The 57,494-nt window shown below is 46.6% G+C and carries 60 protein-coding genes; 23 read left to right on the forward strand and 37 right to left on the reverse strand.

The features are described from left to right. The first annotated feature begins 84 nt into the window (after positions 1–84). Positions 85–633: a gamma carbonic anhydrase family protein gene (locus tag R8O10_RS19035; protein ID WP_005379096.1), complete on the forward strand. Its 549-nt coding sequence runs from the start codon at positions 85–87 to the stop codon at positions 631–633. A 7-nt stretch (positions 634–640) separates the two neighbouring features. On the opposite strand, the gene R8O10_RS19040 is transcribed toward R8O10_RS19035, so the two are convergent. The 4 genes from R8O10_RS19040 to R8O10_RS19055 form a co-directional block, all read right to left on the reverse strand. Continuing rightward, positions 641–904: a DUF1488 domain-containing protein gene (locus R8O10_RS19040; RefSeq protein WP_005379090.1), complete on the reverse strand. Its 264-nt coding sequence runs from the start codon at positions 902–904 to the stop codon at positions 641–643. A 3-nt stretch (positions 905–907) separates the two neighbouring features. Then, the gene (aroE, locus tag R8O10_RS19045; RefSeq protein ID WP_262638204.1) at positions 908–1,741 is read right to left on the reverse strand and encodes a shikimate dehydrogenase; all 834 of its coding nucleotides are present in this window, start codon (positions 1,739–1,741) and stop codon (positions 908–910) included. A 101-nt stretch (positions 1,742–1,842) separates the two neighbouring features. After that, the gene (gene hemF, locus R8O10_RS19050; RefSeq protein WP_047104448.1) at positions 1,843–2,760 is read right to left on the reverse strand and encodes an oxygen-dependent coproporphyrinogen oxidase; all 918 of its coding nucleotides are present in this window, start codon (positions 2,758–2,760) and stop codon (positions 1,843–1,845) included. Between the two features lie 47 nt (positions 2,761–2,807). Continuing rightward, complete coding sequence (locus tag R8O10_RS19055) at positions 2,808–3,365, reverse strand: L-threonylcarbamoyladenylate synthase (protein ID WP_005379084.1); 558 nt, start codon at positions 3,363–3,365, stop codon at positions 2,808–2,810. Positions 3,366–3,564: 199 nt separating this feature from the next. Between R8O10_RS19055 and purE the strand changes: the two genes are divergently transcribed. Together purE and R8O10_RS19065 are read left to right on the forward strand one after the other, a co-directional pair. Then, positions 3,565–4,050, forward strand: coding sequence for a 5-(carboxyamino)imidazole ribonucleotide mutase (purE, locus tag R8O10_RS19060; protein WP_033906572.1), 486 nt, complete (start codon positions 3,565–3,567; stop codon positions 4,048–4,050). 4 nt (positions 4,051–4,054) lie between these two features. Beyond that, positions 4,055–5,188, forward strand: a complete 1,134-nt coding sequence (locus tag R8O10_RS19065; protein ID WP_318191654.1) for a 5-(carboxyamino)imidazole ribonucleotide synthase — start codon at positions 4,055–4,057, stop codon at positions 5,186–5,188. Positions 5,189–5,253: 65 nt separating this feature from the next. On the opposite strand, the gene R8O10_RS19070 is transcribed toward R8O10_RS19065, so the two are convergent. The 4 genes from R8O10_RS19070 to R8O10_RS19085 form a co-directional block, all read right to left on the reverse strand. Continuing rightward, positions 5,254–5,823, reverse strand: coding sequence for a type I DNA topoisomerase (locus tag R8O10_RS19070; protein WP_262592717.1), 570 nt, complete (start codon positions 5,821–5,823; stop codon positions 5,254–5,256). 76 nt (positions 5,824–5,899) lie between these two features. Continuing rightward, positions 5,900–6,379, reverse strand: coding sequence for a DUF494 family protein (locus R8O10_RS19075; RefSeq protein WP_005379074.1), 480 nt, complete (start codon positions 6,377–6,379; stop codon positions 5,900–5,902). 2 nt (positions 6,380–6,381) lie between these two features. Next, positions 6,382–7,491 carry a DNA-processing protein DprA gene (gene dprA / locus R8O10_RS19080; protein ID WP_318191655.1) on the reverse strand — a complete coding sequence of 370 codons (1,110 nt, stop codon included), beginning with the start codon at positions 7,489–7,491 and terminating at the stop codon, positions 6,382–6,384. Next, positions 7,475–8,569: a LysM peptidoglycan-binding domain-containing protein gene (locus tag R8O10_RS19085; protein WP_318191656.1), complete on the reverse strand. Its 1,095-nt coding sequence runs from the start codon at positions 8,567–8,569 to the stop codon at positions 7,475–7,477. Before R8O10_RS19085 ends, dprA begins: the two co-directional genes overlap by 17 nt. Before the next feature lie 138 nt (positions 8,570–8,707). Between R8O10_RS19085 and def the strand changes: the two genes are divergently transcribed. The 6 genes from def (at position 8,708) to R8O10_RS19115 (ending at position 15,077) form a co-directional block, all read left to right on the forward strand. Then, entirely contained in the window at positions 8,708–9,226 is a 519-nt protein-coding gene (gene def, locus R8O10_RS19090; protein WP_005379068.1) for a peptide deformylase, read from the forward strand. Between the two features lie 33 nt (positions 9,227–9,259). Further along, positions 9,260–10,207, forward strand: coding sequence for a methionyl-tRNA formyltransferase (gene fmt / locus R8O10_RS19095; protein WP_005461453.1), 948 nt, complete (start codon positions 9,260–9,262; stop codon positions 10,205–10,207). Between the two features lie 80 nt (positions 10,208–10,287). After that, positions 10,288–11,571 carry a 16S rRNA (cytosine(967)-C(5))-methyltransferase RsmB gene (gene rsmB / locus R8O10_RS19100; RefSeq protein ID WP_318191657.1) on the forward strand — a complete coding sequence of 428 codons (1,284 nt, stop codon included), beginning with the start codon at positions 10,288–10,290 and terminating at the stop codon, positions 11,569–11,571. 63 nt (positions 11,572–11,634) lie between these two features. Continuing rightward, positions 11,635–13,011 (forward strand): Trk system potassium transporter TrkA, encoded by a 1,377-nt coding sequence (gene trkA, locus R8O10_RS19105; protein WP_005379062.1) that lies wholly within the window; start codon positions 11,635–11,637, stop codon positions 13,009–13,011. 9 nt (positions 13,012–13,020) lie between these two features. After that, positions 13,021–14,466, forward strand: a complete 1,446-nt coding sequence (locus tag R8O10_RS19110) for a TrkH family potassium uptake protein (protein ID WP_017821575.1) — start codon at positions 13,021–13,023, stop codon at positions 14,464–14,466. Positions 14,467–14,492: 26 nt separating this feature from the next. Continuing rightward, positions 14,493–15,077 (forward strand): DUF3157 family protein, encoded by a 585-nt coding sequence (locus R8O10_RS19115; protein ID WP_005379050.1) that lies wholly within the window; start codon positions 14,493–14,495, stop codon positions 15,075–15,077. Between the two features lie 33 nt (positions 15,078–15,110). Here the strand turns inward: R8O10_RS19115 and trhA are convergent, their stop codons facing one another. Both trhA and R8O10_RS19125 read right to left on the reverse strand, forming a co-directional pair. Then, the gene (trhA, locus tag R8O10_RS19120; protein WP_005379047.1) at positions 15,111–15,764 is read right to left on the reverse strand and encodes a PAQR family membrane homeostasis protein TrhA; all 654 of its coding nucleotides are present in this window, start codon (positions 15,762–15,764) and stop codon (positions 15,111–15,113) included. A 70-nt stretch (positions 15,765–15,834) separates the two neighbouring features. After that, on the reverse strand, positions 15,835–16,641 hold the full coding sequence (locus tag R8O10_RS19125; RefSeq protein WP_017821573.1) for a sporulation protein: 807 nt from the start codon (positions 16,639–16,641) through the stop codon (positions 15,835–15,837). Between the two features lie 296 nt (positions 16,642–16,937). Here R8O10_RS19125 and R8O10_RS19130 point away from each other — a divergent pair, with 296 nt between their 5' ends. The 5 genes from R8O10_RS19130 (at position 16,938) to R8O10_RS19150 (ending at position 20,945) form a co-directional block, all read left to right on the forward strand. After that, positions 16,938–17,105: a hypothetical protein gene (locus tag R8O10_RS19130; protein WP_005379043.1), complete on the forward strand. Its 168-nt coding sequence runs from the start codon at positions 16,938–16,940 to the stop codon at positions 17,103–17,105. A gap of 166 nt (positions 17,106–17,271) precedes the next feature. Continuing rightward, the gene (locus R8O10_RS19135; RefSeq protein ID WP_017821571.1) at positions 17,272–17,538 is read left to right on the forward strand and encodes a YihD family protein; all 267 of its coding nucleotides are present in this window, start codon (positions 17,272–17,274) and stop codon (positions 17,536–17,538) included. 308 nt (positions 17,539–17,846) lie between these two features. Next, the gene (gene ccoG, locus R8O10_RS19140; protein ID WP_017821570.1) at positions 17,847–19,268 is read left to right on the forward strand and encodes a cytochrome c oxidase accessory protein CcoG; all 1,422 of its coding nucleotides are present in this window, start codon (positions 17,847–17,849) and stop codon (positions 19,266–19,268) included. A gap of 53 nt (positions 19,269–19,321) precedes the next feature. Beyond that, the gene (locus R8O10_RS19145; protein WP_031777274.1) at positions 19,322–20,308 is read left to right on the forward strand and encodes a serine/threonine protein kinase; all 987 of its coding nucleotides are present in this window, start codon (positions 19,322–19,324) and stop codon (positions 20,306–20,308) included. A 34-nt stretch (positions 20,309–20,342) separates the two neighbouring features. Further along, complete coding sequence (locus R8O10_RS19150) at positions 20,343–20,945, forward strand: thiol:disulfide interchange protein DsbA/DsbL (RefSeq protein ID WP_005379036.1); 603 nt, start codon at positions 20,343–20,345, stop codon at positions 20,943–20,945. Positions 20,946–20,991: 46 nt separating this feature from the next. Here R8O10_RS19150 and R8O10_RS19155 read toward each other — a convergent pair whose 3' ends face one another. Then, the gene (locus R8O10_RS19155) at positions 20,992–21,870 is read right to left on the reverse strand and encodes an acyltransferase (protein ID WP_017821568.1); all 879 of its coding nucleotides are present in this window, start codon (positions 21,868–21,870) and stop codon (positions 20,992–20,994) included. Positions 21,871–22,019: 149 nt separating this feature from the next. On the opposite strand from R8O10_RS19155, the gene R8O10_RS19160 reads away from it, so the two are divergent. After that, positions 22,020–22,976 carry a DUF2860 domain-containing protein gene (locus tag R8O10_RS19160; protein WP_005379034.1) on the forward strand — a complete coding sequence of 319 codons (957 nt, stop codon included), beginning with the start codon at positions 22,020–22,022 and terminating at the stop codon, positions 22,974–22,976. Between the two features lie 55 nt (positions 22,977–23,031). On the opposite strand, the gene R8O10_RS19165 is transcribed toward R8O10_RS19160, so the two are convergent. Then, entirely contained in the window at positions 23,032–24,555 is a 1,524-nt protein-coding gene (locus R8O10_RS19165) for a YifB family Mg chelatase-like AAA ATPase (protein ID WP_005383862.1), read from the reverse strand. A gap of 465 nt (positions 24,556–25,020) precedes the next feature. Here R8O10_RS19165 and ilvG point away from each other — a divergent pair, with 465 nt between their 5' ends. Genes ilvG through ilvA form a run of 5 tightly spaced genes read left to right on the forward strand, consistent with a single transcriptional unit; the run spans position 25,021 to position 31,319 of the window. Continuing rightward, positions 25,021–26,667 (forward strand): acetolactate synthase 2 catalytic subunit, encoded by a 1,647-nt coding sequence (gene ilvG, locus R8O10_RS19170; RefSeq protein WP_005378960.1) that lies wholly within the window; start codon positions 25,021–25,023, stop codon positions 26,665–26,667. An 11-nt stretch (positions 26,668–26,678) separates the two neighbouring features. Next, entirely contained in the window at positions 26,679–26,963 is a 285-nt protein-coding gene (gene ilvM, locus R8O10_RS19175) for an acetolactate synthase 2 small subunit (protein WP_005378958.1), read from the forward strand. A 12-nt stretch (positions 26,964–26,975) separates the two neighbouring features. Beyond that, entirely contained in the window at positions 26,976–27,914 is a 939-nt protein-coding gene (gene ilvE / locus R8O10_RS19180) for a branched-chain-amino-acid transaminase (protein ID WP_005378953.1), read from the forward strand. 13 nt (positions 27,915–27,927) lie between these two features. After that, entirely contained in the window at positions 27,928–29,769 is a 1,842-nt protein-coding gene (ilvD, locus tag R8O10_RS19185) for a dihydroxy-acid dehydratase (RefSeq protein WP_005383859.1), read from the forward strand. A 2-nt stretch (positions 29,770–29,771) separates the two neighbouring features. Beyond that, positions 29,772–31,319: a threonine ammonia-lyase, biosynthetic gene (ilvA, locus tag R8O10_RS19190; RefSeq protein WP_065274979.1), complete on the forward strand. Its 1,548-nt coding sequence runs from the start codon at positions 29,772–29,774 to the stop codon at positions 31,317–31,319. A gap of 54 nt (positions 31,320–31,373) precedes the next feature. Here ilvA and punR read toward each other — a convergent pair whose 3' ends face one another. Beyond that, entirely contained in the window at positions 31,374–32,276 is a 903-nt protein-coding gene (punR, locus tag R8O10_RS19195; RefSeq protein ID WP_017821565.1) for a DNA-binding transcriptional activator PunR, read from the reverse strand. A gap of 152 nt (positions 32,277–32,428) precedes the next feature. Here punR and punC point away from each other — a divergent pair, with 152 nt between their 5' ends. Continuing rightward, positions 32,429–33,634 carry a purine nucleoside transporter PunC gene (punC, locus tag R8O10_RS19200; RefSeq protein WP_005378946.1) on the forward strand — a complete coding sequence of 402 codons (1,206 nt, stop codon included), beginning with the start codon at positions 32,429–32,431 and terminating at the stop codon, positions 33,632–33,634. A 44-nt stretch (positions 33,635–33,678) separates the two neighbouring features. On the opposite strand, the gene R8O10_RS19205 is transcribed toward punC, so the two are convergent. After that, positions 33,679–34,455 carry a transporter substrate-binding domain-containing protein gene (locus R8O10_RS19205; protein ID WP_017821564.1) on the reverse strand — a complete coding sequence of 259 codons (777 nt, stop codon included), beginning with the start codon at positions 34,453–34,455 and terminating at the stop codon, positions 33,679–33,681. Between the two features lie 115 nt (positions 34,456–34,570). Here R8O10_RS19205 and R8O10_RS19210 point away from each other — a divergent pair, with 115 nt between their 5' ends. Then, positions 34,571–35,311, forward strand: coding sequence for an amino acid ABC transporter permease (locus R8O10_RS19210; RefSeq protein WP_005383852.1), 741 nt, complete (start codon positions 34,571–34,573; stop codon positions 35,309–35,311). A gap of 84 nt (positions 35,312–35,395) precedes the next feature. Here R8O10_RS19210 and glmU read toward each other — a convergent pair whose 3' ends face one another. From glmU to R8O10_RS19325, 23 genes are all read right to left on the reverse strand, one after another. Then, positions 35,396–36,757, reverse strand: a complete 1,362-nt coding sequence (gene glmU / locus R8O10_RS19215; RefSeq protein ID WP_025768924.1) for a bifunctional UDP-N-acetylglucosamine diphosphorylase/glucosamine-1-phosphate N-acetyltransferase GlmU — start codon at positions 36,755–36,757, stop codon at positions 35,396–35,398. 149 nt (positions 36,758–36,906) lie between these two features. After that, positions 36,907–37,329 carry a F0F1 ATP synthase subunit epsilon gene (locus R8O10_RS19220; protein WP_005378937.1) on the reverse strand — a complete coding sequence of 141 codons (423 nt, stop codon included), beginning with the start codon at positions 37,327–37,329 and terminating at the stop codon, positions 36,907–36,909. Positions 37,330–37,347: 18 nt separating this feature from the next. Beyond that, a complete protein-coding gene (atpD, locus tag R8O10_RS19225) occupies positions 37,348–38,751 on the reverse strand; it encodes a F0F1 ATP synthase subunit beta (protein ID WP_005383849.1) in 1,404 nt (467 codons plus the stop codon). A 35-nt stretch (positions 38,752–38,786) separates the two neighbouring features. Next, positions 38,787–39,653 carry a F0F1 ATP synthase subunit gamma gene (atpG, locus tag R8O10_RS19230; protein WP_005378932.1) on the reverse strand — a complete coding sequence of 289 codons (867 nt, stop codon included), beginning with the start codon at positions 39,651–39,653 and terminating at the stop codon, positions 38,787–38,789. A 44-nt stretch (positions 39,654–39,697) separates the two neighbouring features. Then, positions 39,698–41,239 carry a F0F1 ATP synthase subunit alpha gene (atpA, locus tag R8O10_RS19235; protein ID WP_005378931.1) on the reverse strand — a complete coding sequence of 514 codons (1,542 nt, stop codon included), beginning with the start codon at positions 41,237–41,239 and terminating at the stop codon, positions 39,698–39,700. A 13-nt stretch (positions 41,240–41,252) separates the two neighbouring features. Next, on the reverse strand, positions 41,253–41,786 hold the full coding sequence (gene atpH / locus R8O10_RS19240) for a F0F1 ATP synthase subunit delta (RefSeq protein ID WP_017635596.1): 534 nt from the start codon (positions 41,784–41,786) through the stop codon (positions 41,253–41,255). Between the two features lie 14 nt (positions 41,787–41,800). Next, the gene (atpF, locus tag R8O10_RS19245; protein WP_005378929.1) at positions 41,801–42,271 is read right to left on the reverse strand and encodes a F0F1 ATP synthase subunit B; all 471 of its coding nucleotides are present in this window, start codon (positions 42,269–42,271) and stop codon (positions 41,801–41,803) included. Between the two features lie 74 nt (positions 42,272–42,345). Beyond that, the gene (atpE, locus tag R8O10_RS19250) at positions 42,346–42,600 is read right to left on the reverse strand and encodes a F0F1 ATP synthase subunit C (RefSeq protein ID WP_002540812.1); all 255 of its coding nucleotides are present in this window, start codon (positions 42,598–42,600) and stop codon (positions 42,346–42,348) included. Between the two features lie 57 nt (positions 42,601–42,657). Next, positions 42,658–43,470, reverse strand: coding sequence for a F0F1 ATP synthase subunit A (gene atpB, locus R8O10_RS19255; protein WP_005378922.1), 813 nt, complete (start codon positions 43,468–43,470; stop codon positions 42,658–42,660). Positions 43,471–43,478: 8 nt separating this feature from the next. Beyond that, on the reverse strand, positions 43,479–43,868 hold the full coding sequence (locus R8O10_RS19260) for a F0F1 ATP synthase subunit I (RefSeq protein ID WP_318146242.1): 390 nt from the start codon (positions 43,866–43,868) through the stop codon (positions 43,479–43,481). A 189-nt stretch (positions 43,869–44,057) separates the two neighbouring features. Beyond that, complete coding sequence (locus R8O10_RS19265) at positions 44,058–44,939, reverse strand: ParB/RepB/Spo0J family partition protein (RefSeq protein ID WP_005383840.1); 882 nt, start codon at positions 44,937–44,939, stop codon at positions 44,058–44,060. Between the two features lie 24 nt (positions 44,940–44,963). Further along, complete coding sequence (locus tag R8O10_RS19270; protein ID WP_005383838.1) at positions 44,964–45,737, reverse strand: ParA family protein; 774 nt, start codon at positions 45,735–45,737, stop codon at positions 44,964–44,966. Positions 45,738–45,747: 10 nt separating this feature from the next. Then, positions 45,748–46,383 carry a 16S rRNA (guanine(527)-N(7))-methyltransferase RsmG gene (gene rsmG, locus R8O10_RS19275; RefSeq protein WP_206225441.1) on the reverse strand — a complete coding sequence of 212 codons (636 nt, stop codon included), beginning with the start codon at positions 46,381–46,383 and terminating at the stop codon, positions 45,748–45,750. Continuing rightward, the gene (gene mnmG, locus R8O10_RS19280; protein WP_318146243.1) at positions 46,383–48,278 is read right to left on the reverse strand and encodes a tRNA uridine-5-carboxymethylaminomethyl(34) synthesis enzyme MnmG; all 1,896 of its coding nucleotides are present in this window, start codon (positions 48,276–48,278) and stop codon (positions 46,383–46,385) included. Before mnmG ends, rsmG begins: the two co-directional genes overlap by 1 nt. A 477-nt stretch (positions 48,279–48,755) precedes the next feature. Next, positions 48,756–49,190, reverse strand: a complete 435-nt coding sequence (gene mioC, locus R8O10_RS19285; RefSeq protein WP_318146244.1) for an FMN-binding protein MioC — start codon at positions 49,188–49,190, stop codon at positions 48,756–48,758. A gap of 100 nt (positions 49,191–49,290) precedes the next feature. Beyond that, positions 49,291–50,652 (reverse strand): tRNA uridine-5-carboxymethylaminomethyl(34) synthesis GTPase MnmE, encoded by a 1,362-nt coding sequence (gene mnmE / locus R8O10_RS19290; protein ID WP_005383836.1) that lies wholly within the window; start codon positions 50,650–50,652, stop codon positions 49,291–49,293. A 130-nt stretch (positions 50,653–50,782) separates the two neighbouring features. After that, positions 50,783–52,405: a membrane protein insertase YidC gene (gene yidC / locus R8O10_RS19295; RefSeq protein WP_005383834.1), complete on the reverse strand. Its 1,623-nt coding sequence runs from the start codon at positions 52,403–52,405 to the stop codon at positions 50,783–50,785. Between the two features lie 2 nt (positions 52,406–52,407). Further along, a complete protein-coding gene (gene yidD / locus R8O10_RS19300) occupies positions 52,408–52,665 on the reverse strand; it encodes a membrane protein insertion efficiency factor YidD (RefSeq protein ID WP_005378822.1) in 258 nt (85 codons plus the stop codon). Then, the gene (gene rnpA / locus R8O10_RS19305; RefSeq protein WP_005394102.1) at positions 52,632–52,955 is read right to left on the reverse strand and encodes a ribonuclease P protein component; all 324 of its coding nucleotides are present in this window, start codon (positions 52,953–52,955) and stop codon (positions 52,632–52,634) included. The genes yidD and rnpA overlap by 34 nt, the downstream gene beginning before the upstream one ends. 46 nt (positions 52,956–53,001) lie before the next feature. Then, complete coding sequence (gene rpmH / locus R8O10_RS19310) at positions 53,002–53,136, reverse strand: 50S ribosomal protein L34 (RefSeq protein WP_005378825.1); 135 nt, start codon at positions 53,134–53,136, stop codon at positions 53,002–53,004. A 242-nt stretch (positions 53,137–53,378) separates the two neighbouring features. Next, complete coding sequence (locus R8O10_RS19315) at positions 53,379–54,116, reverse strand: amino acid ABC transporter ATP-binding protein (protein WP_005378827.1); 738 nt, start codon at positions 54,114–54,116, stop codon at positions 53,379–53,381. After that, the gene (locus tag R8O10_RS19320; RefSeq protein WP_005378829.1) at positions 54,113–54,784 is read right to left on the reverse strand and encodes an amino acid ABC transporter permease; all 672 of its coding nucleotides are present in this window, start codon (positions 54,782–54,784) and stop codon (positions 54,113–54,115) included. The genes R8O10_RS19315 and R8O10_RS19320 overlap by 4 nt, the downstream gene beginning before the upstream one ends. 114 nt (positions 54,785–54,898) lie before the next feature. Next, positions 54,899–55,645 (reverse strand): amino acid ABC transporter substrate-binding protein, encoded by a 747-nt coding sequence (locus R8O10_RS19325; RefSeq protein WP_005378831.1) that lies wholly within the window; start codon positions 55,643–55,645, stop codon positions 54,899–54,901. Positions 55,646–56,057: 412 nt separating this feature from the next. Here R8O10_RS19325 and dnaA point away from each other — a divergent pair, with 412 nt between their 5' ends. Beyond that, positions 56,058–57,464: a chromosomal replication initiator protein DnaA gene (dnaA, locus tag R8O10_RS19330; RefSeq protein WP_005378835.1), complete on the forward strand. Its 1,407-nt coding sequence runs from the start codon at positions 56,058–56,060 to the stop codon at positions 57,462–57,464. The last annotated feature ends 30 nt before the right edge of the window (positions 57,465–57,494 follow it).

Here is a 57,494-nt window from a genome sequence, read left to right on the forward strand (position 1 = left end):
TGGGTGTTTTTTATTCTAAAAGGCGAGTTTTCACTACTATTCTACCTCCATACACCCTGTAATCGCCCTGAATAAGGAAAAAAGATGAGCTCAATGAGAAGCTACAAAGGTATAAAGCCTGAACTTGGTGAGCGTGTTTACGTTGACCCAACCTCTGTTTTAGTCGGTGATATCCGAATTGGCGATGATTCTAGCATTTGGCCACTGGTAGCAGCGCGAGGTGATGTAAACCACATTCACATTGGTGATCGAACGAATATTCAAGATGGCAGTGTTTTGCATGTCACCCATAAGAACGCCGAAAACCCAAACGGCTACCCATTGATTATTGGTAATGACGTTACGATTGGCCACAAAGTGATGCTGCACGGTTGTGAGATCCACGATCGTGTTTTGGTTGGTATGGGAGCTATTGTTTTAGATGCTGTTGTAATTGAGTCAGAGGTGATGATCGGAGCAGGCAGTTTAGTGCCACCTGGGAAAGTATTAGAAAGTGGCTACTTATATGTTGGAAGCCCAGTAAAACAAGCTCGCCCTCTATCAGAAAAAGAACGAGCTTTCTTGCAAAAGTCTGCCAATAACTATGTGCAGAACAAAAACGACTACTTAAATGAAGTAAAAGACTTGAACTAAAACCCTGTTAACCGATGATGATATGGCCTTCTTCGTTGAAGGCTTCATCTTCTATTAGCTCTTCAGCCATTTCTTCTAGGTCGAATCTGTAATCAGTAAACACTTTAATTGCCGCTTGCTCAGTTTCAATCAGTGAACCACTGAGCTTTTCTAACTTTTGTTTCGTCACAAAGCACTCTATTAGTGCGCCTGATTGTTGCGCCGAAAAGTTTACCGATTGTGATACTTCATCCCATGATTGAATATCTGGGAATAAGATGGATTGATTCATCGCTTATTGACCTTCAAGATTCTTTCTTAGTTCTCTGAGAATTTGTTTGGCACCAGGACGTAAGCCACGCCAGAGCATAAAGCTTTCCGCAGCCTGCCCAACTAACATTCCAAGACCATCATACGCATGAGCGGCACCATTCTCTTTTGCCCATAAGTTAAAGCTCGTCACCCCTTTGCCATAAATCATGTCATAGCTTGTACTGTTAGCGGCAAAGATGGAGGATGAAATAGTCGGCAGTTCACCACTAAGAGAAGCGGATGTGGAGTTAATGATGACATCATACTCTTCATCAATACTTTCCATCTCTCTCGCTACGATAGGACCATGAGAGACAAACAGCTCTGCGAGCTCTTGTGCTTTACTAAAGGTACGGTTGGTAATGGTTAAAGAGGTCGGCTTTTGATCGAGTAGTGGCTTAATAACACCACGAGCTGCACCACCAGCGCCAATAATTAGGATTCGCGCACCTTCCAATACAACCTGATGCTGAAGCAGATCTTGCACTAAACCTGCACCATCAGTGTTGTCACCGATGATTTCACCATCGTCTAACTTCTTGAGGGTATTTACCGCGCCTGCTAACTGAGCCCGTTCTGTCAATCGACTAGCAAATTGATAAGCATCTTCTTTAAATGGCATAGTGATGTTGCACCCCTTGCCACCTTCAGCAAAAAACACCTTCGCCGCGTCAATAAAACCATCAACAGGTGCACTTTCTGCGGTGTACACCAAAGATTGATTAGTTTGACGAGCAAACAAGGTGTGAATGAATGGCGACTTACTGTGTCCGATAGGATTACCAAACACGGCATAGCGATCGATTTGCTGGGTCATTTCCTTACCTTTGTTCCTTACTTAGATATAGAGAAAACAGGGCCACCTGATTACAGATGACCCTATCACTATCTATCTATATAGAAAAGGAGATTCCGTGCTTACCACTCTCGGGGCGTTAGGTATCGCTCGTAAAGTTCAGCTTCTGGCGATCCCGCTTCTGGCTCGTAGCAGTACTCCCAGCGAGCGAGCGGCGGCATTGACATCAGAATCGACTCAGTACGCCCACCACTTTGTAAACCAAATAAGGTGCCACGGTCATACACTAAGTTGAACTCTACGTAACGGCCGCGACGATATAGTTGGAATTCACGCTCACGCTCACCATACTCGATCTCTTTACGACGAGAAACGATCGGCAAATAAGCCTGGCAATAGCCTTCACCGACTGCTTTGATGTAAGCAAAACACTTATCAAATTCCCACTGGTTTAGATCATCAAAGAACAAACCGCCAACACCGCGAGTTTCATTACGATGTGGTAGGAAGAAATATTTGTCACACCATGCCTTATGCTCTTGGTAAACATCGTCACCAAATGGTGCACAAAGCTGTTTTGCAGTGTCGTGCCATGATTGGCAATCTTCTTCAAATGGGTAGAACGGCGTTAGGTCAAAACCACCACCAAACCACCAAATTGGGTCTTCGCCATCTTTTTCTGCAATAAAGAAGCGGACATTGGCGTGTGAAGTCGGTACGTAAGGGTTTTTAGGGTGAATAACCAAAGAAACACCCATCGCTTCAAAACGACGACCCGCTAGCTCTGGGCGATGCGCTGTCGCAGATGCTGGCATTTCTTTCCCTTCCACATGCGAGAAATTCACGCCTCCCTGCTCGAAAACAAGGCCATCACGCAAAACACGTGAGCGACCACCGCCACCCAGACGCTCTCCTTTTTCACGTTGCCATGCATCTTCGACAAAGACGGCCTTTCCATCTTCTTGTTCTAACTGCTGACAAATGGAATCCTGAAGTGACATCAAGAACTGCTTTACGGCGTGCTTATCGATCGCTGACATACGTTATTACCTATTACGTGAAACCTAATGATGGCTGGCTAGCAGGGTTAACCCTGTCTTAATATTTGTGAAGTTTTGGCGTCACGAATCTCGCTGGGTTTATCACGACCGCTGGTCTCGCCACGAAGAATGGCGACCAGCTTATCACCCAACTGCTCTTCGACTTCTTCCGTGGTCATACACGGTGGTAAGCCGGAAAGATTCGCGCTGGTAGAGGTTAACGGCTTTCCGAATGCATTACACATTTTTTGCACCAAAGGATGATCAGTCACACGAACCGCAATTGAATCAAACTGCCCTGAAACCCAGTTGGATACTTTATCGCTCGCTGGCATGATCCAAGTGTATGGGCCTGGCCAAGTGGCATGAACAGTCTGTAATTGTTCTTCAGTCAACTGAGATTCATCAATATAAGGCAAGAGCTGATCATAACTTGCCGCGATGAGAATCAGCCCTTTTTCTACCGGACGCTGCTTGAGCTCTAATAGCTTTTGAATTGCTTCTGGGTTATCTGGATCACATCCGACACCAAAAACCCCTTCTGTTGGATAGGCAATCACTTCGCCTTGCTTGAGTGCGTTGAGCACTTGTTCAAAGTTATCCACCGATTACTTCCTATTTGTTTGACTGTGTTGTTTTCACTAAGTGTACAAATATTCATTCTCAGACACTAAAGCAATTTTTTTATAAAATGTATCAATAGCGCCAACAACAAGACGCAAACGTTTGCTTGAGATAAAAATCCCCGTATAATGCGCACAAATTTATAGCTCACCTAATTTTTGCAGCTTAAAGGAGTTTGAGATGAAAGTCGGTATCATCATGGGTTCTAAATCCGATTGGCCAACCATGAAACTAGCAGCAGACATGCTAGACCAATTTGGCGTGCCTTACGAAACAAAAGTAGTGTCAGCACACCGAACTCCTCAATTACTGGCTGACTACGCTAGTGGCGCAAAAGAGCGCGGCATCAAAGTTATCATCGCAGGCGCAGGTGGTGCAGCGCACCTACCAGGTATGGCGGCGGCGTTTACTAGTTTGCCAGTGCTTGGGGTTCCCGTTCAGTCTCGTGCACTGAAAGGTATGGATTCACTGCTCTCTATTGTACAGATGCCAAAGGGAGTTGCGGTTGGTACATTGGCGATTGGCGAAGCGGGCGCAGCAAACGCCGGTATCCTAGCAGCGCAAATCCTAGGCACTCATGATGAAAACATCATGGCGAAGGTAGAAGCATTCCGTAATGAGCAAACGGAAACAGTTCTCGCAAATCCAAACCCTGCAGAGGATTAATCAGATGCATGTACTGGTTCTTGGTGCGGGTCAGTTGGCTCGTATGATGTCTCTGGCTGGTGCGCCACTGAATATTCAAATTTCAGCTTACGATGTCAGCAGCGGTGATGTCGTTCACCCTTTAACTCAACAGGTACTTGGCCATGGCTTGGAAAATGCGATTACGCAAGTTGACGTGATTACTGCCGAGTTCGAGCATATTCCACATGACGTGCTCAAGGTTTGCGAAGCGGGCGGCAAGTTCCTACCAAGTACGCAAGCCATCAAAGCAGGTGGTGATCGCCGTATTGAAAAAGCACTGCTTGATGATGCTGGCGTGCGCAACGCGAAATACTACGTCATTGAAACTCGTGAAGACTTTGAGCGCGCAATTGAACACGTTGGTATGCCAATGGTTCTGAAAAGTGCATTAGGTGGTTACGATGGTAAAGGCCAATGGCGCTTAAAAGAAGCTTCTCAAGTCGACGACATTTGGACTGAGATGGCAGAGTGCATCGCGGCAACACCAACTCAAGCGATTGTTGCTGAAGAGTTTGTTCCTTTTAACCGCGAAGTATCACTGGTTGGTGCTCGAAGCAAAGATGGCAGTGTGGAAGTGTATCCTCTGGCAGAGAACGTCCACACCAACGGTGTATTGAGTCTTTCTACTGCGATTGATGCGCCAGGGTTACAGGAACAAGCAAAGCAAATGTTCACGGCTGTCGCAGATAGCCTAGATTACGTTGGCGTATTGGCGCTTGAGTTCTTTGATGTCGATGGGGCACTTTTAGTGAATGAGATTGCTCCACGCGTGCACAACTCTGGTCACTGGACACAGCAAGGTGCAGAAACGTGTCAGTTTGAAAACCATCTGCGCGCAGTGTGCGGCTTGCCATTAGGTAGTACGAAATTGGTTCGTGAAACCTCAATGATTAATATTCTTGGTGAAGACACACTACCAGAAACATTGTTATCAATGGATGGTTGCCACATTCATTGGTATGGCAAAGAGAAACGTGCAGGTCGCAAGATGGGACATATCAACGTGTGTGGCGACTACCCAGGAGAATTGCACCGTAGGTTGTGCGCTCTGGCAGACATCTTAGACCCAATAGCTTTCCCAGCCGTGCAAGCGTTCGCTAAACAGCCTCAACACTAACGTTTGGCAGCAAAAAAACAAAAAAGGGTCGCACGATGCGACCCTTTTCAATTCCTTTAATTCATTTACCCTTGCTGGGTGTGCTGACACTTACGATTAGCACATTGCAATTTCACACCACTGGCAAGTTTCTTCTCCACCAACAGAGTAAAACCACATTCTTCGCATCGCCCCTTGACCGGAGCAAGGTTCACAGCAAATTTGCATTTAGGGTAGTTATCACACGCGTAGAATGTTTTGCCAAATCGGGTTTTACGCTCAACCAAATGTCCTTTGCTACATTCAGGGCAAGCGTGTTGCTCTTCTGACTGCGCCTCTGGCTCTGGTTGATTAATCGACTCAATATGATGACAAGCCGGGTAATGGCTACAACCAACGAACATACCGTAGCGCCCTTGGCGGAGTACCAACTCATTGCCACACTCAGGACAAGGCACACCCAACTCTTTCACGATGTGACCATCATTGCTGTGTAGCGGTTTAATGTAATCACAGCTTGGATAATGGTTACAGCCGAGAAATGGGCCATGTTTTCCGTGCTTGAGAGTCAGCTCACCACCACATTTTGGACACGGCTCGTGTTCCAAAGCGTGTTCATGGGCAGAGAAAAGGGTGTTGTCGATTTTACTACTCATACTTACCGTTTCGTGAAAAACACACAAAAAGACAAGCTCGCGTTTATTCTAGCTAAACTCGAACTTGCCCAGATGGTTAGTGAAGAATCCCTTGTTCCTTGGTGTACAACAGCTCTTCCATTAGCGTGTAAGCGTTTTCGTTGCCAGGCACATTAAACAGCACCATCAGAATGATCCATTTGAGGTCTTCAAGCTCAAACTCACTCGTTTCTAATCCCATCACTCGGTCAATCACCATTTCGCGAGTTTCTGTGGTTAACACATTGATTTGCTCGAGAAACAATAGAAATCCTCGGCATTCCAAATCTAAACGCTGCATCTCTTTCGCTGTGTAGATACGAGTTGATGACGAAGCCATGCAAGTCGAGATTGCAGAAGAGGTGTCACTTTGCTGCAATGCGGCAAGCTCTTCTAACCAGACAAGGGCTTTGTAGATATCTTTTTGTTGGAAGCCTGCACGAAGCAACTCTTCTTCCAACTCGTCTTGTTCGACCTGTAACTCTGCATCGCTATGGATGTAGGTTTCGAATAGATACATCAGTATATCCATCATCATAGCTAGCCCCTCCCCTTTCGAATATAGCCACCTGAAACCGCAACGACATGCCCAGAGAGTTCTAACTCTAAGAGCTGCATCATGACTTCTTGGACAGGTATATTGGTCCTGTTTGCAAGAATATCAACCGGTGTAGCTTCACTTCCTACGTTAGCTAACAGCTGAGTAAATGGCAATTCTTCTTCATCATTTAACGTAGAAAATAAATCGGTACTCTGATTAATAGACCAATCAAGCAAGGACTGTATTTCATCTAAGACATCTTTCGTCTTTTCTACGAGGCAAGCGCCATGACGTATCAACTGGTTTCCACCGCAGGCATTGGGGGCATTGATTGACGCTGGCAGAGCAAATACTTCTCGACCTTGCTCAAGCGCGTAACGAGCTGTAATTAACGAGCCGCTCTTTTTCGCCGCCTCGACGACCAGTACACCAAGCGATAATCCACTAATAATACGATTACGACGCGGGAAGTTTTCTGGGCGCGGCTTGGCATTAGGCCGAAACTCAGACACCAAAGCCCCATGTTCAATAACACGTTGCGCTAAACCACGATGACGTGCCGGATAAATATTTGCTAAGCCAGATCCTAGCACCGCAATCGTCTTACCACCCGCTTGCAACGCACCATCATGCGCATGACCATCAATGCCTAAAGCGAGACCGCTGGTGACAATAAAATCGTGCTGAACAAACTCTGCAGCAAACTGACGTGCATGCTGTAATCCATCAATACTCGCATTTCGGCTGCCAACCATCGCGATTTGTGGCAGAGAAAGACAAGTAGAGTTTCCTTGAACAAAAAGTAGAGGTGGCGGCGCAACGACTTGTTTGAGTTGAGGTGGATAATGCGGGTCAGTCAGTGTCAGGATATGATGATTTGTAGAAGCTTCAAGCCAGCTTAAACAAGCATCGACTTCTTTATCTGTTGAAGCCCAAGCTTGAATTTGCTTAGTTGTTAACCCAAGTTGTTGTAGCTGTTCAGGAGAGAAGTTTACGATGTTACGTGGCGTGTCTCTTGCCAGTAGCTTATTCATTTTGACGCCGCCAATGCCTGGTAAACAACTCAGTTTTAACCAGGCAGCGAGATCATCGTTATTTCGTCGATTCATCGATGGTTAATTCGTCCGCCAACGGTGACACCACCGAAATATCTTGGTTAATGGGTTTCGTACTGTTAGTGATCAGTGCCAAGCTAAAGTACTCATAAGGACGAATGACCAGCAACTCACCAACTTTGCTTTGAGGCAAAGTAATTTTCTTATCAAGCACGCCAAACTCTTTCTTGAACTCATCGCCGTCTTTGTAAACTGGGTGCGCGTCTTCTTTTAAATCAAACACACTGCCTTGCTTCAGATTGTCTGACGTGCCTTTATCAATCACCACGACGTGGTTAGTTGAACTAAAGCGAATACCTTCGATATTACCTAGCAACTTTGCAGAACTGCCTTGTGGAGACGGCAGCGGATAGAACGTAGTCGTGAAGTCAGTATTCTCAACCGATTGATTTGGCAACGCGATATCGTTACGTAGGATTTCTTGCATTTGCGATGTAAGCTTCAAACCTGAATAATCACTCGAAGCTTCAACGAGCTCGCCTTTGGCAATCAAACGCAGCGCGGTAATCTCTTCGGACACATCGTCACGCGAAAAGGTAGCTACTGGTCGGTAAATAGCCCAACCTGTCGCGGTCTGATTGCCATTGATATACAGCACATCTTCTGCAGTCAGATACTTACTGCCTTTGCTGCTACCCATCACTTTTGCTGCTCTGTTCAACGAATCTTTATCTAGCAACCGATCCGATTTAAGGTAAGGCATCACCAAACCTTCCGCGACCGTTGGTACGGCTTTCTTTTCTGTGATGCGAGCTTTCGGGCTCAGCTTCTTAACCGGTTTTAGGCTCAACACGGGCTGACCGTTAATCCACACCAAAGACAGCTTGTCTCCGGGATAAATTAAATGAGGGTTATCGATTTCCGGGTTTACTTGCCATAAACGAGGCCACAACCACGGGCTATCTAAGTACATGGCCGAAATATCCCATAGCGTATCGCCCTTCACGACTACATACGTTTGTGGCGCATCATCTTTAACAGTCAGTGGGTTCGCATCCACATTTGCTACAGCGTTGAAAGAGAAAAGTAACGGCAACGTAACACTGGCAACGTTGCGGAAAATTCGATTCATGACCCTCGTCCTTGGTCTATTAAGCAGGAACCAGAATGGAAATTGGTGCAAGGATGCTGTCATTTAGGCTATAAAATGTCTAGAATTGAGCCAACAAGGTTTGTGCTGTTTCGGCACAGTTCAATATTTCGAGTGAATATGTCTGTATTACAAGTATTAACATTCCCGGATGATCGCCTGCGCACAGTCGCAAAGCCTGTTGAAGCGGTGACCCCTGAGATTCAAAAAATCGTCGATGACATGATTGAAACCATGTACGACGAAGAAGGTATTGGCCTTGCTGCAACGCAGGTTGATATCCACAAACGTATCGTAGTGATTGATATTTCAGAAACTCGCGATGAGCCGATGGTGCTAATCAACCCTGAGATTCTGGAAAAGCGTGGCGAAGATGGCATCGAAGAAGGCTGTCTGTCGGTACCAGGTGCACGCGCACTTGTGCCTCGCGCTGCAGAAGTTACCGTAAAAGCACTGGATCGTGATGGCAAAGAGTTCACCTTTGAAGCCGACGACCTGCTAGCGATTTGTGTTCAACACGAGCTTGATCACTTACAAGGTAAGCTGTTCGTGGATTACCTATCGCCACTGAAACGCAAACGTATTCAGGACAAGCTAGCGAAAATCAAACGCTTTAACGAGAAGCAGCAAAACGCTTAATCTCGAACCATACCAATTAGAAGGAAGTCTACCTTGAGTCAGTCTTTACGAATTGTCTTTGCAGGTACTCCGGATTTCGCCGCCCGTCACTTGGCGGCGTTGTTGTCTTCGGAGCATGAAGTCATCGCGGTTTACACAAACCCAGATCGTCCAGCGGGTCGTGGCAAAAAATTGGCTGCGCCACCGGTAAAACAACTGGCGCTAGAACACAATATCCCGGTTTACCAACCTGAAAGCTTTAAGTCCGACGAAGCGAAACAAGAACTTGCCGATCTGAACGCCGACCTCATGGTTGTCGTGGCGTACGGTATGCTGCTGCCACAAGCGGTTCTTGATACCCCTAAACTGGGTTGTATCAACGTACATGGTTCTATCCTACCTCGTTGGCGTGGTGCGGCTCCAATCCAACGCTCTATTTGGGCGGGCGATGCAGAAACTGGCGTAACCATCATGCAGATGGACATCGGTCTCGACACTGGTGATATGCTGAAGATTGCAACTCTGCCAATCGAAGCGACAGATACCAGCGCTTCAATGTACGAAAAATTGGCTGAGCTTGGTCCAGAAGCCCTGATTGACTGCCTAGCAGACATTGCTGCGGGTAAAGCAGTGCCAGTGAAGCAAGATGATGAGCTAGCGAACTATGCGAAAAAACTCAGCAAAGAAGAAGCACGCATCAACTGGAACGACGATGCGGCGCACATTGAGCGCTGCGTTCGTGCATTTAACCCATGGCCAATGAGCCACTTTGAGGCGGCAGAAAACAGCATCAAAGTATGGCAAAGCCGTGTGGCAGAGCAAACCAGTGACAAGCCAGCCGGCACCATCGTGCAAGCAGATAAAACCGGTATTTATGTTGCGACAGGCAACGGCGTACTGGTGCTAGAGCAACTGCAAGTTCCTGGCAAAAAAGCCATGTCAGTTCAGGATATTCTGAATTCGCGTGCGGCTTGGTTTGAAGTTGGCACTCTGCTGGTTTAAGCCATACTAGGGGTTATTATCCCCGATTATACGAACTTTTAGAGGGCAGAGATGCCCTCCTTTACTTTAAGGTACTCATCATGAATGTTCGCGCTGCGGCTGCTAACGTCCTGTATCTTGTCGTCGACAAGGGCCACTCACTTTCAAGCGCTTTTCCAGCGGCTCAACAAACGGTACGACCTCGTGACCACGCTCTGTTACAAGAGATCTGTTACGGTGCGCTACGTTACCTACCTCGCCTAGAAATGATCGCAAACCAATTGATGGATAAGCCGCTAAAAGGCAAACAACGTGTATTCCATCACCTAATTCTGGTTGGTATTTACCAACTGAGCTTCATGCGCATTCCTGCGCACGCAGCTGTCGGTGAAACGGTTGAAGGCACTAAAGAGCTGAAAGGTCCTCGTCTGCGTGGTTTGATTAACGCGGTATTGCGTAACTACCAGCGCAACCAAGAAGAACTCGACCAAATGGCCGTCAGCAACAACGCTGGCAAATACGGTCACCCAAGCTGGTTACTAAAACTGCTGCAAGAGGCCTACCCACAGCAATGGGAAAGCATTGTTGAAGCGAACAACCAAAAAGCACCAATGTGGCTGCGTGTGAACCATCAACACCACACTCGTGATGAATACCTTGCGCTGCTCAAAAATGAAAACATTGATAGCACGCCACACACAGAAGCAATGGACGCCATAAAATTGGCCGCACCATGTGACGTGATGAAGCTACCTGGTTTTGAAAAAGGTTGGGTTTCGGTCCAAGATGCGGCGGCGCAGCTCTCGATCAACTATCTAAAACCACAAGACGGCGAACTGATTTTAGATTGCTGTGCAGCGCCAGGTGGCAAGACGGCGCACATTCTAGAGCGCACGTCAGGCAGTGAAGTGGTCGCGATTGACTGCGACGACACACGCTTGAAACGTGTGCATGAAAACCTGAAGCGTCTCAACCTTCAGGCAAAAGTGGTTTGCGGTGATGCGCGTAATCCACAAGAATGGTGGCAAGGCGAGCAATTTGATCGCATTTTGCTGGATGCCCCATGTTCTGCGACTGGCGTGATTCGTCGTCATCCAGACATCAAATGGCTACGTCGTGCAGACGACATCGCCGCATTAGCAGAGCTGCAAAGTGAAATTTTTGATGCCATGTGGACGCAACTGAAGCCCGGCGGCACCATGGTTTACGCGACTTGTTCAATCACACCGCAAGAAAACGTGGAGCAAGTAAAAGCGTTTTTAGCACGTACCGCGGATGCGCAACTGCTGGATTCTGATCCCGACCAGCCTGGTCGTCAAATTCTACCAGGCGAAGAAGATATGGATGGTTTCTACTACGCAGTACTAACTAAAACACACGCGTAACAGCATGCTACATAGGGCGATTGAAGTGATTTCAATCGCCTTTTTCAGATACGAGAAAAGAGTATGAAGATCATTATTCTTGGTGCAGGTCAGGTTGGCGGCACACTGGCAGAAAACCTAGTGGGTGAAAACAACGACATCACCATCGTCGACAATAATGCCGACCGACTGCGTGAATTGCAGGACAAATACGACCTACGTGTGGTCAATGGCCATGCGAGCCATCCAGACGTGCTACACGAAGCTGGCGCGCAAGACGCCGATATGCTCGTCGCAGTAACCAACACTGATGAAACCAACATGGCCGCCTGTCAGGTCGCGTTCACTCTATTCAATACCCCAAACCGCGTTGCGCGTATTCGCTCTCCTGAATACTTGGCAGAAAAAGAAGCCCTGTTTAAATCTGGCGCTATTCCTGTTGATCACCTTATCGCACCAGAAGAACTCGTTACGAGCTACATCGAACGTCTGATCCAATACCCAGGCGCGCTGCAAGTGGTGAGCTTTGCTGAACAGAAAGTCAGCCTAGTGGCGGTGAAAGCCTACTATGGTGGCCCGTTGGTGGGTAATGCGCTATCTGCTTTGCGTGAGCACATGCCGCACATTGATACCCGTGTGGCAGCTATTTTCCGCCAGGGTCGCCCGATTCGCCCACAAGGCACCACGATTATTGAAGCCGACGATGAAGTGTTCTTCGTTGCAGCAAGTAACCATATTCGCTCAGTGATGAGTGAGCTTCAGCGTCTAGAAAAACCGTACCGCCGCATCATGATTGTTGGCGGGGGTAACATCGGCGCAAGCTTGGCAAAACGCCTAGAGCAAACTTACAGCGTGAAGCTGATTGAGCGTAACTACCAGCGTGCAGAAAAGCTCTCTGAGCAACTAGAAAACACCATCGTGTTCTGCGGTGATGCGGCAGACCAAGAGCTTCTCTCGGAAGAGAACATCGACCAAGTCGACGTCTTCATCGCGTTGACCAACGAAGATGAAACCAACATCATGTCTGCAATGTTGGCAAAACGCATGGGTGCTAAAAAAGTGATGGTGCTGATCCAACGTGGCGCTTATGTAGACCTGGTACAAGGCGGCGTAATTGATGTAGCAATCTCACCTCAGCAAGCCACTATTTCAGCCTTGCTAACGCACGTTCGTCGCGCTGATATCGTAAACGTATCCTCACTTCGCCGCGGCGCTGCGGAAGCGATTGAAGCCGTCGCTCACGGTGATGAAAGTACATCTAAAGTGGTTGGACGTGCGATTGGAGATATAAAGCTTCCACCTGGGACCACCATTGGTGCTATCGTTCGTGGCGAAGAAGTTCTTATTGCCCACGACCGTACGGTCATCGAGCAGGATGACCATGTGGTGATGTTCCTGGTCAACAAAAAATACGTATCAGACGTCGAAGCGCTATTCCAGCCGAGTCCATTCTTCCTCTAGGATTTTCCTATGGTCAACTTACGTCCCGTACTGTTTGTTATCGGGCTGGTTTTATCCAAACTGGCCCTGTTTATGTACGTGCCGACTTTGGTCGCTTTCTTTACCGGTACGGGGGGATTCCTCGATTTCGCCCAAGCCGTTGTGATCACGCACCTTGCCGCCTTCATCTGCCTGACGATCGGTCGCACCGCCAAGTTCAAACTCAGCGTACGCGATATGTTCCTCATCACCAGTTTGGTTTGGACCATCGCGAGTGCGTTCGCCGCCTTGCCATTTGTGTTTATCAACCACATCAGCTTCACCGACGCCTACTTCGAAACGATGTCGGGTATCACCACGACGGGCTCAACGGTGCTCAGTGGCCTAGACAACATGGCGCCGAGCATATTGCTGTGGCGCTCTATTTTACAATGGCTTGGTGGCATTGGTTTTATCGTGATGGCGGTAGCAGTGTTACCTATGCTGAATGTCGGTGGTATGAAGCTATTCCAAACCGAATCATCAGATTGGTCGGATAAAAGTAGTCCAAGAGCGAAAACGGTCGCCAAAAACATCGTAGCGGTTTATTTGATGCTAACAGGCCTATGTATTTTGGGCTACTTGATCACCGGCATGAACCTGTTCGAAGCAATCAACCATGCCTTTACTACGCTATCGACGGGTGGATACTCTACGTCTGATGGATCAATGAACCACTTCTCTAATGGCGCACATTGGGTGGCCACTACCTTTATGTTCTTAGGTGGTTTGCCGTTTTTGCTCTTTATCGCCGCGTTACGTAAACGCCGTATTGATGTGTTGGTTAACGACGCTCAAGTTAGAGGATTTGCGTACCTGTTCGTATTCTCTAGCTTAGTGATTTCAGCTTGGCTAGTGATTCGAGATGGGTACACCATTTTGGATGCCCTGCGAGTGTCGATGTTTAATATTGTCTCTGTCGTCACCACAACTGGCTTTGGCTTAGAAGACTTCACCGCATGGGGCGCATTACCCACTACTCTTTTCGCATTCTTAATGATGGCGGGAGCATGCTCAGGATCAACGTCTGGCGGGATCAAAATCTTCCGCTTCCAAATTGCGATGACGCTGCTAAACAAACAAATGATGAAGTTGATTCACCCTTCAGGGGTGTTTGTACAGCGTTATAACCAGCGACCGGTGAATGATGATATTGTTCGCTCAGTGGTGGCATTTGGCTTGATGTTTTTTATCACCATTATCTTTATCGCGGGTTGTTTAAGTGCTCTTGGCCTCGACCCTGTGACCAGTATTTCTGGCTCAATCACCGCCGTTGCCAATGTTGGCCCTGGTATGGGTAGTGTGATTGGCCCGACAGGCAACTTCGCGCCTCTGCCCGATACTGCCAAATGGCTCTTAAGCTTTGGGATGTTAATGGGCCGCTTGGAAATTCTGACTATTCTTGTACTGTTCTTTCCTGCGTTTTGGCGCCGCTAAGCAGACTCTAATTAAAAGGTATAACAATGAAAACATGGATTACTCTGGCGACCCTACTTGCCGCCTCATCCACATACGCCGCCGAGGTCATCACTTTAGCCGATGGTCGAGAAGTGAAGTTGAACGATGACTTTACCTGGGAATACGTCATGAAAAAACCGGCGCAGCAAGCGACGGAGACACAAACAACAGCAAGCGTAGTTGAAACAATCGCAGCTCCTGCGATTGCGACAATTCCAGTGGTAACGAAAACCGTTGGCACGACCGTGGTGGTAAACGCCAAAAAGCCAACCATGCAGCTATCAGATTCAGGTGTGGATGTATTGATTGGTTCAGCAAGCTATCAAAGCGGTGAGCTTATTTTGCCTACATCAATCACTAACCAAAGCTCTCAATCTGTCATTCAAGTGGAAGTTGAGGTGCAAGTGTTTGATATGTCTGGTCAGCAACTGGCAAAAGAAAACGTGACTGTTTGGCAATCCATCAAGCGCATGGCGGATACCTACCTGAGACCACAGCAAGCGGAACAAGGTAAGAGCATTAAATTGGCTGTACCGCAATCACAGCAATACCAGTTTTCTGCCAAAGTGCTAGAGGTAAAAACTCGCTAATACGTGTTTAATATTCTTTGTTGAGCCTATCGGCTAGATAGGCTCAACAAAGTAATAAATCGCAAAGAAATGGCACACGCAGCCAGCCAAAACAAAGCCGTGCCAGATCGCATGGTTAAAGGGAATACGCTTCGCAACGTAGAAAATCACCCCCAGTGAATACACAATTCCACCAGCGGCAAGCAGTGTAAGTCCGCCGACATCCAAGTTAATAGCTAATTGATAAATCACAATCAACGATAACCATCCCATCACCAAATACGTCATCAAAGAAAGCTTTTTAAATCGATAGACGAACGCAACTTTCATGATGATGCCGATCAACGCAATGCTCCAAATAACGATCATCAACCCAAATGCTAGAGGTGTTCTTAAGCTGACTAACAAGAAAGGGGTATAGCTGCCTGCTATCAAAAGATAAATAGCACAATGGTCGAAGGTTTTTAGCCAACGTTTCGCTTTGGGATGAGGGATCGCATGATAGAGCGTCGAGGCCAAAAATAGCACGATAATACTCGCACCATAAATCGCCATACTGGTAAGCGTTAAAGTGTCAGCTTGATGGTCTATGGCTTTAACTAACAGCAGTATCAAGCCAACAATACCAAAAATCATCCCTATACCGTGGGTGATGGTATTGGCCAGTTCTTCACGTTGACTGTATTGAGGTTTCTGCAGCTCGGACATCAATGCGCCTATACTAGAGTTTGAAATTTGCTCTAGTATGGCACATTAGGCTTACACGTGTAAGCTTAAATTAAGACTCATGAACGGCAGTAGTTTGATCGAGATAATTGAGTACCAGTTCGCCAACTTGATCTGGCTTAGTCGTGGCAGGAATGGTCAGCTCTCGCTTGAGTTTGCCACTACTCAGTAAGCTCGCGAGCATGCCACCTTGCCCCTTGCGTGTACGGTCAACTTCAAACCACAACTTGAGCTCTTGCTCACTGCGGTGGGCAACAAATTCTAATTCGCGCCACACGCCGTGGTAAGGTCCGTCGGTTGGCACCAGTTCAAACTCTTGCACAAATGGTAGATCGAATCCTTTCACTTCCTCGCATTCCACCTGGCGAATTCGTAAACCTTGCGCTTCAAATGCAGATAGTACCGCATCCATCAGTGGATCAGGTCGAACGGTGAGGATGTCTTTATCAGTCGGATCCAAAGCAGCAGCAACGTCTAAGCCGGTTTCTAACCATACTTTGGCATCACCAATGGTGACAGGCGTGTTCCAAGGCACATCGAGCTTAACATCGAAGGTACGCTCTTCGCCGGAATGGATGGTAAATGCGTAAGGGAGACTCCACTTAGCAAGCACATGAGTTTGAGGTACTCGGCGCATGCTGTGTCCTTCTCGCGCACCACGGTCATCAGGGGCTTCGGCGATGTAGCGGCAACAGAGTTTTAAATCAATGTTGTCGATCGCTTGTTCAGTCGCACCACCATATACATGGATTGACACATCCACACTTTGACCTGGGTATAGCACGTCTTGGTTTAAGATTGAGTCGACCTTCGCGCTCCCAATCCCAAAACTGGCAAGTGTCTTCTTCAAAAATGACATAGGCACCTCCTTCATCGAGATCTCATACTACTACTGCTGATCGTGGGATCAAACAAAAATTGCCTCGAACATCGCGACAAAATGACAAAATCTAAACAATTCAATTGCTCAACTATCGACCAATTATTACAAGGATGCTAATCTTACACTTGATATGCATGCATATCGGTATTCCTGACTCATTAACTGGATTGGCGAGAGCCAGAAGAGTGATTCTTCAATCTTGTTGGAGCCTAGCTCATAATGATTCAGGCCATTACATCGGCAATGGATATGCCTGACAGTTAGGTAAATTAATGCGCCCAACAACAGTCAGGTTCGCACACACTAATACTAGTGCAATGCGCCGCCGCAGTGGCTTTACTACTGCACCAAAGGCAAAGCAAGTTGCGCCAGCAATGACATTGGTTGAGAAGACAGCAATGATGTCGAGTGTTCCGGCCAAAGTTATCAAAGCAGCTTAATCAAAAGCGCGGCGCCAGCTGCGCTTTTTTCTTTGCACGCGACTCATAAAGCTTCAAAGACTTAGAACGAACTACAGTGAAAGAGATAGTTTTTCCTATTTGGTCTTCGCAAAGCAATTTGGTACCTTTACTGCTAATTACACCTATAAATTCTGTGGAGAAAGAAATGAAGTGTCATCGCATTGAAGAGCTGCTTGAGCTACTAGAGCCTGAATGGCATAAAGATCAAGAGCTGAATCTATTGCAGTTCATCGTTAAGCTAGCAAAAGAAGCAGGCTATGAAGGAAAGCTAGAAGATCTGACCGACGATGTACTGATCTACCACCTTAAAATGCGTAATAGCAGCAAAGATGAAATGATCCCTGGACTCAAAAAAGACCAAGAGGACGATTTTAAAACGGCGATCCTACGCGCTCGTGGCATCATCAAATAACCAGCTCAACAGCCAGTATTCTTTAAGCGACTCTCTCTGTGAGTCGCTTTTTTATAACCAAAGTTTTTAGTCCCACAATTGGTTATAACTGTTCAGCCAATTATCAGGTTAACTGTACTGATTTTTGTTGTTAAACATTGACTGCGTTAAAGAAACGGAATTGTTATTGATTGTATAATCGCCGTTCATCAGTATTTACTAAAATAATTATGTTCGGTCATCTTTATGACGGAACGAGCAGCAATGTCATCGAGCGACATCAATAGAAATGACGCCGTACATTATAAAAGCCTAAGAAGGATGAGTGCATGAGTCAGGACAAGATCGATATCAAAGATGTGACTCCTAAAACCTATAATCCCAAAACCCATAAAGGAAACGGGGATCGGTTCAACCCAAGTAATCGCATCTATGTACGCGAAAGCAAAGGGACTTACCAGAAACTGCGTCGTTACGGTGGTTGGTTTTTACTGCTTCTCTTCGCTTTGATACCGTGGATCCCTTACGGTGAACGTCAAGCGATCTTGCTTGATATTGGCAACCAGCAGTTCAACTTTTTCGGTACCACGTTGTACCCACAAGATCTTACCCTACTCGCCTTGCTGTTTGTGATCGCGGCGTTTGGGTTGTTCTTTATTACCACCTTCTTAGGTCGAGTTTGGTGTGGCTACCTCTGCCCACAAACCGTCTGGACCTTCATGTATATCTGGTTTGAAGAGAAGCTCGAAGGTAGTGCCAATAAACGCCGTAAACAAGACTCCAATAAGCTGACGGCGAATTTAGCGATGCGTAAAACCGTCAAACATATAGCTTGGTTTGCCATTGCACTCGCCACTGGTTTTACTTTTGTTGGCTACTTCGTGCCAATGAAGCAATTGGTTATCGACTTTTTCACCTTTAACGCCAACTTCTGGCCCGTCTTTTGGGTAATGTTCTTTGCCATTTGTACCTATGGTAATGCTGGTTGGATGCGTTCCATCATGTGTATTCACATGTGTCCTTACGCGCGCTTCCAGTCTGCCATGTTTGATAAAGACACCTTCATCGTTGGCTACGATGCAAAACGTGGGGAAAAACGTGGCCCACGTCCGCGTAAAGCCGATCCAAAGCAACTTGGTTTGGGTGATTGTATTGATTGTGATTTGTGTGTGCAGGTGTGCCCAACAGGTATCGATATTCGTGACGGCTTGCAGTATGAATGTATCAACTGTGGCGCCTGTATTGATGCGTGTGATAACACCATGGATCGCATGGGCTACGAGAAAGGCTTAATTAGTTACACCACCGAGCATCGCTTATCGGGTAAGAGTACCAAAGTCATGCGTCCGAAGCTGTTAGGCTATGGTGCCGTACTACTCGTCATGGTCGGTCTTTTCTTTGCCCAAATTGCAGCGGTAGACCCAGCCGGCATGAGTGTTATTCGCGACCGTAACCAACTGTTCCGCGTTAATGGCTCGGGAGAAGTAGAAAACACCTACACCCTCAAGGTGATCAACAAAACTCAGCAAGTGCAAGAGTACTCGTTGGATGTTGAAGGGCTATCCGATGTAAGCTGGTATGGTAAGCAGACAATTCAGGTCCAGCCAGGTGAGGTATTGAACCTGCCAATGAGTCTTGGTGCCGATCCTGACAAGCTAAACTCTGCGATTACGACAATTCAGTTTATACTCACCGATAAGAGCAACGAATTCACTATTGAAGTAGAAAGCCGTTTTATTAAAAAACTATAGCGCTACTTCAGTGACTAACGGAAAAAGGCTCAGTAATGAGCCTTTTTGTTTATATGTCCCAAAGTATGTTTAACTTTGACGCCCTTACCCCAGACTTTATGTGGTACGCGTTAGAAAGCATCGGCGTTCGCGCAGAATCAGGCTTTCTTCCCCTCAATAGCTACGAAAACCGTGTTTATCAATTCACTGACGAAGAGCGTCGTCGTTATGTCGTCAAGTTTTACCGTCCTGAACGTTGGAGCAATGAACAGATCCAAGAGGAACACGACTTTACTTTAGAGCTGATTGGCAATGAGATCCCCGTCGCACCACCTGTGCGCATCAACGGTGAAACCCTGCATCACTATCAAGGCTATGCTTTTGCGCTGTTTGATAGCGTGGGTGGTCGCCAATACGAGGTTGACAATTTAGATCAGCTCGAAGGTGTAGGGCGTTTCCTTGGCCGCATCCATAAAGTCGGCAGCCGCCAAGCCTTCCAACATCGCCCTACGATCGGCTTACAAGAATACCTGTATCAACCAAGAGAGATTCTGCAAAACGCCAATATGATTCCAATGCACTTGGAGAACAGCTTCTTCAATGACTTGGATATGCTGATCAAATCAATTGAAAGCCACTGGCAAGAAGGCTTCAATATCATTCGTTTGCATGGCGATTGCCACCCAGGCAATATTTTGTGGCGAGATGGCCCTATGTTTGTTGATTTGGATGACGCTCGTAACGGCCCTGCAGTACAAGACTTATGGATGCTATTGAACGGTGAACGCCAAGACAAACTGATGCAGTTGGATATTGTTTTAGAGGCTTACCAAGAGTTTTGCGACTTTAATCCTGCAGAATTGAAACTAATCGAGCCACTTCGCGGTCTACGAATGGTGCACTATATGGCATGGCTAGCAAAACGTTGGCATGACCCTGCATTTCCTCTCGCTTTTCCATGGTTTAATGAGCCAAAATACTGGGAAGGTCAGGTCCTTGCATTTAAAGAGCAGATCGCCGCTTTAGAAGAAGCACCGCTGTCTTTAATGCCTCAATGGTAAGTCAGGCCAAAAATTCAAAAATGGAGATATTTCGATGAAAAAACTGTTCGCACTGTTTTCTATGCTGATGTTAAGCCTGTCGGCACATGCAGCGCAATTCAAAGAAGGTGAACATTACAAAGTATTGGATCTTGAGGCATCAAAAAAACCTCTTGTGACGGAGTTTTTCTCTTTCTACTGCCCGCATTGCAATAGCTTTGAACCAGTTATCCAGCAACTGAAAAAGCAGTTGCCAGAAGGTACTAAGCTATTAAAAAACCATGTTTCTTTCATGGGTGGCAACATGGGCCCATCAATGAGCAAAGCCTACGCAACGATGGTTGCACTAAAAGTGGAAGACAAAATGGTGCCAGTGATGTTTAACCGCATCCACAATCTAAAGAAGGCGCCACGTAATGATGAAGAACTTCGTCAAATCTTCCTTGATGAAGGTGTAGACGCGAAGAAATTCGACTCTGCATTCAAAGGCTTTGCGGTTGATTCCATGGTTCGCCGTATGGACAAGCAATTTGAAAACAGCGGTCTAACCGGCGTTCCTGCGGTTATCGTTAACAACAAATACCTAGTTCAAGCACAAAGCATCAAAACGATGGATGAGTACTTCTCTCTGGTGAACTACTTGCTGACACTAAAATAAGCACATCGATATCAATCAAAAGGGGAGCACATCGCTCCCCTTTTGTTTACTTGTAAATCTCTTGTAGTAACCGATCTTTTTCTTGCCACACATCACTCAGCCATTGCTGAAATTGCCGCTTATAGGGCTTATCGTTGAAGTAATCACCAAGCACTCTTTCATCAACGGGTAACACATTTACACGCACAACCACCTTGCTCATGCGGCCCATCAATAAATCCTTGAACGGTTTATGCGTATTTTCTGGGTACGCCAACGTCACGTCGATAATGCTCTCGAACTGTTCCCCCATCGCCGCTAACGTGTACGCAATCCCGCCCGATTTTGGTTGCAGCAAATATTGATAGTTTGCTTTACTCTTACGCTGCTTTTCTTCGGTAAATCGGGTTCCTTCGACATAGTTAACCACTGTGGTTGGAGTGTGTTTGAACTTAGCGCACGAGCGACGTGTCGTCTCTAAATCTTGACCTCGCTTATGAGGATTGCGGATCAGATACTCTCGCGAATAGCGACGCATAAATGGCATGTCGAGCGCCCAACACGCCATCCCGATGAAAGGCACATACAGCAGTTGTTGCTTGAGGAAAAACTTCGGCATGGGAATACGGTCTTTAAACACGCAGCAAAGCACAACAATATCGGTCCAACTGAGATGGTTACTGATCAGCAGATACCACCCGTCTTTTTTAAGCGCTTCACCGCCCTGAACATCCCACTCAACACGGTTAGATACCGCCAGAATGCACGCATTAACGGTAGCCCATAACCACATCACCTTATTGGCACAAACGGTCGCTATCGCTTTTAGCTTTACGCCAGGAAGCAATATTTTAAATACAGCGATAACACAAATTGCGAGTGAACAAACCGCAGAATTGAGAATCACAAAAGAAGCGTTAAAAAAAAATAACAAATATGCCAACATGATAGTCAAACAACAGTGATAATGTGTGAAGAATAAAACAGCGTGTAATTATACTGCGCCTTTGCCACATTGGAACATGCGTGGAAATGGTCAGATTTGTTACCGCAACCAATATGTGCACCACTCATTCGACAACAAGGAGATAACGAATGAAACCAAGGCTACTTCTCTTGCCTTTGGCCTTTGTCGTCAGTTCTGCTCAGGCTCAACTCGCTGAAACCGCAGGTTTTGGCGGTGAAATTTCGCTGAATGCCGGATTCATATCATCAGAATCCAATTTCAATACAGAAAATAGTAACACCATCGATTCTCTCGATAAGCGTGCCGATAGTGACAGTTCCGTTATCGCTGCACCGCTAGGGAGTGTGACATACACCTTTGGTAGCCGACTCAACCACCAAGTTTACGCCGGTACCACACGCTCAGATGTCGCGGTAGGTACACTCGCTTTTCAGTTGGGCTATCAACACGAGCTACAATCTGGCACCGTGCTCGATGTTTCCTATCTGCCGACGGTACTCAAAGGCGAAACTTGGCGCAACCCTTATCAAGTAGGAACCGCACGTAAAGAGACGGATGTTGACGGCAATGCGTATCGCTTTCAGATCAAAGGGTTGATTGATAAGAACTTCAACCTTGATCTTGCTTATGCTGATAAAGACATCGAGCAGGAGGAAGTGACAGACCGCTCACTTGCTCGCGATGCTAACCTTTACTATGTCAAAGGCGACTATCGCATTCCACTCAACCAAACATCTATGTTGCAACCCGCTTTCACCTACATCAATCAAGATGCCGACGGTAAGGCGGAGTCATTTGATTCGTACGGATTTGACATTAGCTGGTTTAAATTTATCAACCGTCATCGATTGGCCCTCACCGCGGGTTATGCATGGAAAGACTATCAAGCAGCTAGCCAAACTTTTGCTAAAACACGAAATGACGACACCATCAGCCTATTTGCGGCCTACGAATATCAAAACGTATTTGACTGGCAAGACTGGTCGTTCATTTCTTTAGCCGGCTATAGCCAAACTGACTCGAATATCACGTTTTATGAGGAGAAAGAGTACCTATTGTCGCTTGGTCTCAACTACACCTTCTAACGTCCTTCATCGCAACAAGGTGCTTACAAAACTTGTTGCGATGACACTTTGCTGTCTATACCGCTTGCGCCGTAAGCTGTTTCAGTAAACGGTCCATCGCTCGATACCCAAGTGCCTCGGCCAAGTGCGTTCGTTCAATTTGCTCCGCCCCATCCAGATCGGCGATTGTTCGCGCCACTTTGATAATACGATGATACGCACGAATCGAGAGTCCTAAACGGTGCAAAGCGGTTTCAAGAAACTCAGCATCACTCTTGTGCAAGGGACAAAACGCCTCAATTTCTCGACTACCTAGCAGTGCATTGACCTTACCACTGCGGTTTAGCATATTGTTACGCGCATGGCTCACACGCGCTTTTACGATAGCAGTCGGCTCACCGCGATCACCACCTTCTGCTAATGTCCCTTTTGGCAAAGCTGGGATTTCTAAAGACATATCAAAGCGATCTAACAGTGGTCCAGATAATCGACCAAGGTAGCGCAAAATAGCTTGTGGATTGGTGCGCGCTTGATTGCCTTCGTAATATCCTGTCGGGCTTGGGTTCAAGGCTCCAACTAATTGGAAGCGAGCCGGAAAGCGTGTTTTACCTTGCGCTCGAGAGATAATGATCTCGCCAGATTCGAGCGGTTCGCGTAACGAGTCTAGAACTTTACGATCAAATTCGGGCATTTCATCGAGAAACAATAACCCGTTGTGGGCTAAAGAGATCTCCCCTGGTCTGGGTACCGAGCCACCGCCGACTAATGCCGCCATTGAACTTGAATGATGCGGAGAACGAAACGGACGCGACTTCCAGTTATGCTCATTAATTTCACTCTGAGTCAACGATGCCACCGAAGCGGTTTCCATTGCTTCTTCGTCACTCATTTCCGGTAATAAGTCACACAAACGCGAAGCCAACATCGTTTTTCCAGTACCTGGCGGGCCAAGGAAAAGTAAGTTGTGGTTTCCAGCGGCAGCAATCTCCAGTGCTCGCTTACCTTGTTGTTGGCCAATAATATCTTGTAAGTCTCGACCATGTTTTTCGATCGTTTTTCGCTTAGGCGTTTGAAAAAGATTCAGTCGATGTTGACCACAAAGCTCGGCACATACTTCCAGTAATGATTGGGCCGATTTATGTTGTTCCTTCCCCACCAGCGCCGCCTGATCGCCATTCACATGTGGGACGACCAAATGACGTTGAATCTTACTGGCTTCCAGCGCAGCAGGCAGCACACCTTTTACAGGTCTCAGACCACCAGATAACGCTAACTCACCAACAAATTCGTAGTTTTTGAGCTTATCTGTCGCGATTTGCTCCGAAGCGGCCAAAATTCCCAATGCAATAGGAAGATCAAAACGCCCTCCCTCCTTGGGTAGATCTGCCGGAGCCAAGTTCACGGTGATCCGCTTAGCAGGAAATTGAAAGTTAGAATTAATGATCGCACTGCGTACGCGATCTTTGGACTCTTTTACCGTTGTCTCTGGCAAGCCTACTAAGGTAAACCCTGGCATGCCGTTGCTGATATGAACTTCTACACTAACCGATGGCGCTTGCACCCCGACGCTTGCTCGACTATGAATGATTGCCAGCCCCATACGTTCCTCAATTTTTTTGAACACTCTGTAAACAAATGTTTTATCTAGTTGGTTATGTTATATACCGCGTCCCAATTGAGAGTTAATGTGAAAAAAGAATGACTTTTTGCTTGTCATGCAGCGGAATTGTGTGATACCACTAATGACGCAAACAATTTCGTAGAACATTACACAACATTTTTTAACGAAAAAAGAACGACAGACAGATGAACCTTTTCGCTCATATCAACGCACTGCTAGCCCTGATTATCGTGGTCATTATTGGCACCGCGCGGGGTATTGTGGGCGAAAGGTAACCACAAATTACAAAAAACCCCCGCACTGAAAAGTCCGGGGGTTTTTTTACAACTACAAGTTGTCATCTGTCTAACCCTCGGACAGTTTAACGGGAAGAATGGGAGTGCACATGAAGTGCAATAAATATGGCAATCGCTACGAGCCACAACGTAGCAAAGGAGGTTTACGATGACTGGTGCACAACTTGTCGTAGCCGCTTTAAGACAGCAAGGCATCGAAACCGTTTTTGGCTACCCCGGCGGGGCCATCATGCCAATCTATGATGCTTTGTATGACGGTGGGGTGGAACACATCCTATGCCGTCACGAGCAAGGGGCCGCTATGGCAGCTATCGGGATGGCTCGTTCCACTCAAGACGTTGCTGTGTGCATGGCAACTTCTGGCCCAGGAGCCACTAACCTTGTTACCGGCCTTGCCGACGCTTTCCTTGACTCCGTACCTCTAGTTGCCATCACAGGCCAGGTTGCTAGCTCTCATATCGGTACCGATGCATTCCAAGAAATGGATGTGATCGGAATGTCCCTAGCCTGTACTAAGCACAGCTATCTCGTGACCGAAATTGAAGATCTAGCTCCGACACTTGCCGAAGCCTTTGAGGTCGCAAAAACCGGTCGTCCGGGTCCTGTCATTGTCGATATCGCCAAAGACGTTCAACTCGCTCAAGCACCTACAGACCTTCTTCCTCCATACATAGCACCAGCAATCGAAGATGTCAGCGCTGAAGATATCAAACGTGCGCAAGATGTGCTGGCAGCATCTACTCGCCCAGTGTTGTATGTTGGTGGTGGCGTGCAACTTGCGAAAGCAACCGATGCAGTACGCGAATTTCTTCGCTTAAACCCAATGCCTGCAGTTAGCACATTAAAAGGCCTCGGTACCATTGAACGCCATGATCCTCACTATCTTGGTATGTTGGGTATGCACGGCACCAAAGCCGCTAACCTAGTGGTTCAAGAAGCCGATCTATTGATCGTGGTTGGCGCGCGCTTTGATGACCGTGTGACGGGTAAGCTCGACACGTTTGCACCAAATGCGAAAGTGATTCACATCGACATTGATGCTGCGGAGATTCATAAACTGCGCCACGCCAACGCACCATTACGTGGCGACATCAACACCATTCTTCCTCAGCTAGAGCTGACTCAAGATATTTCACCGTGGGTTCATCACAGTGAAAGTCTGCGCAGCGGCTTTAAGTGGCGTTACGACCACCCGGGCGAGTTAATCTACGCACCGCTATTGCTTAAACAACTGTCTGACATGATGCCAGATAGCTCAATTGTCTCGACCGACGTCGGTCAGCACCAGATGTGGGCAGCGCAACATATCCAGCCACGCGAACCACAAAATTTCATCACTTCTGCTGGCCTTGGCACCATGGGCTTTGGCTTGCCAGCAGCGATGGGCGCTGCAGTCGCACGTCCTGATGATCAGTCTATCCTTATTACAGGTGACGGTTCATTTATGATGAACGTTCAGGAATTGGGCACGCTGAAGCGTCGGCAGATTCCAGTGAAGATTGTCCTTCTTAATAACCAACGTCTTGGCATGGTTCGCCAATGGCAGTCATTGTTCTTTGACGGTCGCCACAGTGAAACCATTCTTGATGACAACCCAGATTTCGTGATGTTAGCAAAAGCATTCGATATCCCGGGCAAAACCATCACCAAGAAAGAAGAAGTCGAACCTGCTCTCAAAGAGATGCTAGCGAGTGAAACTTCTTACATGCTTCACGTTTTGATTGATGAAGAAGAAAACGTGTGGCCATTGGTGCCACCTGGCGCATCAAACAGTGATATGTTGGAAAATACATAGGAGACAATCGCATGGACAGATATTTACTCGACATCAAAGCCGATGACAAACCGGTACTGTTGGAGCGCGTTCTACGTGTGATTCGTCACCGAGGCTTCGTGATCAAACAAGTCGCTGCTACGCAAAACCACGAAAGCAAAGTAGCCAGCGTCGAGATCATCGTCGACAGCGATCGACCAATCTCGTTTTTGATCAATCAAATAGAGAAGTTGTGGGACGTTCGTAAGGTTGAGGTGCTAAAAATCCGCAACGATGAACTGCCAAATCACAACTTACAACAACACGTAAGTGCATAAGGAAGGCAACAAATGGCAACGAAAACTGCAGATTTCATTTGGTTTAATGGTGAGATGGTTCCATGGGCAGAGGCGAACGTTCACGTTCTGACTCACGCAATGCACTATGGTACATCCGTGTTTGAAGGCGTGCGCTGTTACAACACACCAAAAGGCCCAATTGTCTTCCGTCACCGTGAGCATGCACAACGTCTAAAAGATTCTGCCAAGATTTACCGCTTTCCGATCCCTTTTTCTGTAGAAGAAATCATGGAAGCGACCCGCGAAACACTGCGCCAAAACAAACTCGACAGCGCTTACATTCGTCCATTGGGTTTTGTCGGTAATGTTGGCTTAGGCGTATGTCCACCAGTTGGCACTGAGATGGATCTAATCATTGCAGCATTTCCTTGGGGCTCTTACTTAGGCGAAGAAGCGCTAGAAAAAGGTGTCGATGCGATGATTTCAAGCTGGAACCGCGCTGCGCCAAACACCATCCCAACTGCGGCTAAAGCAGGCGGTAACTACCTATCTTCACTACTGGTTGGTGGTGAAGCGCGTCGTCACGGTTACGACGAAGGTATTGCGCTAAGCGTAGATGGTTACCTATCGGAAGGGGCTGGTGAAAACATCTTCGTTATCAAAGATGGCGTAATCACCACACCACCAGCAACTAGCGCGATTCTACCGGGCATCACTCGTGACTCGATCATGACAATTGCACGCGATAAAGGCTACGAAGTACGTGAAGCGAACATTGCTCGTGAAGCCCTTTACCTTGCCGATGAAGTCTTCATGACAGGTACTGCGGCTGAGATTGTACCAGTGGCAACCATCGACAAGATTGAAGTGGGTACTGGTAAGCGCGGCCCTATCACTAAAGAACTACAAGCAGCCTACTTTGGCCTATTTGACGGCACCACGGAAGATAAGTGGGGCTGGTTAGACTATGTGTACCCAGAACAGAAGTAAGAAGGATTAGGAAATGCCAAAATATAGATCAGCTACCACCACACATGGTCGTAACATGGCGGGTGCACGAGCACTGTGGCGTGCAACGGGTGTGAAAGAAGAAGACTTCGGTAAACCAATCATCGCCGTTGTAAACTCGTTTACTCAATTTGTTCCGGGTCACGTACACCTGAAAGACATGGGCCAGCTTGTAGCGCGTGAAATCGAAAAAGCCGGCGGCATCGCAAAAGAATTCAACACCATAGCGGTTGATGATGGTATCGCAATGGGTCACGGCGGCATGCTGTACTCACTGCCTTCACGCGAACTGATCGCAGACTCTGTGGAGTACATGGTCAACGCGCACTGTGCCGATGCCATGGTATGTATCTCTAACTGTGACAAAATCACTCCGGGAATGTTGATGGCATCTATGCGTCTCAACATCCCGGTTATCTTTGTTTCTGGTGGTCCAATGGAAGCGGGTAAAACCAAGCTTTCTGATCAGATCATCAAACTAGACCTTGTAGATGCGATGATCCAAGGCGCGGATCCAAAAGTGTCTGATGAGCAAAGCGAGCAAATCGAACGCAGCGCATGTCCAACGTGTGGATCGTGTTCAGGCATGTTCACTGCAAACTCGATGAACTGTCTAACGGAAGCACTGGGTCTTTCTCAACCAGGTAACGGTTCTATGCTGGCAACGCACGCTGACCGTGAACAACTGTTCCTTAATGCAGGTCGTCGCATCGTTGAACTGACTCGTCGTTACTACGAGCAAGATGACGAATCAGCACTGCCACGCAACATCGCTACGTTTGATGCGTTCGAAAATGCGATGGCACTGGATATTGCAATGGGTGGCTCAACCAACACCATTTTGCACCTGTTGGCTGCAGCGCAAGAAGGTGAAGTGGATTTCGATATGGAAGATATCGATCGCCTATCACGCCAAGTACCACACCTATGTAAAGTGGCACCATCTACCCAGAAATATCACATGGAAGACGTACACCGCGCTGGTGGCGTCATGGCAATTCTTGGTGAGTTAGATCGTGCAGGTCTTCTACACAATGATGCGCGCACCGTGCTTGGCCTTTCGATGAAAGAGCAGCTGGCGAAATACGACATCATCCAAACTGAAGACGAAGAAGTACTTAAGTTCTACCGCGCAGGTCCCGCGGGTATTCGTACTACTCAAGCGTTCTCACAAGATTGCCGCTGGGATCGCCTTGATGACGACCGTGCGGAAGGTTGTATTCGTACTATCGATCATGCCTTTAGCCAAGAAGGTGGCCTAGCCGTTCTATCAGGCAACATCGCATTAGATGGTTGTATCGTTAAGACTGCTGGTGTTGATGAGAGCATCCATAAGTTCACTGGTCCAGCCGTGGTATTTGAAAGCCAAGAAGACGCCGTAGAAGGCATCTTGGGTGGCAAAGTAAAAGCAGGCGACGTGGTTGTTATCCGTTACGAAGGCCCTAAAGGTGGTCCGGGCATGCAAGAAATGCTTTACCCAACCACTTATCTAAAATCGATGGGCCTTGGCAAAGAGTGTGCACTTCTGACTGACGGCCGTTTCTCTGGCGGCACATCAGGTCTGTCAATCGGTCACGCCTCTCCTGAAGCAGCAAACGGCGGTGCAATTGGCCTGGTAAAAGAAGGCGATATGATCGCAATTGATATTCCAAACCGTTCAATTTCACTCCAAGTGTCTGAACAAGAACTTGCTGAGCGCCGTGCAAAACAAGACGAACTAGGCTGGAAACCAGTTGACCGCCAACGTGAAGTTTCCTTTGCACTCAAAGCGTACGCGAGTATGGCAACCAGTGCTGACAAGGGTGCAGTACGAGACAAGTCGAAGCTAGAGGGCTAGCAATGATGGAAGCTCAACCCGAAAAACAAGTGAACCAAACTGGCGCAGATTATCTGCGCCAAATCCTTCGCGCACCTGTTTATGAAGTAGCAACAGTGACGCCACTGCAAGAAATGCCTCGTTTATCTGCACGTATCGGGAATAACGTGCAGATCAAGCGTGAAGATCGCCAACCCGTACACTCGTTCAAATTGCGCGGTGCATACAACATGGTGGCGAGTTTATCTGAAGCACAAAAAGCCGCTGGTGTCATTGCAGCATCGGCAGGTAACCACGCTCAAGGCATGGCGCTCTCTGGTACTAAGCTAGGCATCAAGACCACCATCGTAATGCCCAAAACCACACCAGACATCAAAGTCGATGCGGTACGCAGCTTTGGTGGCAATGTAGTGTTGCACGGCAGTAACTTTGATGAGGCAAAAGCCGAGGCAGAGCGTCTATCCGAGTTAAACGGGTACACCTTTGTCCCTCCCTTCGATCATCCACTGGTGATTGCTGGTCAAGGCACCATCGGCATGGAAATGCTGCAACAAAATGGTCACCTTGACTACATCTTCGTTCCTGTCGGTGGTGGCGGTTTGGCTGCCGGTGTTGCGGTACTCGTGAAGCAGCTCATGCCAGAAATCAAAGTCATTGCGGTCGAGCCAGAAGATTCTTCATGCCTCAAAGCGGCATTGGATGCAGGTGAACCAGTAGTATTAGACCAGGTCAGCATGTTTGCCGATGGCGTTGCAGTAAAACGCATTGGTGAAGAGACGTTTCGTCTATGCCAAAAGTACATTGATGGCCATATTGCCGTCTCTAGCGATGAAATCTGCGCAGCCGTAAAAGACATCTTTGAAGACACTCGCGCCATTGCTGAGCCTTCGGGCGCACTTGCTCTGGCAGGTTTGAAGAAGTTTGCTGAGCAAAACAAATTGCAAGGTAAGAATCTAGGAACTGTACTGTCTGGTGCAAACACCAACTTCCACGGTCTGCGTTATGTTTCTGAACGCTGCGAGCTTGGTGAAAAACGTGAAGGTCTGCTTGCCGTCACCATCCCTGAGCGTCAAGGTGCTTTCTTTGAGTTCTGTAACCTCATTGGCGGCCGTGCCGTGACAGAGTTTAACTACCGCTACAACGATGACGCATTGGCAAATATCTTTGTCGGTGTGCGTTTGCAAGGCGGTCAGGAAGAGCTAGAACATATCATTCACGACTTACGTGATGGTGGCTACCCAGTGGTTGATTTGTCTGATGATGAAATGGCGAAGCTGCACGTGCGCTACATGATTGGTGGTAAGCCGTCTAAGCCGCTTAAAGAGCGCCTATACAGCTTTGAATTCCCAGAATATCCGGGAGCGCTACTCAAGTTCTTAAGCACACTCGGTACTCATTGGAATATCAGCTTGTTCAACTACCGTAACCACGGCGCTGACTACGGACGTGTTTTATGTGGTTTCGAGTTAGATGAAAGCGATTTAGCTCAGTTTTCTGCACATTTACGTGAACTTGGCTATCAATGCAAAGACGAGACAGACAACCCATCGTATAAGTTTTTCTTGTCATAAAACGCCACATTTCAAATATATCAAAGACAACACCTCGCATTAGCGAGGTGTTTTTTATGACTGTAACCAATCTTTATGTAGCTGATTAGGCGACCCAAGATAGTCCACCATCCACTGGATCAATTTATGATTATCATCTTTGCGCCATACTAAGCAGCAGTGACTGAGCGGTTTATCATCCGGCATGACCTTCTCCACCAGTACACCATCATTGATTAAGGGTGTTGCAATATGACGTGGCATGTAACCCACGCCCACCCCATTTTTTAAACATTCAATCGCACTATACCAATTGGGCAATAATAATCGGCGCTGTTGCGGATAATGGCCAGTATGGCGTTTTGGCAGCACGTTCGAAGTATCATCAAGACAGATCGCCGGAAATTGACTCACAAACTCTTCAGTAAGCACTTGTTGTCGAACGCAAGGATGAGCGGGTGACATTACAAATGCCCAATCTAATACGCCCATATCTTTGACTTCAAAATCCCCACCAACGGGAACCGCAGACGTGGCTCCAACGACTATATCGGCTCGTCCTTGTGCTATAGCCTCCCAAGAACCATTGAAGACCTCCATATTGATCTGCAATTCAGCAAATTCAAACTCGCGATAAAAATCTTCCACCAAAGGTTTGAGTTTTTCTAACTTCACCACGTTATCCAAGGTCAGCTTTAACGTGCTTTTCCATCCTTGAGCCGCTCGCCGCGTTTGTGCTTTCACCTCTTCCATTTGACGCAGCAAAGAGCGCGCCTCGGCCATAAAAAGTTCACCCGCTGGAGTTAGCTCGACTTTCCTTGGTAAACGTCGAAACAGCACCACATCTAAATCTTGCTCGACCTGCCTTACTCCATAGCTGATGGCTGAGGGGACTTTATGCAATACCTCAGCCGCAGCGGTGAAACTGCCTAAACGGGCAACCGTATCCAGCATTTCCAAAGACGCTTTAGAGAACATGATTTAACCTTTCAAAAAATTTGATTGATAACCAACAATTTTAGCGTTTTATTTTCTAAAAATCGAAAAATAGAATAATAAGGTAAATAAATCAGGGTTGGCGCCAACTGATGTTGATTAAAAAATGATTAAATAATTTGACTGGTTGAATCATGAAAATCTCAAAACTACAGCTCATTTATCTGGCAGCATTATCGATGCTTGGCTTCGTTGCTACCGATATGTATCTGCCAGCATTCAAAGCGATGGAAATCGACTTTGCAACAGGCCCTGAGCAAATTGCGCTCTCTTTAACGGTATTCCTCGTTGGTATGGCGATTGGCCAACTAATGTGGGGATTGGCATCCGATAAATTTGGCCATCGTAATACACTCGCAGCCGGGTTGGTGCTATTTACTATCGCGTCATTCGGTTTGGCTTTCTGTGATCAAGTATGGCAACTACTCACACTGCGCTTTATCCAAGCTATCGGTGTGTGTGCACCAGCCGTGATCTGGCAGGCTATGGTCATTAAGCGCTACTCAAGCAGTAGCCAACAAATTTTTGCGACAATCATGCCACTCGTCGCGCTATCACCAGCACTAGCACCTCAATTAGGGGTTGTGTTGGCAGATAACTTCGGCTGGCACAGTATCTTTATTACGCTAACACTAGTTGGCGTCTTTTTGGTCTTTGCGACCATGGCACAAAAAGACGAGAAAGCAGAAATCAAACAAACCAGTATGTCTGCCGACATAAAAGCGCTGCTGAGTTCTAAAAAATACCTTGGCAACGTGTTTATGTTTGCGACGGCTTCAGCTGCATTCTTTGCTTACCTAACTGGGATGCCAGAAATCATGGCGCAACTGGGCTACGAAGCAAAAGATATTGGTTTGAGCTTTATCCCACAAACCATCGCGTTTATGGCTGGTGGCTACTTAGGTAAAGTAGGCGTTCGAAAATTTGGTGATGAAAAGGTTCTGCGCCAACTGATTGGCCTATTTAGTGTCGCGGCATTAATGATTTTCATTGCTTCACAGTGGGAGCTGTCATCGATTTGGCCTATTCTTGCGCCATTCTGTTTGATTGCCGTTGCTAACGGCGCACTGTACCCAATCGTGGTAAACCGTGCACTGGCCAGCGCACAACAGAGCCCTGCAACAGCAGCAGGTTTGCAAAACAGCCTGCAAATCTGTGTAAGTAGCTTCTCAAGTGCATTGGTAGCCGCAATGGCAAGCCAAGCTCAGATGGTTACTGGCATCGCAATCATCATCTGTATGGGTGGGCTGTGGATGGGATACATTCTGTCGAATCGCGAATTATCCAAGCACTTTACGACTCCTGACAACGCCCGAGTCGTGAGTGAAGACGAACTTTAATCGTTCAGATAATAAAAAGAGCCGCGCAATGCGGCTCTTTCTGTTTATAAGCTTTTCAACCCCCATTTCTTGGCAGTCTGCTTAAAAAAGCCTTGAGTCTTTTTCAACTCTACCCAGTGATTGATGTAATTAATCCATACTTGATCGTCTTGCGGCAACAACATAGCAATTGGGGTTGGTTTACGCGGTGCGGTCACTGGCACTATCGCCAACTGTTTAAACTTATCCACCAACGTCGCTGCTTCCACATTGGACGTCACGGATACATCGGCCCTGCGAGCTAGTAGTTCTTGGAAGTCGCGCGCTGGCGCTTCAATAACAATATGCTGAGCAGACGGGAAGAACTCTTTCACCATTTTTTCTTGTACCGTACCTAACGTCGCTGCGACTTTTACTTCTGGTTTATTAAAATCCGCCCAATCAGAAAATTTGGCGAGATCTTTCTTTTGCACCACAGGTACAAAGGCAAGGTAGAAATACGGCTGGCTGTATCCAGCTACTTTCGCGCGCGACATGTTCAGAGATGCGCTGCCAGTAATATCGTATTTGTTGGCGGTAATGCCATTAACTAGCGTCTTCCAATCCGTGGGCACATACTCCACTTTTACACCGAGATCTTTAGCAAGTTCTGTTGTTACATCGATATCGAAGCCACGATAACTGTTTGTCGCGGGGTCTTTCATCGTCATCGGATTCCAATCTCCCGTCGTTCCAACTCGGAGTACGCCATTGTCTAAAATGGATTGAAGACGGCTTTCAGCGTGAGCGACTTGAGTCACAGCAAGCAAACACATTCCTAGCACTAGTAAAATCTTTCTCATTTTTATTCCCTTAAAAATAATGACCTTATACGGTTTAATAATTAACCTTTATTAGAGCTCTACTGATAACATAGCAGCAACAAAGGAAGTTTTTTAGTTAATTCAGGGAGTAAATGTGACGTTTCGAACTCTATGGCTATTTTCATTGCTATTACTCACTGGTTGTTCAGATTATCAATGGGGCTGGTATGTACTTGACCCTTCGACGGATCAAGGGCTCACCAATCTAAAGTTTTTAATCGCTGGGTTTAATGACACCATTCAGGTATCACTCCTCAGTATGTTATTTGCGATGAGCTTGGGCCTGATCGTTGCGTTACCCGCTCTGTCGGACTCTGCCTCTCTGAAGTGGATAAACCGTATTTATGTCGAGGTGATCCGTTCAGTGCCAGTTTTAGTCTTACTACTTTGGGTGTATTACGGCATGCCTACGCTATTGGATGTCTCACTCAATCACTTTTGGGCGGGTGTTATTGCACTGACTATCGCTGAGAGTGCGTTTATGGCGGAAGTGTTTCGCGGTGGGATACAAGCTATCAGCCGTGGCCAGCATGAAGCAGCTGAGTCTTTGGGCTTAAGCTATTGGCAAAAGATGCGCTTGGTAATTCTTCCCCAAGCGTTTCGACAAATCCTCCCTCCACTGGGCAATCAATTTGTCTACATTCTCAAGATGAGTTCTTTAGTCAGCGTGATTGGTTTAAGCGATCTCACTCGCCGTGCTAATGAGCTGGTGGTGAATGAGTACTTACCCCTAGAAATTTATACCTTCCTCGTTTTGGAGTACTTGTTGCTCATCCTATTTGTATCTCAAGCCGTTCGTTGGCTCGAAAAACGTATTGCTATTCCTAGCTACTAACGATGAAGCCAGAGCTAGAAACAACAAAGCCGCTCTTGTTGAGCGGCTTTGACAGTATAGCGATAGAGTGAGTGCAGGTAATGTTTATTTCTGTTTTACAGGACGCTGCCAGCCAGTAATTTTGCGCTCTTTGACGCGAGTAATTACTAACTCACCTTCTTCAACATCTTTTGTTAGTGTCGTGCCTGCACCGATGGTTGCGCCATCAGCGATAGTGACAGGCGCCACCAGCTGGCTATCAGAACCAACAAAAACATCATTACCGATGATGGTTTTAAACTTGTTCGCACCATCGTAGTTACAAGTGATAGTACCTGCACCGATGTTAGTACGTTGGCCGATCTCTGCATCACCTAAGTAAGTTAGGTGGTTCGCTTTTGAACCTTCTCCGATGCGCGCATTTTTCACTTCAACGAAGTTACCCACATGGGAATCGTTACGCATTTCAGCACCAGGACGAAGGCGAGTAAATGGACCAACCGTACATTCTTCACCAACCGTTGCACCTTCAATCACACTGTAAGGGCGAATGATGGTGTTGTCGTCGATTTCACAATCTTTCAGTACACAACCCGCACCGATAACCACGTTATCACCCAGTGAAACTTTACCTTCGATGATAACATTCACGTCGATTTCACAGTCCATACCGCACTGTAACTCACCACGCAAATCAAAGCGTGCTGGATCGCGTAGCATGACACCTTGCTCTAGTAGTTTCTGAGCTTGCATTGACTGGAAAGCACGCTCTAGACGAGCAAGCTGTGCGCGGTCGTTGACCCCTTCCACCTCAATGGCATTGACTGGGTGTACTGCCTCAACGGCACGACCTTCATCGTGTGCAGCTGCAATAACGTCAGTTAGGTAGTATTCGCCTTGTGCGTTGTTGTTGTTTAAGCCAGACAACCAACGCTTAAGATCCCCACCAGTCGCAACCATCACGCCAGTGTTGATCTCTTTAATTTGTTTTTGTTCTTCTGTTGCATCTTTTTGTTCAACGATCGCAACAACAGGACCATTTTTACGGATAATACGACCGTAGCCTGTCGGGTTATCTAGAATCACTGTTAGTAGTGCAATACCGCCTGTTGGCTGTGCATCTAATAGGTTTTCAATCGTTTCAGCTGAAATCAGTGGAACATCACCGTAAAGCACCAGTACTTTTTCATCGTCTTCAAACTTCGGAGACGCTTGATCAACCGCATGACCTGTACCTAACTGCTCCGCTTGAAGCACCCAATTTACAGGCTCTTCTGCTAGCGTTTGCTGCATTTGATCACCACCGTGACCATATACTAAGTGGATGTTTTGTGCGCCAAGACCTGTACATGTATCGATAACATGTTTTGCCATTGGCTTCCCTGCCAAAGTGTGTAGCACTTTAGGCATGTTTGAATACATACGGGTACCTTTACCCGCAGCAAGGATCACAGCACTGAATTTCATTAATAACCTATTGACGTTCTATTTTAATTGGGCGTTATTTTAAACACCTTGGAAGGATTAGTTAATGGTGGGATGTAAATTTCCAACTAAAATTAATCAAAAAGGCGACCAATTGGCCGCCTTTTTTCATGCAACGTTGCTAATTGAGCTTAGCGACGCTTTTTTGTCAGCTCGATAACTCGTAGCTGAGCAATGGCTTTAGCCAGTTCACTGGCCGCTTGTGCGAAGTCCATGTCACCATGCTGATTCTGGATTTGCTCCTCAGCGCGGCGTTTGGCTTCTTCTGCCTTCGCTGCGTCTAGCTCTTCACCACGGATAGCTGTATCAGCTAGTACAGTCGCTGTACCAGGCTGAATCTCTACCATACCACCAGAAACATAAATAATTTCTTCGTGGCCGTGCTGTTTCACAATACGCACCATACCAGGCTTGATAGCGGTCAGCAGCGGTGTGTGACCATGGAAAATACCAAGTTCACCTTCGCTACCGGTCACCTGAAACGTTTCAACACGACCAGAGAAGATTTTCTTCTCAGCGCTTACTACGTCTAGGTGAAAGGTTATTGCTGCCATATCGCCTCCTAGTTAGCCTTATAGCTTCTTCGCATTCTCAATAGCATCGTCGATGCTACCGCAGTACATAAATGCCTGCTCAGGAATGTCGTCGTATTCACCAGCTAGTAGACCTTTAAAGCCACGTAGAGTCTCTTTTAGAGGTACGTAAATGCCAGGGTCACCTGTAAATACTTCTGCTACGTGGTAAGGCTGAGTTAGGAAACGCTCAATCTTACGTGCACGAGATACAACTTGCTTATCTTCTTCAGATAGCTCATCCATACCTAGGATAGCAATGATATCTTTCAGCTCTTTGTAGCGCTGAAGAGTCTGCTGAACACCACGAGCAACTTCGTAGTGATCTTGACCAACGACTAGTGGATCAAGCATACGAGATGTTGAATCTAGCGGGTCGATCGCAGGGTATAGACCCATTGCAGCGATGTTACGGTTAAGTACAACCGTTGCATCCAAGTGCGCGAACGTTGTTGCTGGAGACGGGTCAGTCAAGTCATCCGCTGGTACGTATACCGCCTGTACAGACGTGATAGAACCTGATTTCGTTGACGTGATACGCTCCTGAAGTACACCCATCTCTTCTGCAAGAGTTGGCTGGTAACCTACCGCAGAAGGCATACGACCTAGTAGTGCTGATACCTCTGTACCTGCAAGTGTGTAACGGTAGATGTTATCAATGAACAGTAGTACGTCACGACCTTCGTCACGGAAACGCTCTGCCATTGTTAGACCAGTCAGTGCAACACGTAGACGGTTACCTGGTGGCTCGTTCATCTGACCGTAAACCATCGCTACTTTTGATTCTTCAGGCTTCTCAACGTTTACAACGCCCGCTTCCTGCATCTCGTAGTAGAAATCGTTACCTTCACGAGTACGCTCACCAACACCAGCAAATACTGATAGACCTGAGTGCTGTAGTGCGATGTTGTTGATAAGTTCCATCATGTTAACGGTCTTACCTACACCTGCACCACCGAATAGACCGATTTTACCACCCTTAGCGAATGGACAAATTAGGTCGATTACTTTAACGCCCGTTTCTAGAAGTGCAATTTCGTTTGATTGCTCTTCGTAGCTTGGTGCACTACGGTGGATAGAGTAAACCTCTTCCGCACCCACTTCACCACGCTCGTCAATCGCGTCACCTAGGACGTTCATGATACGACCTAGAGTTTTAGTACCTACTGGTACTGAAATTGGAGCGCCAGTGTTAACCACTTCAACTCCACGACGTAAACCATCAGAGCTACCCATTACGATACAACGAACTACGCCACCGCCTAGCTGTTGTTGAACTTCAAGAACTAGACGCTCTTTTGAGTCCGTTACGTTTAGAGCGTCATATACACTAGGTACATTGCTCTGTGGGAACTCTACGTCGACTACCGCACCGATGATCTGTACGATCTTACCTGTAGCCATCGTTAATCCTCTAAACTATTTCGTTTTACCTAAGCTTAAACCGCAGCTGCACCACCAACGATTTCTGATAGTTCTTGTGTAATCGCAGCCTGACGGGCTTTGTTGTACACAAGTTCCAAATCGTCAATCAAACTGGTTGCGTTATCCGTTGCAGCCTTCATCGCAATCATTCGAGCCGCTTGCTCACAAGCAAGGTTCTCAACCACACCTTGGTATACCTGAGACTCTACGTAACGCACTAATAGCGTATCCAGTAGAGGTTTTGGTTCAGGCTCATAGATGTAGTCCCATGAATGCTCACGCTGCATCTCTTCGCTGTCCGATTTAGGCAAAGGTAGCAATTGATCGATCGTTGGTTGCTGAACCATAGTATTAACAAACTTATTGAATACTACATATAGACGGTCCAGTTCACCTTCATCGTATTTCTTCAGCATTACGCCAACAGAGCCGATTAGGTCTTGTAGGCTTGGATTATCTCCAAGACCAGAAACCTGTGCCGCAACTTTTGCGCCACCATGTTTAAAGAAAGCTGTTGCTTTTGAGCCAACAACGGCTAGCTCAATCTCAGCACCTTTCTCTCTCCATGCTTGCATGTCTGTAACGGCTTTTTTGAACACGTTAATATTCAAACCACCACACAGACCACGGTCTGTCGAAACGATGATGTAACCAACACGTTTAGCTTCACGCTCTTCTAGGTACGGATGACGGTACTCTAGGTTTGCGTTAGCCACATGACCGATCACTTTACGCATTGTTTCAGCGTATGGACGAGAAGCTTCCATTGCATCTTGAGAACGACGCATTTTTGAAGCTGCTACCATTTCCATCGCTTTCGTAATTTTCTGAGTGCTTTTAACACTACCGATTTTATTACGTATCTCTTTTGCGCCGGCCATCGTTACTCTCCGTTAGTTGGTGGCAGAAACTGCCACCGACCTAATTACCAAGTTTGGGTTGCTTTGAAGTCGTCAGTCAGTTTCTTCAACTGAGCTTCGATTTCATCGTTGTAAGCGCCAGACTTGTCGATCTCAGCTGCTAGTTCAGCGTATTGACCGCGAGCGTACGATAGTAGAGCCGCCTCGAAATCTAGAACTTTGTTAAGTTCTACATCATCAAGGTAACCGCGCTCTGCCGCGAAGATAGTTAGAGCTTGGTCAAATACAGACATTGGAGCATACTGCTTCTGCTTCATTAGTTCTGTAACTTTTTGACCATGGTCTAGCTGTTTCTTCGTTGCGTCATCAAGGTCAGAAGAGAACTGAGCAAATGCCGCTAGTTCACGGTATGCAGCTAGTGCTGTACGGATACCACCTGATAGTTTCTTGATGATTTTCGTCTGAGCTGAACCACCTACACGAGATACTGAGATACCTGGGTCAACAGCAGGACGAACACCAGCGTTGAATAGCTCAGTTTGTAGGAAGATCTGACCATCGGTAATCGAGATTACGTTAGTCGGTACGAATGCTGAAACGTCACCTGCTTGAGTTTCGATGATAGGAAGAGCAGTCAAAGAACCAGTCTTACCTTTCACTTCACCGTTAGTGAAACGCTCTACGTACTCTTCGTTTACACGAGCTGCACGCTCTAGTAGACGCGAGTGTAAGTAGAATACGTCACCTGGGAATGCCTCACGGCCTGGTGGACGTTTAAGTAGTAGAGAGATCTGACGGTAAGCTACCGCTTGCTTAGATAGATCATCGTAAACAATCAGTGCGTCTTCACCGCGATCGCGGAAGTATTCACCCATCGCACAACCTGCGTAAGGCGCTAGGTATTGAAGCGCTGCAGATTCAGAAGCTGATGCAACTACAACAATAGTATTTTGTAGTGCGCCGTGCTCTTCTAGTTTGCGAACAACGTTAGCGATAGTCGATGCTTTCTGACCGATTGCTACGTAGATAGAGAAAATACCAGAGTCTTTCTGGTTGATGATCGCGTCGATCGCCAGTGCTGTTTTACCAATCTGACGGTCACCGATGATAAGCTCACGCTGACCACGACCGATTGGGATCATTGAGTCAACTGACTTATAACCAGTTTGCACAGGTTGGTCTACCGATTTACGGTCGATTACACCTGGTGCGATCACTTCTACAGGCGAAGTCATTTTCGCTTCGATTGGACCTTTACCGTCGATAGGCTCACCCAGCGTATTTACTACGCGGCCTAGCAGTTCTGGACCAACTGGCACTTCAAGAATGCGGCCAGTACCTGTAACTTTCATGCCTTCCTTAAGGTCAGCATATGGGCCCATTACAACCGCACCAACCGAGTCACGCTCAAGGTTAAGTGCCAGTGCATAACGGCCACCCGGTAATTCAATCATTTCACCTTGCATCACGTCCGCTAGGCCGTGGATGCGGATGATACCATCGCTTACCGATACGATAGTACCCTCGTTGCGAGCTTCACTAACAACTTCGAAAGATTCGATACGTTGTTTGATCAGATCGCTAATTTCCGTGGAATTAAGTTGCATGCTCCAATCCCCATTAAGACTGCAATGCATCGCTCAGGCGGTTCAAACGACCACGCGCTGAGTCATCGATGACTAGGTCTCCGGCTCGAATAATAACCCCACCAAGTAGGGTCTCATCTACACTGCAATTCAGCTTCACTTTGCGTTCAAGACGCTTTTCAAGTTTGCTGCCAATGTTTGCAAGTTGTTCATCAGAAAGCTCTGTTGCTGAAATTACTTCAACATCAATTTCTTTCTCATGTTCTTTTTTCAGAGTAAAAAACTCCGTGCAAACATCAGGAAGGGCCGCTAAACGACCATTCTCAGCCATTACCTTCAAAAGGTTTTGACCGTGCGCATCAACTTGTTCGCCGCAAACTGCAACAAAAATTTCTGCCATTTTGTCAGCAGAAACCGAACCCGTTAGTAGTTCGTTCATTTGTTCGTTTTTGGCCACTTCAGCAGCAAAAGATAACATTTGGCCCCATTGGTCCAACTGGTCTTTCTCTAAAGCAAAGTCGAAGGCTGCTTTAGCATAGGGGCGTGCGATAGTAGTCAAATCAGACATATGCGCCCCCAGACTTAAAGTTTTGCAGTAATGTTGTCGAGAATATCTTTTTGCGCATCTTTATCGATAGAACGCTCAAGGATTTTCTCAGCACCAGCTACAGCCAGAGTAGCAACTTGTTTGCGCAGCTCATCGCGTGCACGATTGCGTTCAGCTTCAAGTTCTGCTTCTGCTTGCGCTAGGATTTTCTGGCGTTCTGCCTGAGCTTCCTCGCGAGCTTCATCAAGAATTTGAGACTTACGCTTGTTCGCTTGTTCGATGATCTCAGTTGCTGTGCGCTTCGCTTCTTTCAATTGATCAGAAGCGTTGGCTTGTGCTAGATCCAAGTCTTTCGCAGCACGTTCTGCTGCTTGAAGACCATCAGCAATTTTCTTCTGACGCTCTTCGATCGCTTGCATCAATGGTGGCCATACATACTTCATGCAGAACCACACAAATAGTGCGAACGAGATTGCTTGACCTAGCAGAGTTGCGTTTATGTTCACAACAGCTACCCCTCTATTTGGACTTAGTGTTAATCAGTGACAAGCGATAATCGCCCGTCCCGAGTTAAAGGTGATTAACCTAGTTGACCAACGAATGGGTTTGCGAAAGTGAATAGTAGCGCGATTACGATACCGATCATTGGAACCGCATCAAGTAGACCCGCGATGATGAACATCTTAACTTGTAGCATAGGAGCCATTTCTGGTTGACGTGCAGCACCTTCTAGGAATTTACCACCTAGCAGTGCGAAACCAATCGCTGTACCAAGAGAAGCAAGACCGACGATAATACCTACGGCGATTGCAGAAAAGCTCAGTAAAGTTTCCATTACTATCTCCAATTTATAGTTGTTGGCTTAGTGCCCAAATAAAAAGCTTTAAAAAAATTAATGATCAGGATCTTCGTGTGCCATTGACAGGTAAACAATTGTCAACATCATGAATACGAAGGCTTGAATCGTAATAACCAAGATATGGAAGATTGCCCACGGTAGTGAACCCATCCATTGTAAGTACCATGGTAGCATTGCCGCACAAAGAATGAATACAACCTCACCCGCGAACATGTTACCGAATAGACGCATACCAAGTGATAGAGGTTTCGCTAATAGCGATACCACTTCAATTAGTAGGTTAAACGGAATCATCAGTGGGTGATTGAATGGATGTAGTGCAAGTTCTTTTGCGAATCCACCTAGACCTTTTACTTTGATGCTGTAGTAAATCATCAATGCAAAAACGCCTAGAGCCATAGCCATGGTGATATTCACATCAGCAGACGGTACAACCTTAAGGTAAGGAATACCTAGCCAATGCTCTGCTGGGTATGGTAAGAAGTCGATAGGAACTAAGTCCATCACGTTCATCAAAAATACCCAACAAAAGATAGTCAGTGCTAAAGGCGCGATCAGTGGGTTGCGTCCATGGAACGTGTCTTTGACGTTATCGGCGACAAATTCAACGATCATTTCTACAGCACACTGAAGCTTACCCGGTACACCCGCTGTTGTTCTCTTTGCTACTTTGTAAAAAATTCCGAGGAAAATTAAACCAGTAAACCAAGAAAAAAACAGGCTATCGATATGTACGTTCCAGAAACTTGTCTCCGACCCTACTAAACCCAACTTGTATAGCGATAGGTTAGAAAGGTGGTGGGCAATGTAACCGGACGATGTTAGCGCTTCACCTGGCGCAGCCATAACTCATCCTATTTTTTGTTGTTAATGAATAGCACTGGTGCACAGATATTAATACCTAGTACCAGCAAATAGGTTAGTTTGAGGGGAACAAGTTCCACCTGCATATACATGTAGGCAACATAGAACTGTGCAACCGTGATGAGAATTTTCAGTACTTCACCCGTATAGAAGGAAGCAGCGATGCGCTTGGCAGCGCGAGCTCCACTAAACATGAAAGCACACAGCGCGAATACTGCATTGGCAACAACAAAAATGCCTCCGCCAATCAGCGCTGAAAATCCCCAGTCAGGATTTATGGCTACCGCCATTCCTGCTGCCACAAAAATAACCGCGCCAAACTGGATCATTAACAATTGCCTTGCGAGCTCTCGTCCTGGTCTAGCTAACGCAGCTACCATGTATTCGTACCTCTAGTAATATCCACTTCGCACTTAACTCTCTGTGCTGGGAAATTGGCGAAAATTATACGTTCAGTTCAACGTAAAGCAATTCGATTGCATCAAAAACTTACAGTTTTGTTTACAAAACGACAACTTTCGCACAAAATTCGATTAATTAGATTAATTGACCTAAATCAATTATCTCATCTAGGCCTCAAGCTTGGCAATTAGTTGGTCCAATTTGTGAGGCTCATCAAGACTTATCGTCAATTTCGCTTTTCCGTTTGCAGAACGGGTAAGAGAAACTTTTGCATCAAGCAGCTGACTCAATTTATGCGACATTTGCTCGGCTTCGGTATCCTCTTGTTGCCCTTTTTGCTCATTTTGTGGGGCTAAGCACTTTTTTACTAACTGTTCGGTTTGGCGAACAGTCATTTGCTTCTTAGCCACTTGTTGAGCTACTTCGACTTGCTGTTCGCCTTCTAACGCTAACAGAGCTCGAGCATGACCCATTTCCAATTTTTTATCTGCAACCAGACCTTTTACATCAACTTCCAACTGATTCAGACGTAATAGGTTACTCACCGTCGTTCTTGATTTACCAATCACATCGGCCACTTGCTGATGTGTCAGCGTGAATTCATCTTGTAGACGCTCAAGCGCTTGGGCTTCCTCAATCACATTCAAGTCTTCACGTTGAATGTTTTCAATCAACGCCATGGCGATGGCGGCACGATCTTCAACTTTTTTCACCAAACACGGCACGCGTTTTAAACCCGCCTGCCTTGCAGCACGCCAGCGGCGCTCACCTGCGATGATCTCAAACTGACCATTTTCGACCTGGCGAACCACGATTGGTTGAATAATGCCTTGTGATTGAATCGAAGCCGCTAGTTCTTCTAGCGCTTCAGGCGCCATATCTTTACGCGGTTGGTATACGCCCGGCTGCAATTGACCAATCGCTAAATCGGTTAACTCACCGTCTGCCGATAATTCTTGGCTATGCGATGCAATATGCTGTTTTTCACGAGCAAACGAACTGGTCGACAATAACGCATCTAGTCCTTTTCCGAGACCACGCTTAGACATGGGATTGAATTCCTTAGGTTAGAGTTAAACTGGGATTTCTTCGCGGCGGAGCATTTCGCCCGCTAGAGCAAGATACGCTTTGGCACCTGCGGAGTACTTATCGTAGTACATTGCAGGCTTACCGTGACTTGGCGCTTCAGCCAAACGAACATTACGCGGAATGACAGTACGGTAAACTTTATTGCCAAAGTGTTTTTTAAGTTGATCGGATACTTCATTCGATAAGCGGTTGCGTGGGTCGTACATGGTACGCAATAAACCTTCGATTTTGAGGTTTTCATTCACAACAGCCGCTAACTTGCTGATTGTATCCATAAGAGCAGTTAAACCTTCTAACGCAAAGTATTCACATTGCATCGGCACCAGCACAGAGTCAGCTGCCGCCATCGCATTGATTGTAAGAAGGTTTAGAGAAGGAGGACAATCAATAAAGATGAAATCATAGTTATCGCGAACTGAGGACAATGCATTTTTTAGACGCACTTCACGAGCGAAAACTTCCATCAATTTGATTTCTGCCGCGGTGACGTCGCCGTTCGCCGCGATCAAATCATACTTCCCTGTTGTTTGGGTACAAACGACTTGATCGAACGGTGTATCTTCGACCAAAAGATCGTATGCGGTGGCGTCGACCATATACTTATCCACGCCACTGGCCATCGTAGCATTGCCTTGCGGGTCGAGATCGATCACCAAAACCTTGCGCTTTGTTGCCGCCATCGAAGCCGCTAAGTTAATGCACGTTGTTGTTTTGCCGACCCCACCTTTCTGGTTGGCGATTGCTACAATTTTACCCACGATTACCTCGCTAATTTCCCTTGCGCGATAAGATTACTAGATGACGATCACCTTCCAACTCAGGAACAGCCAAAGATATGATCTCTGTCACACTGCACCATTCAGGAAGCTGATCCATTTCATCTTTAGGGTGCTGTCCTTTCAGCGCTAGAAACACCCCGTGCTCTTGTTTCGGCAAATGGTGGCACCATTCCACCATGTCTATCATTGAAGCAAAAGCTCGACTCAAAACGCCATCAAATTTTTCTTCAGGTTGGAATTCTTCGACACGACTTTGAATTGGTGTCACGTTTTTCAGCCCTAATGTGTGCACAACTTGCTTGATAAAACGGATGCGTTTGCCAAGACTGTCGAGCAAAAAGAAGGTTTTCTCAGGGTTCATGATTGCCAAAGGGATGCCCGGTAACCCCGGACCAGTACCAACATCAATGAAGCGCTCACCGGGCAGGTGTGCGCTTACAACGATACTATCAAGAATATGTTTCACTAACATATCAAGCGGATCACGTACCGATGTTAAATTGTACGCTTTGTTCCATTTGTCGAGCAGTTCGACATAACCAACTAACTGCTCTCGTTGCTGTTCTGACACTTCCAAATCTGTTTTCGCGATCAGTGAATCCAGCTTTGTTCGCAATGCGCTCATTATTCTTCCTCACCTTTCTTCAGCAAACCATGCTTTTTCAAGTGAACAAGTAGAATAGAAATTGCAGCAGGCGTAATACCAGAAATGCGTGATGCAATACCGATGCTCTCTGGTTTGGCCTCGCTCAGTTTAGCAACGACTTCGTTTGATAAACCTTTTACATCGCGGTAATCCAAATCAGCAGGTAACTTGGTATTTTCGTGACGCAGTGATTTTTCGATCTCTTCCTGCTGACGCTTGATGTAACCATCGTATTTCACTTGAATTTCAACTTGCTCAGCCGCTTGCTGATCTTCAAGAGCAGGAGCAAACGCTTCAAGTTGCGTCAGTTGCGAATAAGTGATCTCTGGACGACGCAGAAGATCCTCACCACTCGCTTCACGGGCCATTGGGGTTTTCAGCAGCTTGTTCAACTCATCAACACCCTCTGACTTCGGATTCATCCACGTTGCTTTCAAACGCTGACGCTCCGTTTCCATATTGTTGATTTTCTCGTTAAAGCGAGCCCAACGAACATCATCAATCAAGCCTAGCTCGCGCGCTTTTTCCGTTAAACGCAAATCGGCATTATCTTCACGAAGTAGCAGGCGGTATTCCGCACGAGAAGTGAACATGCGGTACGGCTCTTTGGTACCCATGGTCGATAAGTCATCAATCAACACGCCCATGTAAGCTTGGTCACGACGTGGGCTCCAGCCTTCTTTGTCTTGGCTAAACAAGCTTGCGTTTAGGCCCGCCATCAAGCCTTGCGCTGCGGCTTCTTCGTAGCCAGTCGTACCATTAATCTGGCCAGCAAAGAACAAACCATGGATGAACTTCGTCTCGTACGTTTGCTTCAAATCACGTGGATCGAAGAAATCGTATTCAATCGCATAACCTGGGCGAACGATGTGTGCATTTTCAAACCCTTTCATTGAGCGCACGATTTGTACTTGCACATCAAATGGCAAGCTGGTCGAGATACCATTAGGGTATAACTCGTGCGTGGTTAGGCCTTCTGGCTCAATGAAGATTTGGTGGCTGTTTTTGTCAGCGAAACGCATCACTTTGTCTTCAATAGACGGACAGTAACGAGGACCAATACCTTCAATCACACCTGCGTACATTGGACTGCGACCCAAGTTACTACGGATCACATCGTGAGTTTGTTCATTGGTGTGGGTAATGAAACATGGAATCTGACGCGGATGCTGTTCACGTTTGCCCATGAACGAGAATACAGGCGTTGGGTTATCACCGTGCTGAGCTTCTAGCACTGAAAAATCAACTGTACGAGCATCAATGCGCGGTGGAGTACCTGTTTTTAAACGATCCACACGGAACGGCAGTTCACGCAGTCGATCCGCTAATGCGATCGATGGTGGATCCCCGGCACGACCACCAGACGAGCTTTCCATACCTATGTGGATCTTACCACCAAGGAAGGTACCCACGGTTAGCACAACGGCTTTCGCATGGAAGCGAAGTCCCATTTGAGTTACCACACCAACTGCGCGATCTTGTTCAACAATCAGATCATCAACTGACTGCTGGAACAACGTTAAGTTAGGCGCATTTTCTAATGCATTACGAACGTACGCTTTGTACAGAGCGCGATCGGCTTGAGCTCGAGTTGCTCGTACTGCAGGACCTTTGGAGGCATTTAGTGTACGAAACTGAATACCTGCATGGTCGATGGCTTCAGCCATCAAACCGCCCATAGCATCTACTTCTTTTACTAAGTGACCTTTACCAATACCACCGATCGCCGGATTACAAGACATCTGGCCTAATGTATCGATGTTATGGGTAAGGAGAAGCGTTTTTTGTCCTGTGCGTGCAGATGCGAGCGCGGCTTCCGTTCCTGCGTGTCCGCCACCGACAACAATGACGTCAAAGTTTTCGTGATAAAGCATGAACTGACCTCAGGTATTCAAAGGGATTTAATGGACAGATAAAGGAGCCGTATTTTACCTGCTTTATGCCAGAGAGAAAAACGTTTTCTCGTTTTATCCGTTTTAAGCTTCAAGATAAATATATATAAGATCTATATATATGATCTTTTATTAGATCTACTATTAGGATCGACCGTTTCTGTGGATAACCTAAAAATGATCAACAAGATCATGGATCTTCTTTGGATCATATCTTGTGATCATGATTGGATCAGATCGAGGATTACCTGGGATCAAAAGTGGTAGTTATACACAGGAGGTAAAATTGATCAAAGTTGTTATTGGGATAACTAAAGGAAAATCACTGGATCTTATTGTAGTTATCCACAGTCTGTTTGGTTAGTTTTTGAGCGGTTAAACAAAATAATTTGGTGGGAGTTATTCACATGGGAGAAAACAGAGCCGAATTTCGACTCTGTTGAAGGGAAAGTCGTGAGTTTAAAAACGTTCGATATTCTCTTTTAACCACATCTCTGCGGCGTCTTCTGGCACATCATGGCTCAGTACATCGATTTTAAAGCAATCTGTGAGAGGGGTTGCACCAATATCCTCTAATAAATCATAAGCGTGTTGACCAGCGGCACAGAACGTATCGTAGCTAGAGTCACCAATCGCAATCACCGCAAATTTTACATCAGTCATTTTTGGCGGTGTATTTTGTAATGCTGCGATAAAAGGTTGGATATTATCAGGATACTCACCAGCTCCATGTGTAGAGGTGATCACCAACCACGTACCTTGATTTTCGATATCACTGAGGGAAGGCTGGTTGTGGATCGTTGTTTCAAATCCATTCTCGTTGAGTAGATCACTCAGGTGATCCCCTACGTATTCTGCGCCACCTAACGTGCTGCCTGTAATAATGTGGATCATACTTCTTCCTTATTGAATGCGACGGCTAAAGCTCATGGATGGCTTGCCGTACAAAAAGAAACGCGGTGTGAGTTAAGCTCAGCACCGCGCGTTCGATTATTTACTTCCCTATACAGAATGAAGAGAAGATTCGTCCCAGTAAGTCGTCAGAACTGAACTCACCGGTAATCTCATTGAGATGTTGTTGGGTGATACGTAGCTCTTCAGCCAATATTTCACCTGCCATATAGCCTTCAAGCTGCTCCTGGCCTATTTGAAGGTGCTGTGCGGCACGTTCTAATGCATCGAGATGACGACGACGAGCCATAAACCCACCTTCACTGTTGCCAGAGAAGCCCATACACTCCTTGAGATGATCGCGCAGAGCTTCAACCCCTGCACCAGTCTTCGCTGACAAACGGATAAGAGTAGGGTTATTGACGTGGCAGATCCCCATATCTTCACCCGTTTGATCCGCTTTATTACGGATCACAGTTATGCCAATGTTGTCTGGTAGGCGATCCACAAAATCTGGCCAGATATCTTTCGGATCGGTGGCATCGGTTGTCGTGCCATCCACCATGAACAACACGCGGTCTGCTTGGGCTATTTCATCCCACGCGCGTTCGATACCGATTTTCTCTACTTCATCGGAAGCATCACGCAAACCTGCTGTATCAATGATGTGTAGTGGCATGCCATCAATATGGATATGCTCACGCAGTACATCACGCGTGGTTCCTGCGATGTCGGTTACGATTGCAGATTCTTTACCCGATAGCGCGTTCAGTAGGCTTGATTTGCCCGCATTTGGACGACCCGCAATCACGACTTTCATCCCTTCACGCATAATAGCGCCTTGGTTAGCTTCTTTGCGCACCGCATCTAGGTTGTCGATGATGGCTTGTAGGTCACCAGCCACTTTACCGTCGGCCAAAAAGTCGATCTCTTCTTCAGGGAAGTCGATGGCTGCTTCAACATAGATACGCAAATGAATCAGCGACTCAACTAAGGTATTAATGCGGCCTGAAAATGCGCCCTGTAAGGATTGCAGTGCCGATTTTGCTGCTTCTTCAGAACTGGCATCAATGAGGTCTGCGATCGCCTCGGCTTGAGCGAGGTCGAGTTTATCGTTCAGAAATGCGCGTTCAGAGAACTCACCAGGGCGAGCAGCTCGAATACCATCTATACCTAGAATGCGTTTTATCAGCATATCCATCACGACAGGGCCGCCATGGCCTTGCAGCTCAAGTACGTCTTCACCGGTAAATGAGTGTGGGTTAGGGAAGTACAGTGCGATGCCCTGATCAAGCACAGTGCCATCTTCTGACTTAAACGGCAGGTACTCTGCGTAGCGGGGCTTTAGTGTTTTGCCAGTGACTTCTAACGCCACTTGGTTGGCTTTAGGGCCAGAAACTCGAATAATACCGACACCGCCACGACCAGGCGCGGTCGCTTGAGCGACAATCGTATCTGTAGTCATAATTTTGCCTTTTGAGCTGGGCTATAGGGAAGATACCTAGGGAGCCATCACAATTAATTAGCTGAATTGTAATCAGCCAAAAACAAAAAGGCGACCTTTTGGCCGCCTTTCTCAATCATTTCCTAAAAGGTTACTTGCTGTGTAAGCCTTTTTTCTCTAATCCTTTGTAGATCAGAGTTTGCTGGATAAGCGTTACGATGTTCGACACCAACCAGTACAGAACGAGACCTGATGGGAAGAACAAGAAGAAGAAGGTAAACATAACCGGCATAAAGGTCATGATCTTCTGCTGCATTGGATCCGTTACTGTTGTCGGGCTCATCTTCTGGATTAGGAACATAGACGCACCCATCAGTAGCGGCAGGATGTAGTAAGGGTCCTGCGCTGAAAGGTCATGAATCCAACCGAAGAATGGAGAGTGACGTAGCTCAACCGATTCCATTAGTGCCCAGTATAGTGCGATGAAAATAGGCATCTGTAGGATAAGAGGTAAACAGCCACCTAGTGGGTTCACTTTCTCTTTCTTGTACAGTTCCATCATTTCTTGGCTCATGCGCTGACGGTCATCACCGATGCGCTCACGCATAGCTTGCAGCTTAGGCTGAAGCATACGCATTTTCGCCATAGACGTGTATTGCGCTTTTGTTAGTGGGTACATTGCACCACGAACGATGAAGGTCAGACAGATGATTGCCACACCCCAGTTGCCAACAAAGCTCTGGATGAATGAAAGCAACATATGAAGAGGCTTCGCAATGAACCATAACCAGCCGTAGTCCACTACTAGGTCTAGGTTAGGTGCCACTTCTGCCATTTCATCTTGCAGTTTTGGACCAACCCAAAGTGTTGCTTCAAACTTAGCCTGATCGCCTGTTGCGATAGTTTTGTTCGGCATACGAACGCCGATGTCGCCGAGGTTGCCAATTACACGAGTGTATAGGTTAGTACCTGGTTCGTTACGTGGGATCCAAGCTGCGGCAAAGTAGTGCTGAATCATTGCTGCCCAACCTTGGCCATCGGCTAGGTTAAGAGACAGGTTGCGATCCTGCATATCATCAAAGCTGTACTTCTTGTAACGCGTATCTTCTGTTGAGTATGCGCCACCACGGTAAGTAGGCATTGTGATGCTACCACCATCGTCCATTAGGTTTTGACGTAGGTGAGCGTACATACCAAATGTTGCGTTGTTGCCTGAGTTGTTCACTACATCGTATTCAACATTAAGCGCGTAGCTGCCGCGTTTAAAGATGTAAGTTTTGGTGTATTCGATACCGTTTGCAGTGAATGTCATCGGAACGCGAAGTTCATCTTGACCGTCAGCCATTGTGAAGCTGTCTGCACTTACGTTGTAGTGAGGGCGATTTGTGCTGCTCAAGTCGATACCTTGAGGGCCCACTAGACCGCTTTGAGCGATAAATTGGTGACCTTGAGCGTCTTTAAGCAGAACAAAGGAATCTGATGAATCTAACTCAGCAGAGTATTCGTTAAGGTTGGCATGTACCACATCGCCACCAACGGTGTCGATCGACAGAGTTAAAACATCAGTCGTTACTGTGATAGTTTTTGCAGAAGCTTGCTGTTGACCAGGAACTGGGTCAAGTTCATCAGCAAAAGATGGTGCAGGTAGAGTGCTGCTTGATTGAGCCTGTTCAACTGCTTGAGGTTCTGGATTCTTTGCAACTTGCCATTGTTGAAACAGCAAAAAAGAAACCAGGGCCAAACCGATGAGCAGGATATTACGTTGAGAATCCATCGTTAGTTATCTCTGTCTTGTTTTTGGACTGGTGGAACGGGGTCATACCCCCCTTCATTCAAAGGGTGGCATTTTAATAGACGTTTGCCTGATAACCAACATCCTTTTACAAAACCGTGAGCTCTCAAAGCTTCTAGCGCGTAAGTGGAACAGGTTGGTGTGAACCGGCAACGAGGACCAATCAAAGGGCTGATAAACCAGCGATACAGATAAACGAGCCCAATGGCTATCCACGTGAAGGGCGAGACAGGCGTTGCCATAGCTTATCAAACAACTTAAAAATTTCCTCATTGCTTAAATCTTGCGCGCTTTTCTTCGCAATCACAACAAAATCTTTGTTTGGAAGCTGATGTTGATTGTTACGAAAGCTTTCACGAGCCAAACGCTTAAATCGGTTACGACCGACAGCCGTTTTGATTTGCTTTTTGGGAACCGCTAAACCTAATCGTGGGTGAGAAAGTTTGTTATTGCGAGCAATGATGGTGAAATGAGGCGAGCCAGCTCGATGAGCTTGCTGGAAGACGTTTTGATAATGCTCGGGAGTTAACAAACGTAACTCCCGATTAAACGCGTACGTGTTCAAAATAAACTAGCGATTATTTTGATAGGCGCGCACGGCCTTTTGCACGACGTGCGTTGATAACTTTACGACCGTTCTTAGTTGCCATGCGAGCACGGAAGCCGTGAGTACGCTTGCGCTTTAGAACTGTAGGTTGAAAAGTGCGTTTCATGATAATTACCTTTACTGATCAGTAGTTTTAGGTTCTTGTTAAACCCGGCGTGGGTATTTGCTTTCTTATATAAAGAAGCTCTTTATATAGAGAAGGACAACCGACGCCTCTCAACAAAGAGGCGGAATTGTAATCACACTCACATAATGTGTCAATGACTCAATGAGTACGAAATTCCGGCCGGGCGATTATACGTAGTGTGAGTAAAATCTCAAGGATCAATCGATCCTGATGCTTGATCGTTACTCTATTCCTACTTGGTTAAGGAATTTTTTCAAACGAGGATCTTGTGGATTATCGAAGATATCCTGTGGAGAACCTTGCTCAACGATATTGCCTTCCGCCATGAAGATCACTCTATCAGCGACTTCTTTCGCGAATTGCATCTCGTGCGTCACCACCAGCATGGTTTGATGCTGATTAGCTAACTTCTTCATTAATGAGAGAACTTCACCGACCCATTCAGGATCCAGCGCAGAAGTTGGTTCGTCAAACAACAGCAGTTCTGGTTGCAGCGCCATCGCTCGGCCGATACCCACACGTTGTTGTTGGCCGCCAGACAATGCCGCTGGATAACTATCGCCTTTATCCCCAAGGCCGATGTCATCCAGAATTTGTTGCGCTCGTTTGAGAGCATCGGCTTTTTTCCAGCCTCGAACGGTCACTAGACCTTCGGCAATGTTCTGGCGCGCATTCATGTGGGCAAACAGGGCATAGTTTTGGAACACAAAGCCAGTTCGACGACGCAGCGCTAATACTTCGGCTTTAGTGTGTTTTTGAGTATCAACGGAGATGTCATCTATCGTGATACGACCTTCATCTGCTTGTTCTAGAAAGTTCACCGTACGCAGCAAGGTTGATTTACCCGTACCACTTGAGCCGATAATCACGATGATCTCACCTTGCTTAATATCGAGGTCGATGCCTTTCAGCACTTCAGTCTCACCAAAACGTTTGTGAATATTTTCTAACTTAATCATCGTACGTACGCCTTATTCAGTTTTGCTTCTGCCCAGATTTGTACGCGAGTCAGAATCACCACCACGCCCCAGTAAATAAGAGCAACCGCAAGGAAAGCTTCAAAGAAACGGAAACTTGATGAGGCTTCCATCTGTGCTTTCGCCATGATTTCGGCCACACCAAGCGTGAAAGCAAGAGACGTTGACTTGATCATATCGATGAAATAGTTCATCAATGAAGGCAGTGCGACACGCGTTGCTTGAGGTAAAATCACTCGGCGCATTGCTTGGGATGTCGTCATACCGACCGATAAGCTCGCTTCCATTTGGCTGCGATCAATGCCAATAATGGCGGCACGAATACTTTCCGCCATATAAGCGGCAAAGTGCAGCGTTAAACCGATAACCGCTGCTGAAAAGGCGTCGATACCGACCATCAATGGAAAAATTTGCGGTAAGCCGTAATAGAGCAGGAAAAGCTGAACCAACAGTGGGGTGCCACGGAAGAAGCTGATGTACAGTTGGCTTAATTGATCCAGAACTGGCAGTTTAAATACGCGAATATTGGCTAAAATGACGGATAAAATCAGCGAAAACACCAATCCCCATGTCGCCATTTCCATGGTTGTGCCAAGATATTTCAGCAATATCGGCAGCAGTTCCAACATGTAATTAAAGTCAAATCCCATACGGCTTACCTAAAGGCTAGAGAAAAGAAAAGGTGGAAAACAAGTTCCACCTTTACGTAAGTTTATTTTAGTCCGAGAGTGATACCACTTTGCGGCCTAAAGTACAAAGAGTTCTTATTTCGTGATGTCAGCGCCAAACCACTTCACGGAAATTTTCTCTACTGTACCATCTGCGCGCATCTCAGCCAGTGCTTTGTTTACTTCTTCTTGCAGCTTACGACCTTTCTCGTTGTCAACGAAAGGCCATGCGTTTTGAATGGTCTCAAACGGTTCGCCTGCCAATTCCAGAGGAAGGCCAGTTTTCTTAATCAGCTCTAACGCAGAAAGACGATCCATTACAAACGCGTCTGCACGACCGAGCGCCACGTCATGTTCGATACCTGTGTCGTACGTTTTAATGTTGATCTTGCCGTCTTTGTCGTATTGACGCAGCAGTTGCTCAAAGTTAGAGCCTAGGTTCACCGCAACGGTCTTGCCCGCAAGATCGTCAACACCTTTGATGCTGTCGTTGCCTTTACGCACGGTAATTTGTGCGCCATCTACAACGTAAGGGTCAGCAAATAGGTATTTAGCTTTACGCTCGTCAGTCATGGTGATTTGGTTGGAGATCGTATCGATACGACCAGTTTCTAAAAGACCAAATAAACCAGAGAAGTTGGCTGTTACGTATTCGATTTTGTAATCGTTACGTTTACCGATTTCATCCCACATGTCGACTTCAAAGCCTTGTAGCTTGTCTTGCTTTACAAAAGTAAACGGGAAGTAGCGACCTGACATACCAACTTTGACTTCAGTAGCGGCTTGTACGGTTGCTGCCGACAGTGCAATGGCTGCAACGGCAACCTTAATCCAGTTTTTCATAATACATCTCCATAATTTTATGGTTGGAAATACTACTGTTAGTTAGCTCAATTAAATAAATAACCAAGAGCAATAACCTAGACCTGTGAGTTATTAGATAATAGAAGAAGAATGTTAAATGTGACGAAAATGCGAACTGAACCTAGCGAAATGATCGACAAAATCAGCATTGGGAATAAAATAATACACAGACTTATCACCAATCGCTCGATCTTGTGAATTTTGCCCAATTGTGGATCGTTGTGTGGGCAAATTTGGGGCAAGGTGTGTTGATCTCATCAAGTTTGCAGAAATAATTGTGAATAACTTGGATCTTATTCACTGGATCGTCGATCAATCGCTGGCGATCTTGGTTATCAACAGGTAAAATTGCCAGTCTTTTCCGATAATTCAATTACTCAGTGGGGGCACCGTGTCATCTTCGCTTTGGCTGCAATGTTTGCAGCAGCTTCAAGAAGAGCTACCAGCTACAGAATTCAGCATGTGGGTTCGTCCGCTACAAGCGGAGCTCAATGACAATACTCTCACTCTATTCGCGCCAAACCGCTTTGTGTTGGACTGGGTGCGTGATAAGTATCTGAACAATATTACTCGCTTACTGCAGGAATACTGCGGTGGCGATATTCCTAACTTACGTTTTGAAGTGGGGAGCCGACCTGTCTCTGCACCAAAACCAGCGCCGACACGTACGCCTGCAGATGTGGCTGCCGAGTCATCTGCACCTGCGCAATTACAGGCGCGTAAGCCAGTACACAAAACCTGGGATGACGACGCTCAAGCGATTGCGGCTATCAATCACCGCTCAAACATGAACCCAAAACACAAGTTCGATAACTTTGTTGAAGGTAAGTCGAACCAACTGGGTTTGGCTGCGGCGCGTCAGGTATCGGATAACCCAGGTGCAGCTTACAACCCACTATTCCTATACGGCGGCACGGGTTTGGGTAAAACCCACTTATTGCATGCGGTGGGTAACGCGATTGTGGATAACAACCCGAACGCAAAAGTGGTCTACATGCACTCAGAACGTTTTGTGCAAGACATGGTGAAAGCGCTGCAAAACAATGCGATTGAAGAATTCAAACGCTACTACCGCAGCGTGGATGCGCTCCTTATCGATGACATCCAATTCTTTGCTAATAAAGAACGTTCACAAGAAGAATTCTTCCATACCTTCAACGCACTATTGGAAGGTAATCAGCAGATCATTCTAACGTCTGACCGTTATCCTAAAGAAATTAATGGCGTTGAAGATCGTCTTAAATCTCGCTTTGGTTGGGGTCTTACTGTTGCGATCGAGCCGCCTGAGCTTGAAACGCGTGTGGCGATCTTGATGAAAAAAGCTGAAGATCACCAAATCCACCTTGCTGATGAAGTGGCATTCTTCATTGCCAAGCGTCTGCGTTCGAACGTTCGTGAGCTAGAAGGTGCACTGAACCGTGTTATTGCGAACGCGAACTTTACTGGCCGTCCAATTACGATTGATTTTGTTCGTGAAGCGCTGCGCGATCTGCTTGCTCTACAAGAGAAGCTTGTGACAATCGATAACATTCAAAAGACAGTGGCGGAATACTACAAGATTAAAGTAGCGGACTTGCTGTCTAAGCGTCGTTCTCGTTCTGTAGCGCGTCCTCGTCAGCTGGCTATGGCGTTAGCAAAAGAGCTAACCAACCACAGTTTGCCTGAAATTGGCGATGCGTTTGGGGGCCGCGATCATACGACCGTACTTCATGCTTGTCGCAAGATTGAGCAGCTGCGTGAAGAGAGCCACGACATTAAAGAAGATTACTCTAACTTGATTCGCACCCTGTCTTCGTAATCGGTTAGAATAACGGTATTCTAAGCAAAT

It is taken from the genome of Vibrio sp. 1727 (genome assembly GCF_033344415.1).
Taxonomy (GTDB): domain Bacteria; phylum Pseudomonadota; class Gammaproteobacteria; order Enterobacterales; family Vibrionaceae; genus Vibrio; species Vibrio alginolyticus.

Coding starts and splice junctions, on each gene's coding strand:
- R8O10_RS19035 (WP_005379096.1), top strand. CDS start 85: ATGAGCTCAATGAGAAGCTACAAAGGTATAAAGCCTGAACTTGGTGAG.
- R8O10_RS19040 (WP_005379090.1), bottom strand. CDS start 904: ATGAATCAATCCATCTTATTCCCAGATATTCAATCATGGGATGAAGTA.
- aroE (WP_262638204.1), bottom strand. CDS start 1,741: ATGACCCAGCAAATCGATCGCTATGCCGTGTTTGGTAATCCTATCGGA.
- hemF (WP_047104448.1), bottom strand. CDS start 2,760: ATGTCAGCGATCGATAAGCACGCCGTAAAGCAGTTCTTGATGTCACTT.
- purE (WP_033906572.1), top strand. CDS start 3,565: ATGAAAGTCGGTATCATCATGGGTTCTAAATCCGATTGGCCAACCATG.
- R8O10_RS19065 (WP_318191654.1), top strand. CDS start 4,055: ATGCATGTACTGGTTCTTGGTGCGGGTCAGTTGGCTCGTATGATGTCT.
- R8O10_RS19070 (WP_262592717.1), bottom strand. CDS start 5,823: ATGAGTAGTAAAATCGACAACACCCTTTTCTCTGCCCATGAACACGCT.
- R8O10_RS19075 (WP_005379074.1), bottom strand. CDS start 6,379: ATGATGATGGATATACTGATGTATCTATTCGAAACCTACATCCATAGC.
- dprA (WP_318191655.1), bottom strand. CDS start 7,491: ATGAATCGACGAAATAACGATGATCTCGCTGCCTGGTTAAAACTGAGT.
- R8O10_RS19085 (WP_318191656.1), bottom strand. CDS start 8,569: ATGAATCGAATTTTCCGCAACGTTGCCAGTGTTACGTTGCCGTTACTT.
- def (WP_005379068.1), top strand. CDS start 8,708: ATGTCTGTATTACAAGTATTAACATTCCCGGATGATCGCCTGCGCACA.
- rsmB (WP_318191657.1), top strand. CDS start 10,288: ATGAATGTTCGCGCTGCGGCTGCTAACGTCCTGTATCTTGTCGTCGAC.
- trkA (WP_005379062.1), top strand. CDS start 11,635: ATGAAGATCATTATTCTTGGTGCAGGTCAGGTTGGCGGCACACTGGCA.
- R8O10_RS19110 (WP_017821575.1), top strand. CDS start 13,021: ATGGTCAACTTACGTCCCGTACTGTTTGTTATCGGGCTGGTTTTATCC.
- R8O10_RS19115 (WP_005379050.1), top strand. CDS start 14,493: ATGAAAACATGGATTACTCTGGCGACCCTACTTGCCGCCTCATCCACA.
- trhA (WP_005379047.1), bottom strand. CDS start 15,764: ATGTCCGAGCTGCAGAAACCTCAATACAGTCAACGTGAAGAACTGGCC.
- R8O10_RS19125 (WP_017821573.1), bottom strand. CDS start 16,641: ATGTCATTTTTGAAGAAGACACTTGCCAGTTTTGGGATTGGGAGCGCG.
- R8O10_RS19130 (WP_005379043.1), top strand. CDS start 16,938: ATGCGCCCAACAACAGTCAGGTTCGCACACACTAATACTAGTGCAATG.
- R8O10_RS19135 (WP_017821571.1), top strand. CDS start 17,272: ATGAAGTGTCATCGCATTGAAGAGCTGCTTGAGCTACTAGAGCCTGAA.
- ccoG (WP_017821570.1), top strand. CDS start 17,847: ATGAGTCAGGACAAGATCGATATCAAAGATGTGACTCCTAAAACCTAT.
- R8O10_RS19145 (WP_031777274.1), top strand. CDS start 19,322: ATGTCCCAAAGTATGTTTAACTTTGACGCCCTTACCCCAGACTTTATG.
- R8O10_RS19150 (WP_005379036.1), top strand. CDS start 20,343: ATGAAAAAACTGTTCGCACTGTTTTCTATGCTGATGTTAAGCCTGTCG.
- R8O10_RS19155 (WP_017821568.1), bottom strand. CDS start 21,870: ATGTTGGCATATTTGTTATTTTTTTTTAACGCTTCTTTTGTGATTCTC.
- R8O10_RS19160 (WP_005379034.1), top strand. CDS start 22,020: ATGAAACCAAGGCTACTTCTCTTGCCTTTGGCCTTTGTCGTCAGTTCT.
- R8O10_RS19165 (WP_005383862.1), bottom strand. CDS start 24,555: ATGGGGCTGGCAATCATTCATAGTCGAGCAAGCGTCGGGGTGCAAGCG.
- ilvG (WP_005378960.1), top strand. CDS start 25,021: ATGACTGGTGCACAACTTGTCGTAGCCGCTTTAAGACAGCAAGGCATC.
- ilvM (WP_005378958.1), top strand. CDS start 26,679: ATGGACAGATATTTACTCGACATCAAAGCCGATGACAAACCGGTACTG.
- ilvE (WP_005378953.1), top strand. CDS start 26,976: ATGGCAACGAAAACTGCAGATTTCATTTGGTTTAATGGTGAGATGGTT.
- ilvD (WP_005383859.1), top strand. CDS start 27,928: ATGCCAAAATATAGATCAGCTACCACCACACATGGTCGTAACATGGCG.
- ilvA (WP_065274979.1), top strand. CDS start 29,772: ATGATGGAAGCTCAACCCGAAAAACAAGTGAACCAAACTGGCGCAGAT.
- punR (WP_017821565.1), bottom strand. CDS start 32,276: ATGTTCTCTAAAGCGTCTTTGGAAATGCTGGATACGGTTGCCCGTTTA.
- punC (WP_005378946.1), top strand. CDS start 32,429: ATGAAAATCTCAAAACTACAGCTCATTTATCTGGCAGCATTATCGATG.
- R8O10_RS19205 (WP_017821564.1), bottom strand. CDS start 34,455: ATGAGAAAGATTTTACTAGTGCTAGGAATGTGTTTGCTTGCTGTGACT.
- glmU (WP_025768924.1), bottom strand. CDS start 36,757: ATGAAATTCAGTGCTGTGATCCTTGCTGCGGGTAAAGGTACCCGTATG.
- R8O10_RS19220 (WP_005378937.1), bottom strand. CDS start 37,329: ATGGCAGCAATAACCTTTCACCTAGACGTAGTAAGCGCTGAGAAGAAA.
- atpD (WP_005383849.1), bottom strand. CDS start 38,751: ATGGCTACAGGTAAGATCGTACAGATCATCGGTGCGGTAGTCGACGTA.
- atpG (WP_005378932.1), bottom strand. CDS start 39,653: ATGGCCGGCGCAAAAGAGATACGTAATAAAATCGGTAGTGTTAAAAGC.
- atpA (WP_005378931.1), bottom strand. CDS start 41,239: ATGCAACTTAATTCCACGGAAATTAGCGATCTGATCAAACAACGTATC.
- atpH (WP_017635596.1), bottom strand. CDS start 41,786: ATGTCTGATTTGACTACTATCGCACGCCCCTATGCTAAAGCAGCCTTC.
- atpE (WP_002540812.1), bottom strand. CDS start 42,600: ATGGAAACTTTACTGAGCTTTTCTGCAATCGCCGTAGGTATTATCGTC.
- atpB (WP_005378922.1), bottom strand. CDS start 43,470: ATGGCTGCGCCAGGTGAAGCGCTAACATCGTCCGGTTACATTGCCCAC.
- R8O10_RS19260 (WP_318146242.1), bottom strand. CDS start 43,868: ATGGTAGCTGCGTTAGCTAGACCAGGACGAGAGCTCGCAAGGCAATTG.
- R8O10_RS19265 (WP_005383840.1), bottom strand. CDS start 44,939: ATGTCTAAGCGTGGTCTCGGAAAAGGACTAGATGCGTTATTGTCGACC.
- rsmG (WP_206225441.1), bottom strand. CDS start 46,383: ATGAGCGCATTGCGAACAAAGCTGGATTCACTGATCGCGAAAACAGAT.
- mnmG (WP_318146243.1), bottom strand. CDS start 48,278: ATGCTTTATCACGAAAACTTTGACGTCATTGTTGTCGGTGGCGGACAC.
- mioC (WP_318146244.1), bottom strand. CDS start 49,190: ATGATCCACATTATTACAGGCAGCACGTTAGGTGGCGCAGAATACGTA.
- mnmE (WP_005383836.1), bottom strand. CDS start 50,652: ATGACTACAGATACGATTGTCGCTCAAGCGACCGCGCCTGGTCGTGGC.
- yidC (WP_005383834.1), bottom strand. CDS start 52,405: ATGGATTCTCAACGTAATATCCTGCTCATCGGTTTGGCCCTGGTTTCT.
- yidD (WP_005378822.1), bottom strand. CDS start 52,665: ATGGCAACGCCTGTCTCGCCCTTCACGTGGATAGCCATTGGGCTCGTT.
- rpmH (WP_005378825.1), bottom strand. CDS start 53,136: ATGAAACGCACTTTTCAACCTACAGTTCTAAAGCGCAAGCGTACTCAC.
- R8O10_RS19315 (WP_005378827.1), bottom strand. CDS start 54,116: ATGATTAAGTTAGAAAATATTCACAAACGTTTTGGTGAGACTGAAGTG.
- R8O10_RS19320 (WP_005378829.1), bottom strand. CDS start 54,784: ATGGGATTTGACTTTAATTACATGTTGGAACTGCTGCCGATATTGCTG.
- R8O10_RS19325 (WP_005378831.1), bottom strand. CDS start 55,645: ATGAAAAACTGGATTAAGGTTGCCGTTGCAGCCATTGCACTGTCGGCA.